The organism is Streptomyces tsukubensis, assembly GCF_003932715.1.
Lineage (GTDB): Bacteria > Actinomycetota > Actinomycetes > Streptomycetales > Streptomycetaceae > Streptomyces > Streptomyces tsukubensis.
Window position 1 is genome coordinate 5,287,616 of the sequence record NZ_CP020700.1, and the last position, 57,671, is coordinate 5,345,286.

Below are 57,671 nucleotides of genomic sequence, written 5' to 3' on the forward strand. Positions count from 1 at the left end.
AGGGCGCGCCGACCGTGACCGCCCGGGCCGACGCGGCGGACAACGAACACCCCGGGATCTTCGCCACCCCGGGCGCCGTCGACCTCCGGGGTTTCCCCGCCGCGAGCGCCGTGGCGATGGTCTCCGTCGACAAGGGGGTGCCCGACGCGCGGGAGCACGTCCGCAACACCGTGGCCCGGATCGACCCCGGCGCGCACGTCTGGCAGCTGACCAACGTCGAGGAGGACGAGCAGTTCGCCAAAGTCCGCATTGCGCTGCTGATCGGTTCCCTCGCGACCATGGCGCTGATCGCCGCCTCCATGCTGGTCTCCCAGATCGAACAGCTGCGGGAACGGCGCAAGCTGCTCTCGGTGCTCGTCGCCTTCGGCACCCGCCGAGCCACCATCGCCTGGTCGGTCCTGTGGCAGACCGCGGTCCCGGTGGTCATCGGCACGGTCCTGGCGATCGCCGGCGGTCTCGGTCTCGGCCTGGTGATGCTCGAACTGGTCGGGGCGCGGGTGGCCGACTGGTGGGGCTTCCTGCCGATCGCCGGGGCGGGCATCGCGGTGATCGTGGTGGTGACGGTGCTCAGCCTGCCGCCGCTCTACCGGATGATGCGCCCGGACGGCCTCCGCACCGAGTAGCACCGAGTAGCCGCGAACAGCGCGGAATGGCATCGGGCGGCACTGCGCCGGAAGGTCAGGCTCCGGGGGCGGAATCCGTCTCCGGAGCCGCGGCCTCGGTGCGCAGCCGTACCGGCAGGCCCGCCAGCGCGCCCCGCAGCGACCGCGCGAACTCCTCGAACTCGCCCTGGCGGGCCGCCCCGGTGCGGGTCGCCAGGGCGATCCGGCGCGCCGGCGCGGGGTCCGCGAAGCAGCCGGTCAGCAGCCCGCCCCGGCCGGTCTCCACCTCGACCGCGGTCCGCGGCAGCAGCGTCACCCCGAGGCCGCCCGCCACCAGCTGCACCAGCGTCGCCAGACCCGCGGCGGTCGTCGTCACCGGCGCCCGCTCGTCGCGCCCCGCCTCCCGGCAGACGTCCAGGGCCTGGTCGCGCAGGCAGTGCCCCTCGTCGAGGAGCAGCAGCGGCAGTTCGCGCAGCACCTCGCGGGAGAGATCGCGGCGCCCGCCGAGGGGATGGCCCTCCGGGGTCACCAGGACGAAGTCCTCGTCGAACAGCGGGATCTCGGTGACCCCCGGCACCCCCAGCGGCACCGCGAGCAGCAGCAGGTCGAGCCGTCCGGCCGCCAGCCCGTCCAGCAGCGACGAGGTCTGTTCCTCGTGGACCTGGAGGTCGAGGTCGGGATAGGTGCCGTGGACCAGCCTCAGCACATCCGGCAGCAGATAGGGGGCGACCGTCGGGATTACGCCGAGCCGCAGGACGCCGGTGAACGGGGCCCGTACCGCCGCCGCCTCCTCCAGCAGCTCCCCGACGGCGTCCAGGACCGCCTTGGCGCGGGCCGCGAGCCGCTCGCCCGCGGGGGAGAGCAGCACCTTCCGGGTGGTCCGCTCCACGAGCTGCACCCCGAGGGTCTCCTCCAGCGCCGATACGGCCCCGGAGAGCGCGGGCTGACTCATGCCGATGGCCGCGGCTGCGTCCCGGAAGTGCAGATGCTCGGCCACCGCAGTGAAGGCCCGCAGTTGCGACAGGCTGGGCTGCTTGCCCCGGTTCGCCGTAGCCATTGATTCCTTCTCCCTATCGTTCCCCTTGATGTTAATCGGTTGTTCCCATGGGGTCGGCGAGGGGTGCCGACTGCCGGTCCCGGTGCCCGGGGCGGCCGTGATCACCGGAGCAGGTGTTTCCCGGTGGTGCTGCTGATACGAAGAGAGGTATGAGCGACCAGGGTGGCGGAGACAGCACGCAGACGGCGGCGCCGGTGACGGCGCCCGGCGGAGCCCCGGAACCGGCGTCCCGCCCCGGGCGCAGCGGCCTGGGCGAGCCGTCCGCCGAGACGATCCGCACCGGCGGGGAAGAGGTCTTCGCCGCGCTCGCCGAGCGCTACCGCCACGAGCTGCGCGTGCACCTCTACCGGATGCTCGGCTCCTTCACCGACGCCGAGGACCTGGTCCAGGAGACCCTGCTGAAGGCCTGGCGGCGGCGCGAGACCTTCGAAGGGCGCGCCGGCTTCCGGGCCTGGCTGTACCGGATCGCCACCAACACGGCGCTCGACTTCCTCGGCGGACCCGCCCGGAACCGCGAGGTGGCGCTCGCCGTCGACAGCGCCGGATCCCCCGTCTCCTCGGCCCTCGCGGAGGTCAGCTGGCTCCAGCCCTACCCCGACCGGCTGCTCGACCTCGCCGCCCCCGGCACCGGCGAACCGCACACCGCCGCGATCGCCCGGGAGACCGTCGAACTCGCCTTCCTCGCCGTGATCCAGCATCTGCCGCCCCGCCAGCGCGCGGTCCTGATCCTCCGCGATATCGCCGGCTGGTCCGCCCAGGAGACCGCGGACGCCCTCGATATGACCGTCGCCTCGGTCAAGAGCGCCCTCCAGCGGGCCCGTACCACGCTCCGCGGCCGGCTCCCCGAGCGGCGCTCGGAGTGGGGTGCGGCCACCGAGCCCAGCGCCGCCGAGCGGTCGCTGCTCCGGCGCTATATGGCCGCGTCCCGGGATGCGGACCTGTCCGCACTCGCCCTGCTGCTGCGCGAGGACGCCCGCCAGGCCATGCCCCCGCACCGGCTGGTCTTCGACGGGCGGGACGCGATCCTCGACCTCTGGCGTCCGGTGCTGGAGGGCGATACGGCGTGGGGCGAGTGGCGTTCGGTGCCGTACGCGGTGAACCGGCAGCCCGCGGCCGTGAGCTATGTCCGCCGGGCGGGCGAGACCCTCTTCACCGCGGTCAACGTCGACGTACTGACGGTCGTGGACGGTCTGATCGCCGAGATCACCACCTTCGACCCCGGACTGCTGCCCGGAATCGCCCCCACCCTGGCGGAGTGACCCGGGTCACAACAGTCCGCCGATTCCTTTCCCGTGAGCGGCCCGTCATACGGGCACCACCGCGGCAGCGCGGCACGAGCCCGCCGTACGGCCGCGCACCCTCACCACCACGGCAAAGGACGCAGAACCATGAACGACACCACCGCAGCCGCCCCCGGGACCGCCGCGGACCCCGGCCCCGACGCCGCCGTGCGCGCGCTGGACAGGCTGATCGGCACCTGGCGGGTCAGCGGCGGCGCCGAGGGCACTGTCAGCTACCGCGGGCTGGAGGGCGGCCACTTCCTCCTCCAGGACATCGCCCTGGAGCAGTTCGGGCAGCCCGTCACCGGTGTCGAGGTCATCGGGCGGCTCAAGGAGTTCGGCGCCGAGGAGCCCGGCGAGGACATCCGCTCCCGCTACTACGACAGCCGGGGCAACACCTTCGACTACGTCTACGAACTCGACGGCGACACCCTCACCATCTGGGGCGGCGAGAAGGGGTCCCCGGCCTACTACCGGGCGACTTTCAGCGCCGACGGCAATACGCTCTCCGGCGCCTGGGTCTACCCCGGGGGCGGCGGCTACGACTCCGTCATGACCCGGGTCGCGGTATGAACACCGGCCGGAGCGACGGCGGCCCGGACGTCCCGTGGGAGCCGCAGCACGGCTCCCACGGACCCGGAGTCCCGATCACCCCGTGATCGTCTCCGTCATGAGGTGAACCGCTCTCGACGGGTGTCCGGTACGGGCTCAGCCCGCCCCGCCGCCCGTGGGCTCCTCCGTGTCCGGACCCCCGGGGCCGTCCGGCTCGGCCTTCGGCGGGCGGCCCCTCCGGCGGATCGGCGCGGCGGCGCCCGGCAGCCGCCCCGCCTCCGTCAGCGCCCGCCGCAGCAGGAACTCGATCTGGGCGTTGGCGCTGCGCAGTTCGTCCGAGGCCCAGCGGGCCAGGGCGTCGTAGACCGCGGGGTCCAGCCGGAGCAGGACCTGCTTGCGTGGCGGCGGCGGGGGCGGCGGGGGCGTCACTGGTAGAGCGTGCCGGTGTTGACGACGGGCTGGGCGGCGCGGTCGCCGCAGAGCACGACCAGCAGATTCGAGACCATCGCGGCCTTCCGCTCGGAGTCCAGTTCGACGAACCCGTCCTCGCTGATCCGGGTCAGTGCGGCCTCGACCATACCGACCGCCCCGTCCACGATCTGCCGGCGTGCCGCCACCACCGCACCGGCCTGCTGGCGCTGGAGCATCGCCGAGGCGATTTCGGGGGCGTACGCGAGATGCGTGAAGCGCGACTCGATGATCCGCACCCCCGCCGCCTCGGCGCGGGCCTGTAGTTCGACGCGGAGCTTCTCGGTGATCTCCTCGGCGTTCCCGCGCAGCGAGAGGCCGTTCTCGTCATGGGCGTCGTAGGGGTACTCGATGGCGATCTGGCGCACCGCGGACTCCGTCTGGGTGGAGACGAACTCCAGGAAGTCGTCGACTTCGAACAGGGCCTGCGCGGTGTCCTCGACCCGCCACACCACCACGGCGGCCAGTTCGATCGGATTGCCGTAGGCGTCGTTGACCTTCAGGACCGCGGTCTCGTGGTTGCGGACCCGGGTGGAGATCTCCTCGCGCGAGGTCAGCGGATTGACCCAGCGCAGCCCGTCGGTGCGGACCGTACCCCGGTAGCGGCCGAACAGCTGGACCACCCGGGCCTGGCCGGGCTCCACCATGTTCAGCCCGGCCATCGCGACGACGGCGGCGAGGGCCAGCAGGATGCCTCCGACGATCAGGCCGACCTGGGCCGCGGCGGACCCGGCGACCGCTCCGGCCACGACGGCTGCCGCGCCCCCGGCGAAGCCGGCCAGGCCGAGCAGCAGGGCCAGCCCGCCGCCGATGCTGCGGGCCGGGAACTCCCGTACCCCGGCCGGAACCCCGTCGTACTGCTCTCTTGCGGTGTCGGCTGCGGTGTCGGCGGTGTTCATGGGCCCCCCAGGGATCAGGGCCGACGGTGGCGGAGTTCACCACCGCTACGGCTCGCTGCTAGCAATGTGATTACACATTAATGGATGCGGCAACCGTTTGGGCAAGAGCCGAGTCGTCTTCTGTGGACGGGGTGCTGATTCTCACGTCCGGATTCGTCGTACTAGTCCGAATTTTTCAGGGCGAACGGTGTTAGTTTTCTAAGCCGCTTTGGTCGGCGGCGACCTGAACCAAGCAGAGTCCACCTGGACCAACCTGGACCAACCTGGATCAAGCAGAACCAACCAGGACCGACCAGACCGACAAGAACACAGACCTTTCGGGGAAGAGCGGAGCGGGGCGGGCGATGGGCCGAGCCGAGGAACGACGGGCCCGGCAGCGCGGTGCGCGCCGGGGCGGGAAGAGCGGGCGCACGGGCATACGCCGCTTCTTCACCTGGAAGAAGATGCTGGGCACCTTCCTCGGTCTCTGCCTGCTCGGTATGGGCGCCTTCGCGGTGATCTACATGATGGTTCCGGTTCCGGCGGCGAATGCGCAGGCCGAGATGGAGTCCAACGTCTACAAGTACGCCGACGGGACCGTCCTGGCCCGCACCGGTGAGGTCAACCGCGAGATCATCGGTCTGGAGGAGCTGTCGGAGGAGGTCCGCCAGACCTTCGTCGCCGCCGAGAACAAGAGCTTCTACAAGGACAACGGCATCGACTTCAAGGGCACCGCCCGGGGTCTGCTGAACACCGTCTCCGGCAAGGGCAAGCAGGGTGGTTCGACCATCACCCAGCAGTACGTCAAGAACTACTACCTCAACCAGGACCAGACGGTCAGCCGCAAGCTGAAGGAACTGGTGATCGCCCTCAAGGTCGACCGCGAGAAGTCCAAGGACCAGATCCTCGCGGGCTATATCAACACCAGCTACTACGGCCGCGGCGCCTACGGAATCCAGGCCGCCGCCCAGGCGTACTACGGCATCGACGCGTCGAAGCTGAACGTCGCCCAGGCCGCCTATCTCGCCGCCCTGCTCCAGGCCCCCCACCAGTACGACTGGGCCGTGGCCTCTCCGACCGGCAAGAAGCTGGTGTCCGACCGCTGGGCCTACGTACTGAACAACATGGTCGAGATGGGCAAGCTCGACGGGTCCGTCCGCGACGCCCAGAAGTTCCCCGTACCGAAGGCGCCGAAGGCCGCCCCCGGTATGGAGGGCCAGACCGGCTATCTCGTCGAGGCCGCCAACGCGGAACTCGCCCGCCAGGGCATCGGCGAGGAGGACATCAAGGCCGGCGGCTGGACGATCACCCTCAACATCGACCGCGCCCGGCAGCAGGAGCTGGAGGCGGCGGTCGACAAGGAGCTGGAGTCCAAGCTCGACCGGAAGAAGGACAAGAAGGCCGCGACCGTCCAGGCCGGGGCCACCTCCGTGGATCCCACGACCGGCAAGGTCGTCGCGCTGTACGGCGGGGTCGGAGCCACCGAGCACTGGCTGTCCAACGCCACCCGCCGCGACTACCAGCCCGCGTCCACCTTCAAGCCGGTGGTGCTCGCCTCCGCCCTGGAGAACGAGGCCAGGACCCAGAGCGGCGATCCGATCAGCCTCAACACCGTCTACGACGGCACCAGCAAGCGGCCGGTCGTCGGCAGCGACACCCCGTTCAACCCGGAGAACGAGGACGACCGGGACTACGGCAGGCAGATCACCGTGCAGCGGGCGACCAACCAGTCGGTCAACTCCGTCTATGCGCAGATGATCGTCGACGTCGGGCCCGGGAAGACCAAGAAGACCGCACTCGACCTCGGGATGCGCGACGGCGAAGGCTGGCCCGAGCGCCCCGCCATGTCGCTGGGCACCATGGGCGCCTCCACCTGGGACATGGCCGGGGTGTACGCCGGATTCGCGAACCACGGCAAGAAGGTCACCCCCTCCATCGTGGGCTCCGCCGAACACCGGGCCCGCAAGGTCGCGCTGAAGGACCCCGTCGGCGGCCAGGTGATCTCGCGCGGTACGGCCGACACCGTCACCGCCGCCATGCAGGGCGTTGTGAAGGAGGGCTCCGGCCGCCGGGCCGCGGGCATCTACGACGCGGCGGGCAAGACCGGCACCTCCGAGAACAACCGTTCCGCCTGGTTCGTCGGCTATACGCCCACCCTGGTCACCTCGGTCGCCCTGTTCGGCGAGAAGCCGGACGGCACCGGCCAGGTCACCCTCACCGACACCATCAACCAGGGCCGGGCCAACGGCGGCGGTATGCCGGCCCGGATCTGGAAGGCGTACACCTCCGACGCGCTGAGCGCGGCCGACGCCCGCAAGCGGTTCGACCTGGAGGTCGAGGAACCCGCCCGCGGCGAGCCCGCCGCCTCCCCGTCGGACTCCCCGGAGCCGTCCCCCAGCCGGAGCGAGGAGCGGCGCGAGGAGGAGACGGAGGACCCGCGGCCGTCGAACACCACGTCCCGGCCGCCGGTGATCGACCCGCCCGCCTCGCAGAGCACCCGCCCCACCACACGCCCCTCGCCGTCCGGGAGTCAGACCGACGGCACCGGACCGGGCGGTCCGGGCGGCGAACCCGGGAACCCGGGTACGGGCGATCCGAACAACCCCCGCCCGCAGTTCCGGCCGCCCGGCTCCCAGGGTTTCTGAGCCCGGCGTCCCCAGCCGATATGCCGGTACGGCGGTGCCCGCGGCGCGCTCCCTTCGGGGGAGGCGCCGCGGGCACCGCCGTTTCCGGCCGCCGTACCGCCCGGTGCTCCGGGCTCAGCCGCCGTTGACCTCCTTGGCGATCCGGTCGCCGACCGTCTTGTCGATATTGCGCCAGTACTGGACCGCCCGGTCGAGCACCGGCCGGGACACCCCGTCCTTCAGATGCCCGGACACGTTCGACACCAGCCGGTCACGGGCGGCGTCGTCGAGCACCTTCCGCACCAGGGTGCCCGCCTGCCCCCAGTCGTCGTCCTCCGGGTGCAGCGCGTACGCCTCCCGGACCATCTCGCCCGCGCTCGCCCAGCCCGCGATCTCGCCGAACTGCGCGGTGTCCGCCGCGGGCCCGCCGTAGGAGTTGGGCGCATAGGGCCGCGCCGTGTTCGCCGGCTCGTACCGCATCGGCCCGTCCTTGGCGTACGAGGCGACCACCGAGTGCGGCCGGTTCGGCGGCAACTGCGCATAGTTCGGGCCGATCCGGTACCGGTGGGTGTCCGGGTACGAGAACAGCCGCCCGAGGAGCATCTTGTCCGGCGACGGCCCGATGCCCGGCACCAGGTTCGACGGCTCGAACGCGGCCTGTTCGATATGGACGAAGTAGTCCTCCGGATTGCGGTCCAGCACCATCCGGCCGACTTCGATCAGCGGATAGTCGCCGTGCGGCCACACCTTCGTCAGGTCGAAGGGGTTGAAGCGGTAGCCCGGCGCATCGTCGAACGGCATGATCTGCATGTACAGCGTCCAGCTCGGGGCGTTCCCCGACGCGATCGACTCGTACAGATCCCGGCGGTGCCGGTCCGCGTCCGACCCGGCCAGCTCGTCCGCCTCGGCCTGGGTGAGGAAGTCCACGCCCTGGTCGGTCTTGAAGTGGTACTTCACCCAGAACCGCTCGCCGCCGCGGTTGACCCACATATAGGTGTGGGAGCTGTAGCCGTTCATGAAGCGGTACGACTTCGGGATGCCGCGGTCGCCCATCAGCCAGGTCACCTGGTGCGCCGTCTCGGGGGAGAGGGTCCAGAAGTCCCACTGCATGTCGTTGTTGCGCAGCCCGGTCGCCGGATGGCGCTTCTGCGAGCGGATGAAGTCCTGGAACTTCTGCGCGTCCCGGACGAAGAAGATCGGCGTGTTGTTGCCGACCATGTCGTAGTTGCCGTGCTCGGTGTAGAACTTCAGGGCGAAACCGCGCGGATCGCGCCAGGTGTCGGGGGAGCCCTGCTCACCCGCGACCGTGGAGAACCGGGCCAGCATCTCGGTGCGCTTCCCGGGCTGGAAGAGGTCGGCCTTGGTGAACTGGCTGACGTCGTTCGTCACCTCGAAGAAGCCGTACGCACCCGAACCCTTGGCGTGCACCACCCGCTCGGGGACCCGTTCGCGATTGAACTGGGCCATCTTCTCGATCAGGTAGTGGTCCTGGAGCAGGACCGGGCCGTCGGGCCCGACGGAGAGGGAGTGCTCGTCGCTCTCCACCGGAATGCCGGCGTTGTTGGTGGTGTAGGGGGTATCGGACACGAGCGTCCTCCCGCCGGGAGACATGGTTGGGTCGCTACAGGCGTCGTGTACCTCAGTCAACGCCGCCGACACCTTGTCGGCAACTGCTCGCCACTCCGCTGCGGCCGGTCGGGCGTACGGCGCGACGGCGCGGGCATCCACGGGCGCGGCGACCCGCCACGGTGCCGCGCCCCTCCGCCGGGCCCGATGCCCAGGCGTACGCGGTGAGCCGTTTGTCCTGGGCCGCGGCGCGGGCGGGCACCCACCCGCGCCGCCGCGGCGCGCGGGTCCCGGCTCTGTCTCCGCCCGGGGCTGCCGGCCCCGCCGCGGTTTCGTCGGCGCCCGGCCCGCGGCAGCACGGAGGGCCGGTACGGGTCGCCCCCGTACCGGCCCTCCGTCCTCCGCTTCGGCCTGCTCGGCCCGCCGGGCCCTACGGCCTCGTCGGCAGTTCGAACCAGACGACCTTGCCGCTGGAGAGGCGGGTCGCGCCCCAGCGGCGGGCCAGCCGGTTCACCAGGAAGAGTCCGCGTCCGCCCTCGTCCGTCTCCCGCGCCTTGCGCTGGCGGGGCAGCTGCGGGGAGTCGTCGCCGACCTCGCAGCGCAGGACGTCCGTCCGCAGCAGCCGCAGGGTGACCGGCCGCTCCGCGTACCGCACGGCATTGGTCACCACCTCGCTGACCAGCAGCTCCACCGCGTCGGACAGATCCTCCAGACCCCAGCGGGACAGCGCCCGCCGGGCGAGGCGGCGGGCTCGGCCCGGGGCCGCATCCTCCGGTTCCAGGAACCAGTAGGCGACGTCACTGGGCGCGATCCCGTCGAAACGGGCCGCGAGCAGCGCGATGTCGTCGTCCCGGTCGCCCGGCCCCAGCATGTCGAGGACGTCGTCGCAGAGCGCCTCCAGCGGCGGGGCGTGGTCAGGGCCGGTGAGCTGGGCCGTGGCGTGCAGCCGCTCCCGCAACTGCTCGATACCGGTCCAGACGTCCCGCAGCCGGGACTCCACCAGACCGTCCGTGTACAGGAGCAGGGTGGCCCCGGCGGGGGCGTCCAGCTCCACGGCCTCGAAGTCGACCCCGCCGACGCCGATGGGCGCGCCCGACGGCACCCGCAGCACCTCGGCCCGGCCGCCCAGATGGAGCAGGATGGGCGGCGGATGACCGGCGTTGGCGATGGTGATCCGGTGCGAGACCGGGTCGTACACCGCGTACATACAGGTCGCCATCCGGTCGGTGCCCAGCCGCTGGGCCTGCTCGTCGAGGTGGTGCAGCACCTCCTGCGGCGGCAGGTCGAGACCGGCCAGCGTCTGGGCCGTGGTCCGCAGCTGGCCCATGATCGCGGCCGAGGTCATCGAGTGGCCCATGACATCACCGACGACGAGCGCGACCCGGCTGCCGGGCAGCGGGATCGCGTCGTACCAGTCGCCGCCGACCCGGGCGGTCTCGGCCGCCGGGAGATAGCGGGACGCCAGCTTCACGCCCGTGGGCTGGGGCAGCGAATCGGGCAGCATGGTGCGCTGGAGCTCGTCGGCGATATACGCCTCCCGGCCGTACAGCACCGCCTTGTCGATGCCCAGCGCCGTATGCGTGGCCAGCTGGGCGGCGACGAGCAGATCGTTGGGCTCGAAGGCGGGCCGGTCGGGACGGCGCAGGAAGACGGCAGCACCGATCACCCGGCGCCGCCCGCGCAGCGGGGCCAGGATCGCCCGGTGGCCGTTGGGCACGGTCCGGTCCGCGCCCAGCAGTTCGGGCAGCGCGGCGCGGGCCGCCGCCGAATCACCGAAGACGGGCCGCACCCCGCGCAGCACCTCGGAGAGCGCGCCGCCGGAGCGGACCTCGCACTGCTCGGCCGCCGGGGTGAGTTCGTTGTGCTGGTCGATGACGGGCAGCAGGCCCGTACCACCGAAGTCCGCACCGTCTTCTGCTAAACGCAGCCGGTCCGTGCGGCGCAGCCGGAGCAGGAACGGGGAGACCGGGCGTTCGTCGCCGACCGGCAGCGGATCGCGGAGATAGACCAGGATCGCGTCCGAGAACGTCGGCACCGTTGCCCGGCACAGGCCGAGGACGATCTCGTCGAGGTCTATACCGCGGGCGATGCGGCGGGTCGCGGCGCCCACGAAACGCAGCCGGTCGCCCTCCCGGCGGGCGGCGCCCGCGGGGTCGGGCGTACCGGGCGGCAGACCGGGGCCTCCGGGACCGCCCGGAGCACCGGGGCCCGAGGGCGGTCCGGGCGGTTGTGCCACGCCTCCGCCGACCGGGCCGTTCGGCGCCGGGACGGGCGAGGAGAGCGCAGCGGCTGCCGCGACGGTGTCCGCTGTGGCGGCGGCCGCGTCCGCCCGGGGCCGGGTGCGTTCCTGCGACCGGGCAGCCAAGGGCTGCCGGCCTTCATGGGAGGTGGGCTGCTCCGTCACGCGTGGGATTCCGTCCATCTGGGCCGGGTGTGCGATGCATGGGCCTCAGGGGGCCGTATACCCGCTCTGCGGGCGACGCCGACAAGGTGGCAGGCATCCCGCACGGCTCCACCCCCTCGTAGTGACCTGTCTCGTGCTGACGTACTGGCGAACTGATGTATTGAGCAGATGTATTGAACACGAACCGCTCGCCGCCGCTTCGGCTGGCTGCCGGCGACGCCGATGACTCACGGTCAGGTTCTGCGCTGGGATCCATGGTTACCGAACGGTTCCCGAACGGCGAGCCTTGTGGACGACGATCCTACGTTTGCCCCCTGGGGGCGCATCAAGAGTCTCACGACGTCCTCTGCGCCGGAGGGCGTTCTCGGACCGGAGTCGGACAGATTAAGGACAGTTCCGCGCCGCGATCTCGGTCACATCTGGGCAAGAAGCCGCACATCTGCGCCACCCCGGGGAGGTTTGTCCGTCTTTTGGTCGCTCTCCGTGCTGAGGGTCGCTCTCCGTGTCGAGGGGGCGGTTGGTCGGGGGAGGGCCGGGAGGCCGGGGGTGAGCGGCCGCTGCCGCTCCCGGCCGGGGCCGGGGCGATGCTCGGACCTCTCCGGCGCATGCCGGGCCCGCCGCGGCGCGCTCAGAGCCGTGCGCGCGCGGGCGTGCGCCCCCAGTCGGCGGGCAGTGCCGGGACCGGCCAGGCGGGATCGGGCCGCCAGTGCTCCCAGCCGTCCCGGAACGGCGCGTCCCAGGCGCGGATCGCCGCCACGGCCGCGCGCCCCGCCTGCTGGATCCGGGCGGCCTCCGCCACCCCGATCAGTCCGGCGCGCCGGGCCTCGGCGAACTCGTCCTCGTCCCGCCAGAGCCAGCTCCGGTCGGGAAATACCGAGATGTCCAGAAAGTGATCCTGGGAGTCGATTCCCGCACTCCAACGGGTATGCGGCTGTTCCAGGTTGACGTACCAGCTCCGGAACTCCCACTCCTCGTCCCAGAAGAGCCACACCGACCACGGCTCGCCGGGCCGGGCGAGCTTGAGCACGCCCGCGCCGTGCCACTGGTCGCGGACGGCCGTCCGGGGCACCGTGTAGCGGGTGGCCAGCGGCTGTTCGTGCAGCGGGGAGCCGTCGGCAAGGGCCGGGCGTACGCACTCCGTGCCCGGTGCCAGCCAGACGGCGAGCAGCTCGGGGGTGTCGCGGACGACGGTCACGGGGCGGCAGATCGCGAACCCCGGATCGCCGGGTGGTCTGCCGGGGCCGCCGTGATCCCGGTAGCGCCAGAGGATGTGCTCACCGGCCCGCCAGCGGCGCGCCGTCCCGCCCGCCCGCTCCGACCCTTCCGTCTGCTCCGTCTGTTCCGTGCCTGTCATGAGCAGATCTTAGGAGGCACCTGTCCCGTCGGCCCCTGCCCCCGGTGCCGTGCACCGGGACAGCGCCCCGGGCGCGTCGGATCACAACCGCCGCGCCCGCGCGAGCCGCCCGCGGCACGGCCCGGCGCCGTAACGGGGGCACGGAGGCGCGCCTTCCGGCTCCGGCGAGGGGCCGGACCCGCACCTTCCCGCCCGTGGAGCGGTCGGCCCCGGGAGTCCCGGGTGCGAGCCGTCCGGAGCGGCCCGGCCCCCGGTCCGGGAGGCCCCGGGCCCGCCACGGCCCTGCGCCCGGCCTCCGCGGGCCGCGCCGGGCGGTGCCGGGTAGTGCCGGTTCGCAGGGTGGCGCGTGTGCGCCGGCGGCCCGCGCGAGCCGCTCGCCGGGCGGCCCGGGACAAGCCCGGGTGCGCGGAACCGGAGCGGCCGGTCCCGCGCCCCGGGCTTGCCCCCCCCGGGCCGCGTCCGCACCGCTCGGGGCACGGAGCAGCCGACCGTCAGGGGCGGGTCATACGGAGCACGTCCAGGGCCTCGTCCAGCTGCTCCACGGTCAGCGCGCCGCGCTCCACATGGCCCGATTCCAGGACCACCTGCCGGATCGTCTTCCGTTCCGCCAGCGACTTCTTCACGATCTTCGCCGCCTCCTCGTAGCCGAGGTACTTGTTGAGCGGTGTCACCACCGACGGCGACGACTCCGCGTACTCCCGCGCCCGCTCGGCATTGGCCGTGATGCCGTCGACCGTGCGGTCGGCCAGCAGCCGGGACGCCGCGGCCAGCAGCCGTACCGACTCCAGCAGGTTCTTCGCCATCACCGGCAGCATCACGTTCAGTTCGAAGTTGCCCGCGGCCCCCGCCACGGCGACCGTGGTGTCGTTCCCGGTCACCTGCGCCGCGACCATCAGCACCGCCTCGGGGACGACCGGATTGACCTTGCCCGGCATGATCGACGAGCCGGGCTGGAGATCGGGGAGGTTGATCTCGGCGAGCCCGGTGCGCGGACCGCTCGCCATCCAGCGCAGATCGTTCGCGATCTTCGTCAGGGAGACCGCGATCGTCCGCAGCTGGCCCGAGGTCTCCACCAGCCCGTCCCGGGCGCCCTGCGCCTCGAAGTGGTCGCGCGCCTCCGTCAGCGGCAGTCCGGTGGCCCTCGCGACCTCCGCGATGACGGCGGCCGGGAAACCGGGCGGGGTGTTGATGCCGGTGCCCACCGCCGTACCGCCCAGCGGCAGCTCCGCGAGCCGGGGCAGCGAGGACCGCAGCCGCTCCACCCCGTACCGCACCTGGGCCGCGTAACCGCCGAACTCCTGCCCGAGGGTGACGGGCGTGGCGTCCATCAGATGCGTCCGGCCCGACTTGACCACCCGGGCGAACTCGCCCGCCTTGCGCTCCAGGGACCCGGCGAGCTGCTCCAGCGCCGGGATCAGCTCGCCGGTGACCGCGGCCGTGGCGGCGATATGGATGGAGGACGGGAAGACGTCGTTCGACGACTGGGAGGCGTTCACCTGGTCGTTCGGATGGACCGGCCGTCCCAGCCGCTCCTCGGCCAGGGTCGCCAGCACCTCGTTCATGTTCATGTTCGACGAGGTGCCGGAGCCGGTCTGGAAGACGTCCACCGGGAACTGGTCGTCCCAGCGTCCGGCGGCCACCTCCGCGGCGGCCGCCGCGATCGCCCCGGCGACGTCCTCCTCCAGTACCCCCAGCCGGGCGTTGACCACGGCCGCCGCGGCCTTGACCCGGGCCAGCGCGGCGATATGGGAGGGTTCGAGGCGCTGCCCCGACACCGGGAAGTTGGCCACCGCCCGCTGGGTCTGGGCCCGCCACTTGGCGTCGGCGGGGACCCGGACCTCGCCCATCGAGTCGTGCTCGACGCGGTAGCGGCCGTCGCCGCCCGCACCGCCGCTGCCGGTCGTCGTGGGGGTGTTCGTGCCGGTTCCGTCGGTCCCGTCGGCTGCGGACATGGGTCGGGTCCCTCCTGAAGGCTTCTGCAAGGCTCCTGAAAAGGTGAGCACTTGTCTTGTTCTTGCTATTCCCCTGCGGGCTACCTGCCAGTAGAACCCGGGGTAACCACAGACCCGGGGAGGCACACATGACGCACGGAAAACGCACCGCCCGCCGAAGGCTGCGATGTACGGTGGCCGCCGCGGCCGCCCTCGCGGCCGGACTGGTCGGCCTGGCCTCGCCCACCGCCGGAGCGGACCCGGGCCGTACGGCGCAGGCCGCGGCCGCCTCCGTACCGCTTCCGCCCGCGCTGGAGACCATCCGCGCCGCAGAGGCCGTAAAGCTCTACGGCAGCCCCGCCGAACGCCCCCTCGCCGAACGCAAGACCGGACTCATCTCCCTCGGTGACAGCGAGATCTCCGGCGAGGGCATCGGCTCGTACGAGCCCGGTACCGACGGCCCGTCCAACTGGTGCCACCGCTCACCCGACGCCGCGATCCACCGCACCGGAATCGCCGCCGACGTCACCTTCAACGTCGCCTGCTCCGGCGCGTACACCGGCAACATCCGCATCGGCGGCACCAAGCAGTACGCCGACGAGCTGGTCCAGAGCGACAATCTGGCCATCAAGGCGCGCAACACCCGCATCAAGATGGTCCTGCTCGTCGCCGGGGCCAACGACGACCTCCAGTTCGGCCCGGTCATGACCGACTGCGTGGTGCGGTACGTGACCCTCCAGGGCCCCTGCGCCCCCAAGTACGGCCCCGGCTGGCAGGCCCGGGTCGACGCCCTCGTCCCCAAGGTGGAGGCGACGGTCGGCGATCTGCGGACCGTGATGCGCGGCGCGGGCTACGCGGACGGCGACTACAAGCTCGTCGTCATGGGCTACCCCGGCCCCATCGGACCCGACTTCCGCGACAATCCGAACTTCCCCGGCAAGCTGATCTGCGGCGGGATGGGGTACGACGCCGACACCGTCTGGGGCCGCAATACCGCCGTACCCCTCTTCGAACGCGGTATGCGCCAGGCCGCTGCCGCAAGCGGCGCCGTCTACCTCGACAACTCCCGTCTCTTCCACGGGCACGAGGTCTGCATGGAGGACACCTGGGCCCGGGGCCTCCACCTCGAACTCTCCAACCCCTTCCCGCCGGACGAGAACACCGCCCGGCAGTCCTTCCACCCCAACTACCGGGGCCACGGGGCCTTCGCGTCCTGTCTGACCCAGATGTACAACGCGAATGCCCGGGAGGCGAGCTGCGCCGAGACCAACTCCGACGGCCGGCCCGTGCTGCGCACCCTGGCCTGGGACGACGTCTACAAACCACTGAAGAACCAGGCGACCGGGCAGTGCCTCGATGTCACCGGCTCGGTGACGGCCAACGGCACCGGGGTCGTCGGCTGGGGCTGCCACGGCGGCCGCAACCAGGGCTGGTGGCAGGACCCGGCGGCCGGTTCCGTCCACACCGAACTCACCCAGGACCGGTGCCTCGACGTCCCCGGGGCGAACTACCGGTCGGGTGCGGAACTGATCGTGTGGAACTGCTCAGGGGCGGCGAACCAGCGCTTCGTACGGGTGGACGGCACCCTGCGTCCCGCGGCGGCGACGTCCCTGTGCGCGACGCACGAGTCGTCGCAGGCACCGGTCCGGCTCCGGCCCTGCACGGCGGGCGCGGCGAACCAGCGCTTCGTCTGACGCGTCCGGCCCCCGAGCCCTCGTGACAGAAGCGCGCCCGCTTCCCGTACGGCCTGCTACGGCCTGGTACGGGAAGCGGGCGCGGCAGCGTCAGCGGGTGGTCAGCCCAGGCCGGGGCCGCGGACCGGGATCGACGTGAACGTCGGCGCGGGAGCCGGCTCCGTGAAGAAGTCGTTCCCCTTGTCGTCGACGACGACGAAGGCGGGGAAGTCCTCCACCTCGATCCGCCAGACCGCCTCCATCCCCAGCTCCTCGTACTCGACGACCTCCACCTTCTTGATGCAGTCCTGCGCCAGCCGGGCCGCGGGACCGCCGATGGAGCCCAGGTAGAAGCCGCCGTGCGCGGCACAGGCGTCCGTGACCTGCTTGCTGCGGTTGCCCTTGGCGAGCATCACCCTGGAGCCGCCCGCCGCCTGGAACTGCTCGACGTACGAGTCCATCCGGCCCGCCGTCGTCGGACCGAAGGACCCGGAGGCATAGCCCTCGGGGGTCTTCGCCGGGCCGGCGTAGTAGACGGGGTGGTCCTTCAGGTACGAGGGCATCTCCTCGCCCGCGTCCAGCCGCTCCTTGATCTTGGCGTGGGCGATATCGCGCGCCACGACCAGCGGTCCGGTGAGGGAGAGCCGGGTCTTGACGGGGTACTTGGTCAGCTCGGCGAGGATCTCGTCCATGGGCCGGTTGAGGTCGATGCGCACCACGTCGCCCGAGGTGTCGAGGTGCTCGTCGGTGGTGTCGGGCAGGAATCGCGCCGGGTCGGTCTCCAGCTGCTCCAGGAACACGCCCTCGGCGGTGATCTTCGCGACCGCCTGGCGGTCGGCGGAGCAGGAGACGGCGATGGCGACGGGCAGCGAGGCGCCGTGCCGCGGCAGCCGGACCACACGCACGTCGTGGCAGAAGTACTTGCCGCCGAACTGGGCGCCGATGCCGATCCGCTGGGTCAGCTCGAAGACCTTCTCCTCCAGCTCCTTGTCCCGGAAGCCGTGCCCGGTGGGCGAACCCTCCGTGGGCAGCTCGTCGAGGTAGTGCGCGGAGGCGTACTTCGCGGTCTTCAGGGCGTACTCGGCGGAGGTGCCGCCGACCACGATCGCCAGGTGGTACGGCGGGCAGGCGGCCGTGCCCAGGGAGCGGATCTTCTCCTCCAGGAACCGCATCATCGCGGCCTCGTTGAGGACCGCCTTGGTCTCCTGGTAGAGGAACGACTTGTTCGCCGAGCCGCCGCCCTTGGCCATGAAGAGGAACTTGTAGGCGCCGCCGTCGGTGGCGTACAGCTCGATCTGCGCGGGCAGGTTGGAGCCCGTGTTCTTCTCCTCCCACATGGTCAGCGGCGCCATCTGGGAGTAGCGGAGGTTGAGCTTGGTGTAGGCGTCGTAGACACCGTGCGAGAGCGCCTCCTCGTCCCGGCCGGAGGTCAGCACGTTCTGGCCGCGCTTGCCCATCACGATCGCCGTACCGGTGTCCTGGCACATGGGCAGGACGCCCGCGGCGGCGATGTTCGCGTTCTTCAGCAGGTCGAGCGCGACGAACTTGTCGTTCGACGACGCCTCCGGGTCGTCGACGATCCGCCGCAGCTGGGTGAGGTGCGCGGGGCGCAGATAGTGCGAGATGTCGTGCATCGCCTCGGCCGCGAGCCGCCGCAGCGCCTCCGGCTCGACCTTGAGGAACGTGCGTCCGTCGGCCTCGAAGGTGGAGACGCCCTCGGAGGTCACCAGACGGTAGGGGGTGGTGTCCTCTCCCAGAGGGAGCAGATCGGAGTACACGAATTCCGGCATGGCGGCCATTCCTCACACAGCGGGCAAAAACGTACGACATCGACGGGCGACGGTGCGCCCCCCCAGCGTAGAACGCGTCCGGCGGGGCGAGCTTGTGAGGTAAGGCTCAGTACGCGGGGGCCGCGGGCCCGTACGGTGCCGGGGCGGAGTCCACCGGAGTCCACTGTGGAGGGGCTCAGGAGGATCCGCCGCCCCGCCGGTGCCTACGGTGCCGGGCGCGGAGCCGGGGTGCCGGGGGCGCTCCGCGGGGCGGGCGCCCGGCCGGGGTGCCGGGGTCCGCTGTCCGGTGGGTGTCGGTTACCGGCCGGTCATCGGACGCCATCGCCCGCCCGCCGTCCATTAAGGGTCGAGCCCCCCTCAACCCGGGTCCTTCCAGGGGTGTTGCCCCTAGTTGCGATCTATCGCGTTTCGCTACCCTGGCTCCGTGGACCTCGAAAAGCACCACCCCCAGCAGCCCGCCGCTCCCACGGCGCCCGGGCCCGCCCCCGCCGCCGGGGCCGGCCCTTCCGACGCGATCCGCGCGTCGGACGCCGACCGGGACCGGATCGCCGACATCCTCCGGGAGGCGCTGGCCGAGGGCCGGCTGGACACGGAGGAGCACTCCGAGCGCATCGAGGCCGTCTACCGGGCCAAGACCCTGGGCGAGTTGCAGCCCATCGTGCGCGATCTGCCTGCGGCGGCGCAGGCGAAGCCCGCCGGATCGGCTCCCTATGCCTACGGCCCCGAAGCGGGCACGGCCCCGCCGGAGAACGTGATCGCCGTCTTCTCCGGCGCCACCCGCAAGGGCCGCTGGAACATCGGCAGACGGACGAACGCCTTCTCCCTCTTCGGCGCCGTCGAGCTCGACCTCACCCAGGCGATGTTCCAGCAGCGGGTCACGGTGATCAACGCGACCGCGGTCTTCGGCAGCGTCGAGGTCCGCGTCCCCGAGAACGTCACCCTCCGGGGCAACGGCAGCGGTGTCTTCGGCAGTTTCGAGATCAGTGGCCAGGAGGCCGCCGACCCCGAGGCCCCCGTGGTGGTCATCAGCGGATTCGCGGTTTTCGGCAGCGTCGAGGCACGGCCCAAGCGCGGCCGCCGGGTCGCCGATCTCCACAACCGCCTGCGGAAACACCTGAGCTGAACGCTGTTGCGCCCCTGCGGCCAGGGGGGCGGTTTTCGGCCGTGTGCTCCCCGTGCGCTGTGCCGTGCGCCGGAACCGGGTGCCACTCAGTGCATAGGCGTGCGTACAGCGGGTAGGGACTGCTGCGTCGTCTCTCGCTCGCGAAGCCGTCGTCAGGAGTAGACCCGTGCTGCAACTGCCGTACCAGTCCTTGCAGGTGGCCGCCGTGCCTTCCCAGCGGGCACCCGCCAGGGAAGACCAGGACGGGCCCTGGCACGCGGAAGCCGTCTGCCGCAGGGACGAGGCCGGTCTGTTCTTCGCCCCCTCCAAGGAGCCCACGGCCGCCCGGCTGTCGCGAGAGGAAGCCGCGAAGCGGGTCTGCGCGCGCTGCCCCGTCATGGTGGAGTGCCGCGACCACGCCCTGCTCCAGCCCGAGCCCTACGGGGTCTGGGGCGGACTGACGGCGGCGGAGCGCCGGGTACTGCTGGCCCGCAGGCGACGCCGGGCCGCCGAGGAGAAGAAGACCGCGGCCGCCTGACGCGCCGGTGCGGCCCGGGCCCCGTGGAATCCACCGGGGCCCGGGCCGGAGCGGCGCTGCCGACGGCCCGTCCCGGGCATCCGCTCTCCGGATGCCCGGACCGTCTCTCCCCGCTGCTGCTGCGCGGCTGCTACTGCGCGCGGTCGAAGTCGATCTGGCTGTAGGCGCGGAGCTTCGACAGCCGGTGCGTGGAGTCGATCTGCCGGATCGTGCCGGACTTGGAGCGCATCACCAGCGACTGGGTGGTCGCGGTCTCGGCGCGGTAGCGCACCCCGCGCAGCAGCTCGCCGTCGGTGATCCCGGTGGCGACGAAGAAGACGTTGTCCCCGCTGACCAGGTCGTCCGTGGTGAGGACCCGGCCGAGGTCGTGGCCCGCATCCAGCGCGCGCTGCCGCTCGGCCTCGTCCTTGGGCCACAGCTTGCCCTGGATGGTGCCGCCCAGGCACTTGATGGCGCAGGCGGTGATGATGCCCTCGGGGGTGCCGCCGATGCCCATCAGCAGGTCGACGCCGGTGCCTTCGCGTACCGCCATGATCGCCCCGGCGACATCGCCGTCGGAGATGAACTTGATCCGGGCGCCGGTCTCCCGGATCTCCTTGACGATGCCTTCGTGGCGCGGCCGGTCCAGGACGACGACCGTGACGTCCTCGGGCGTGCCGCCCTTCGCCCGGGCGACCCGGCGGATGTTGACCGACACGGGCGCGTTGATATCGACGAACTCGGCGGCCTCGGGGCCGGTGACGAGCTTGTCCATGTAGAAGACGGCGGAGGGGTCGAACATCGCGCCCCGGTCGGCGGCCGCGAGGACGGCGATGGCGTTCGGCATGCCCTTGGCGGCCAGCGTCGTACCGTCGATCGGGTCGACCGCGATATCGCACTCCGCACCGGTGCCGTCACCGATCCGCTCCCCGTTGAAGAGCATCGGCGCTTCGTCCTTCTCTCCTTCGCCGATGACGACGACGCCGTTCATCGAGACGGTGTGGACCAGGGTGCGCATGGCCTTGACCGCCGCCCCGTCCGCGCCGTTCTTGTCTCCGCGGCCGACCCAGCGGCCGGCCGCCATCGCGGCGGCCTCGGTGACCCTGACGAGTTCGAGGGCGAGGTTGCGGTCGGGGGCCTCGGGCGAGACCTCCAGATGGGGCGGCAGATTGTGCTCGGTCATCGGAGCGCACCTTTCTGTACGGCGACGGCCGGAAGTGAGGGTGCTTCGACTCTATCCCCAGGCCGACAGAATGAGCAGTGGGGCCCACGTTTGAGCGCGCACCCCTCGTGCAACCATGAGGGGCGTGGCAGGTATGCGAGGCAAACAGACGGTGCGGGACATGGTGCTGTCGATGGCGGTCATCGGGGCCGTCGTCGCGGTGATCTATCTCTTCCTCCCGCACGACGACACCGACCGGACGAAGCCGGTCGACTACCGGATCGAGCTGGTGACGGCGCAGCGGGCGGCGCCGTATCCCGTGATGGCGCCCGAGGGGCTGCCCCAGGGCTGGAAGCCGACGTCCGTGCGGTACGACCGCGACGCGGGCGCCGCCTGGCACCTGGGATTCCTCGACCCCGACCGCGAGTACGTGGCGATCGAGCAGTCCACGCAGGCGTACGGCAAGTATGTGCCGAAGGTCACGCTCAAGGCGGAGAACACCGGCAGGACCCAGCTGGTGAACGGGGTGGCCTGGGAGCGCTGGGCGGGCAAGAAGTACGACGCCCTGGTGCTCCGGGACAAGGGAGTGACCACCGTGGTCACCGGTACGGCTCCGCTGGCGCGGCTGACGGAGATGGCCGAGGCGCTCAAGGGCGGCTCCACCATCCCCAGCACGGCGCCGTCGTGGCCCACGGCCGGCACGGCCGCCCCGCGGTCCTGAGGGACCCGTCCCACCGCAGCGGATACGACAGGCCGCCGCACCCACTCGGGTGCGGCGGCCCTGTCGCATATCCGGGCCGGTCAGCCGGTTTTATCCGGTCAGCCGATCAGCCGGTCAGACGGAGGTGACCACCGCGTCGTAGCCGAGCCGCGGCGAGCGCGGGAAGCCGGACTCCGGGTCGGGGCGGCCGATGTTGACGACCATCAGCGGGGTGTGGTCGCCGTCCAGGAACTCCTTCTGGACGCCCGCGTGGTCGAAGCCGGTCATCGGCCCGGCCGCGAGACCGGCGGCCCGGACCCCGACGATGAAGTACGCGGCCTGGAGCGCGGCGTTCATGCCCGCCGACTGCTCACGGACCGGACGCTCGGCGAAGAAGAGGTCCTTGGCCTGCGGGAAGTGCGGGAGCAGCTCGGGCAGCTCCTCGTGGAACTCGTTGTCGGCGGCGAGGATCGCCACCAGCGGAGCGGCTCCGGTCTTGTCGCGGTTGCCGTCGGACATATGCGGCAGCAGCCTGGCGCGGGCCTCGTCCGAGCGGACGAGGACGATCCGCAGCGGGGTCTGGTTGAAGGCGGTGGGCCCGAACTTGACCAGGTCGTAGATCTCCTGGAGCTGCTCGTCGCTCACCGGCTCCCCGGTGAACGCGTTGGCGGTGCGGGCCTCGCGGAAGAGCAGGTCCTGGGCGGTGCGGTCGATGGCGAGGGTCATGCGGGTGGAACCTTCCGATGTGATCCGTGGGGGAGGTGCGGAGGGTCCAACCGTAACGCAGTAGATTAAATTTCAACCAAATGCTCGACCGGATGGGAATGTGATCGTCCGCATACTCTGCGGAAGGGTCGACCCCGGGCGCGCACAGTGGCCCGCGCTCGCCCGCCGACCCGGCCGACCAGGTCATTCGCCTGCCGGCGGCTCCCCGTCCCCCGCGGCCAGGGCCGCGTCCAGCCGGGCCCGGGCGCCCTCCAGCCAGTGGCGGCAGACCTTCGCCAGCTCCTCGCCGCGCTCCCAGAGCGCCAGCGACTCCTCCAGCGTCGTACCGCCCGCCTCCAGTCGGCGGACGACGTCGATCAGCTCGTCACGGGCCTGCTCATAGCCGAGGGCGGCCCGCTCCGACGCCTCCGCGTCCGCCGCGGCCGGCCCACCGGCCCCGTCGACCCCTTCGGTCCCGTCCGTCTTCGCGGCCATGCGTTCCTCGCGTTCCTTGTCGTTTGTCCGGAGTTCCGGCGTTCTGGTCCTGGTTGAAACGGTCCTGCGGTCCCGGCGGCTCCGCGCACCGGCCCGCGGTCGGCGAGCCCCGGGCGCCGCCTCCTACACGACCCGTACCGACAGCTCGCCCTCGGCCACCCGGGCCCGCAGTTCGTCGCCCTCGGACACCTCGTCCGGCGAGCGCACCACGGCACCGTCCGGCGACTGGAGCACCGCGTACCCCCGCTCCAGGGTCGCGGCGGGGGAGAGCGACACCACCCGGGCCCAGGTGTGCGACAGCTCCGAATCGGCCCGGTCCAGCAGATGGCCGAGCACCCGCCGGGAGCGCGCGGTCAGCGCGTCCAGCTCGGCCGCGCGGTCGTCCACCATCCGCCGGGGGCGCTCCATCGACGGCCGCCCCAGGGTGTGCGCCAGCCCGCGCTCCTCCCGGTCCAGCAGCCCCCGGACCGTACGGAGCGCACGGCTCCGCAACTGCCGCACCCGCTCCAGCTCCTCACCGACGTCCGGTACGACCTTCTTCGCCGCGTCCGTCGGCGTCGACGCCCGCAGATCGGCGACCAGGTCCAGCAGCGGGGAGTCCGGCTCGTGGCCGATGGCCGACACCACCGGCGTACGGCAGTCGGCCACCGTACGCACCAGCCGTTCGTCCGAGAACGGCAGCAGATCCTCCACACTGCCGCCGCCGCGGGCCACCACGATCACATCGACCTCCGGATGGTCGTCCAGCTCCTTGACCGCCCGGACGACCTGTGGCACCGCGTGCACCCCCTGCACGGCCACATTGCGCACCTCGAAACGGACCGCGGGCCACCGCCTGCGGGCCACCTCCAGCACATCCCGCTCCGCCGCCGAGGCCCGGCCGCAGACCAGGCCCACCCGGTGCGGAAGGAACGGGAGGGGCTTCTTCCGCCCCGGCGCGAACAGTCCCTCCGCGCCCAGGGACCGCTTGAGCTGCTCCAGCTTCACCAGCAGCTCGCCCATGCCCACCGGCCGTATCTCCGTCGCCCGCAGTGACAGCTGCCCCCGGGGCGCGTACCACTCGGGCTTGGCGAGCACCACGACCCGCGCGCCCTCCGACACCACATCGGCGACCGCGTCGAAGACCTGGCGGAAACAGGTGACGCCGACCGAGATGTCGTGCGCGGGGTCGCGCAGCGTCAGAAAGACGACGCCCTGACCGGGGCGCCGGGACATCTGGGTGATCTGTCCCTCCACCCACACCGCGCCGAGCCGGTCGATCCAGCCCCCGATCAGCCGCGAGACCTGGCCCACCGGCAGGGGTGCCTCAGGGGACGTGTTGAGAGCCATACGGGGGAGCGTAACGGCCGGGTGTGACAGCGGGCGCCCGTGACATCACCGCGGTGCGCGAAGCCGGTCCCGTACGAACCCGTCCACCCCGTCCGCCCCGTACGACGCCGTTCCGCGACTCTCGTACGGCGCCCGACCCGTACGCGCCCGCCCCGTACGGCGCCCGACCCGTCTCGTACGGCCCCACCTGCACCGCTCCGGTCGGGGCGCCACCCTCGCCCCTCCGGTCACAGCGCCCCCGGCCGCTCCCAGCGCACTGCCAGCACCACCAGCCCCACACCCAGCCACACCACACCCACCACCTGCGCCGCGGTGGCCGCCTCCACCATCACCGCGATCAGGATCGCCGCCCCCACCACGGGCACCACGAGATGCCGCAGCCGGTCCGGCGGCCCCTCCATCCGGCGTACCACGAACCAGCCGACCACACTCGCGTGCAGCAGCACGAACGCCGTCAGCGCCCCGATGTCCACGACCGAGACCAGCTGCTCCAGACCGTTCGGCCTGCGCGCCGCCCACACCGCGGCGACCAGCGAGATCACCGCCGCCACCAGCAGCGCCACCCGCGGTGTCCCCGCACCCGTCCGGGCCAGACCGCGCGGCAGCCGCCGCTCACGGGCCATCGCGAAGAGCAGCCGCCCCGCCGCGGCCTGCGCCGCCAGCGCCGCGAAAGCCGCGCCGATCGCCTTGCTGACCGCGATCAGATCGTGCAGCCAGGCGCCGACGGACGTGTCCACGGCGTCGTAGAAGGCCGTCCCCTGTTTCTCCGGCGCCGCGGCCAGCTCCGCCGACGACAGGGGCTCCAGCAGCGCCACCAGATACGTCTGCACGAAGAACAGCACACCCGCCAGCGCCAGACAGAACAGCACCGCCCGCGCCACCTGCCGGGACCCGCCGGTGACCTCCTCCGCGAAGGAGGCGATCGCGTCGAAGCCCAGATACGACAGCACCGCCACGGACACCGCGCCCAGCACCGCCGTCAGCGAGAAAGTCAGATCGCCCGTGAGCGGCGAGAGCCAGCCGCGCTGTGCCCCGTCCCGTACCAGCACCACCACCGCCGACACCACGAACACCAGCAGCACCACGATCTCCAGCACGAGGACCGCGAAGCCGACCCGCGCCGCGGGCCGTACCCCCCACAGGTTCAGCGCCGTGGTCACCAGCACCGCCAGCACCGTCCAGATCCACCGGTCCACCGACGGGACCAGCGCCTCCATCGCGATGCCCGAGAAGAGGTAGGCGACCGCCGGGATCAGTAGATAGTCGAGCATCGCCATCCAGCCGGCGATGAACCCCGGGCCGGGCCCGAGCCCCTTGGTGGCGTAGGTGAACACCGAACCCGCGCGGGGCGCGACCCGTACCATCTGCGCATAGCTGACGGCCGTGAAGGCCATCGCGATCGTCGCCACCACATAGACGAGGGCCACCGCACCGTGCGAACGGGCGTCGAGAGCGCCGTAGACGCCGACCGGCGCCATGGGGGCGATGAAGAGCAGACCGTAGACGACCAGATCCCGGAACCCGAGAGTCCGCCGCAGCTCGCCGCCCTCCGCACCGACTCGCGACTCCGGAACGTCCGCACCGCTCGCATCCTTCGCCATCGGCCCTCCGTCCTCCCGCGCCCCGCCCCCGCACGGCCGTGGCACCGCCGACGCACGATCGGGAACAGTCTTCCCCCAGGCGGTGATCCTCCGCCTGTTCTGCTCCGCCTTACGATGGGGGCATGACTGCTACGCCTCCAGCCCGTCGCGTCCTCCTCGCCGCCCCCCGTGGCTACTGCGCGGGTGTGGACCGTGCCGTGATCGCCGTCGAGAAGGCCATCGAGCAGTACGGCTCGCCGATCTACGTCCGCCACGAGATCGTCCACAACAAGTACGTCGTCCAGACCCTGGAACGGAAGGGCGCGATCTTCGTCGACGCGACCGCGGAGGTGCCCGAGGGCTCCATCGTGATGTTCTCGGCGCACGGCGTCGCCCCCGTCGTCCACCAGGAGGCCGCCGAGCGCAGGCTCGCGACCATCGACGCGACCTGCCCGCTGGTGACCAAGGTCCACAAGGAAGCCGTCCGGTTCGCCAACGACGACTACGACATCCTCCTCATCGGCCACGAGGGCCACGAGGAGGTCATCGGCACCTCCGGCGAGGCCCCCGACCACATCACGCTGGTCGACGGCCCGGAGGACGTGGCGAACGTGACCGTGCGCGACGAGTCGAAGGTCGTCTGGCTCTCCCAGACCACCCTCTCCGTCGACGAGACCATGGAGACGGTCGACAAGCTGAAGGAGAAGTTCCCCCAGCTGATCTCGCCGCCGAGCGACGACATCTGCTACGCCACGCAGAACCGCCAGATCGCGGTCAAGCAGATGGGCGCGGACGCCGACCTCGTGATCGTCGTCGGCTCCAAGAACTCCTCGAACTCGGTCCGGCTGGTCGAGGTCGCCCTCGGCGCCGGCGCCCGCGACGCCCATCTGGTCGACTTCGCCGAGGAGATCGACGAGGCATGGCTGGATGGCGTGTCGACGGTCGGCCTCACCTCCGGCGCCTCCGTGCCCGACATCCTGGTCGAAGGCGTGCTGGAGTGGCTCGCGCAGCGCGGATTCGAGGACGTGGAGCTGGTGAAGTCGGCGGAGGAGTCGATCACCTTCTCGCTGCCCAAGGAGCTCCGCAAGGACCTTCGGGCCGAAGCGGCGGAGCTGATGGCCCGGGGCGGTGCCACGGCCGCCGGGTGACGTACCGCCACTGCCCGTAACGTGGTCCCCATGAACGTCTTCGGAGTGGACATCGGTGGATCCGGCATCAAGGGCGCGCCCGTCGACCTCGACCGCGGGGACCTGACGCAGGAGCGCTACAAGGTACTGACCCCGCATCCGGCGACGCCCGACGCGGTCGCGGACGGCGTCGCCGAGGTGGTGCGGCACTTCGGCTGGACGGGACCGGTCGGGATCACCTTCCCCGGTGTGGTCACCGGCGGGATCACCCGTACCGCCGCCAATGTCGACAAGGGCTGGATCGGTACGGACGCGGCCGCGCTGCTCGGCTCCCGGCTCGGCGGCAGCGCGGTCACCGTGCTCAACGACGCCGATGCCGCCGGGGTCGCCGAGATGACCTTCGGCGCGGGCAAGGGCCGGAACGGCACGGTGATGATGCTGACCTTCGGTACGGGGATCGGCTCGGCCCTCTTCGTCGACGGACGGCTGGTGCCCAATACCGAGCTGGGCCATCTGGAGCTGCACGGCAGGGACGCCGAGACCCATGCCTCCACCAAGGCCAAGGAGGACGAGGATCTCACCTGGCCGCACTGGGCACGCCGGGTCCAGAAGTATCTGGCCCATGTGGAGATGCTGTTCTCGCCCGGGCTGTTCATCATCGGGGGCGGGGTCAGCCGGAAGGCGGAGAAGTTCCTGCCGCTGATCGAAGGCGTACGGGCGGAGATCGTCCCCGCGCAGCTCCAGAACAACGCGGGAATCGTGGGCGCGGCGATGGCCTGCTCGGCGACGGCTTCGGCCACTCGCTGACGCACCGGGCCCTGCCCGGACCTTCCGTCGCCCGTCCTCCGTCCGCTACCGGCGGCCGGCCGGGGGTGCCCCGGCCGCCGCCCCGGCAGCCGCACGGATCCGGCGCTTGCGGCGGCTCATCTGCCGCACCTTGCGTACGGAGGTGATGACGCCCGCGACCAGGGTGCCGCCGTACAGCCAGCCCGCGTGCACCGCCAGGGCGGTCACCACGGCCATCACCTGGCCGCCGATCCCGCCCTCGCCGCCCGCGATGGGGACGATGCCCGCGGCGAAGGCGATCGGCACGCCGATCGGGGCGGTCACCAGATCGGCCTCGCGGACCCAGAGCGCGGTCAGGGCGCAGACGGGCAGGAAGAGCACCCCGTAGACCACGGCGGACCCGTCGAACAGCAGCCGGTCGACGGACCCGATCAGCACCATGGCGACCAGCGCGAAGAGCCCGGCGCCCAGCCCCGTGAGGCGGGGCGCGGGCAGTCTGCGCAGCAGCTGGGCGAACGGCGGCGCGGGGCGCGCCGGGGGCGCGGGCCGTACTCCGTACAGGACGGGACGGTCGGCGAGGGCGCTCTGCGGGGAGAGCGGACCCTGGGAAGGGGGTGCCTGCGGCCGCTGGCGGCGCTGGGGGTGACTCGTCCTTGGCTGCTCCACCCGAACAACGTAGGTCGGGAGTGGGGAGGAAGTCGGCACAGGACACGCCCTTTGGGTGACCTTGGCGAAGAGTTCGACTCCACCAGCCGCCCCAGAAGGTATATCCCCGACCACCCCTGTCCCCGTCTCCGGCTCGCGCGCCGTCCCGGAGACCCCCGGAGCCGGTCCGCTGCCCTTCGGCGCCCGGGTCCGCGGTCGGCCCGGCGGTGGGCCCGGGGGCCTGCCCGGACCGGGGCCGGGGCCCGCCCCGTACCCGCCGCGTACCCGCCGCGGGCTCGTCACGGCACGGATCGGCCGGACCGTAGACTGGGGGATCAGCCGTACCCGGAGCACGACCTCGGCCGGCCCCTCCCGCTCACCCACCCAGGAAGTCGTCACCGTGTCGCTCACGATCGGAATCGTCGGTCTGCCGAATGTCGGCAAGTCGACCCTGTTCAACGCCCTGACCAAGAACGACGTGCTGGCGGCCAACTACCCGTTCGCCACCATCGAGCCGAACGTCGGTGTGGTCGGGGTCCCGGACGCCCGGCTCGCCAAGCTGGCGGAGATCTTCGGCTCCCAGCGCGTCCTCCCCGCGACGGTCGACTTCGTCGACATCGCGGGCATCGTCCGGGGCGCGAGCGAAGGCGAGGGCCTGGGCAACAAGTTCCTGGCGAACATCCGTGAGTCCGATGCGATCTGCCAGGTCATCCGGGCCTTCAAGGACGAGAACGTCGTCCATGTCGACGGCAAGGTCTCGCCCGCGGACGATATCGAGACGATCAACACCGAGCTGATCCTGGCCGACCTCCAGTCCGTCGAGAAGGCGGTGCCCCGGCTGACGAAGGAGGCCCGCCTCCAGAAGGAGAAGGCCGCGGTCCTCGCCGCCGTCGAGTCGGCGCAGAAGATCCTCGAAGAGGGCCGGACCCTGTTCTCCGCGGGCATCACCAAGGGCACCGAGCAGGGCGACCTCCTCCACGAGCTGCACCTGCTGACAACCAAGCCCTTCCTCTACGTCTTCAACGTCGACGAGGACGAGCTGGTCGACGAGGACTTCAAGAACGAGCAGCGCGCGCTGGTCGCCCCCGCCGAGGCGATCTTCCTCAACGCCAAGATCGAGTCCGAGCTGATCGAACTCGACGACGACGAGGCCCTCGAACTCCTCCAGTCCATGGGCCAGGAGGAGCCCGGCCTCGCCACCCTCGGCCGCGTCGGCTTCGACACCCTGGGCCTCCAGACCTATCTGACGGCAGGCCCCAAGGAGTCCCGCGCCTGGACCATCAAGAAGGGCGCCACCGCCCCCGAGGCCGCCGGAGTCATCCACACCGACTTCCAGAAGGGCTTCATCAAGGCCGAGGTCATCTCCTTCGCCGACCTCGTCGAAACGGGCTCGGTCGCCGAGGCCCGCGCCAAGGGCAAGGCCCGTATGGAGGGCAAGGAGTACGTGATGCAGGACGGCGACGTCGTGGAGTTCCGCTTCAACGTGTAGTCGTTCGCCTACTGCACACCATGTCTTGAGTCGAACGTGCAGGTCGTAAGGGGTCGGACTCTGTCGAGTCCGGCCTCTTCGTCGTCACCGTGCCGGACGGGTACTGGTTGCCGCTGCGTGGTGTTCAGTGGCCATCAGGTGTCGTAGACGGTGGACCGATGTCCCACATGAACGAACCAAACCACCAACTCTCCATTGTCGATCGTGTAGACGACGCGGTAGTCGCCCATCCGCAGGCGTCGGCGGTCCGGCTGGGACACGAGCGCGGTGGTGCTGAAGCCGAGTGGATCGGCCTCCAGTTCGGTCAGCTTGGCCAGGATGCGCAGCGCCATATCGCGGGGGATCTTCCGGAGTTCGGCCTGCGCTTCGGGGCAGAAGACGGTTCGGTACTCACTCACCGCGGGCCAGCGTCTCCCTCATGATGTCCTCGATCGGGATGCCGGGAGCCGGGTTGGCCATGCGCTCGTCGATGATCCGGTTGATCTCGCGCTCTTCCCACTCCTGGTATTTGCGCAGCACCTCGATGGAGACGACGGCGGCGACCTGCTTGCCGCGTCGGGTGATCACGGTGGGCACATCGTCCCGGTCCGCGCGCTCCACGACCTCCGCCAAATGTGCACGCACGTCACGGATGGACTCTATGGGCAGCGGCTGTGTCATGGCTCAAGTGTACCGAGTGTCCCATGTGTACACATGGCGTGGGTTGGATGGCTCGCGTTGATTGGGCCGCCATGCCTTGGTCCCCTGCGTCAGCCCGAGGGGTCCCGCGGCGTTCCGCCGTACCCCGCGTCGGCCAACTCCGCGATGACCTCCGCATGGCACTTCTCGGGGACGCACCAGCAGCCGAGGCGGTGGCCCCGCAGGGGTGGGAGGAGGGCGAGGAGGTCCGGGCGGGAGAGGAGATGGGTGCGGTAGGCGGTCATCACCTCCTCGCGGGTGCCGTCGGGGCCGGGACGGTAGGGGCTCGCGAGGGGTGAGCCCGGAAGATGCCAGCCGCCGCGGTTCATGGGGCGGCCCACATAGACGACGTCCGCGTACTCCGGGTCGTCGCGGTGGCCCTTCAGATTGACCACGGTGGTCTTCGGGCGGGGGCGGTTCATGCACAGGATCCTCCGTGAGGACGGGACGGCGCGCCACGCGAGCGGTAGGCCCGTTGCCGTACCCGGGCCGTAAGGGAATCGTGCCCGGCCTGCTCCCAGCACGCCCCGCTGTATCAACAACCCCGGGATGTTTGTACGATTTCAGACTCCCGCGCTCGATTCCCGCACCCACCGGTCCTGGCCCGTGCCGGAAACCGAACGGGTCCGGCGCGCACCCCTGACGAGGAGAGCAGTACTTCCGTGGACCCATCGCAGCAGCAGCCAGGACCGGAGCGACAGCCGGGCGACCGGACCCCGGAGCCGGGGCCGGGGCCGGGGCCGGGGTCGGGTCACGGGCAGGCGTCCGACCGGTCCGGTGAACCGGCCGCGGCCGAGGACCCCTTCGCCCGGCCCGGCCCGTTCGGGCGGGAGCGGACCGATCGTGCTGCGGGGCCCTCCGAGCCGTCCGGGAACGCGGAGCCGGCCGGGCCCGGTCAGGTGCAGCAGCCGGGGCCCGCCGAACAGCCGACGCAGCCCGGGCAACCGACCCAGCCCGGGCCGCAGGGACAGCCGGCGCAGCCCGGGCCGTTCGCCCCGTTCGGGCAGCCGTACCCGGCGCAGAGCGCTCAGCACCCCGCGTACCACCCGTACCAGCAGTTCCCCGGCTACCCTGCGCCGCCCGCGCCGCCGACGACCAACGGCTTCTCCATCGCGTCGCTCGTCTCCGGCATCGTCTGCTGCATGCCTCCGCTGGGCATGATCCTCGGCGTGGTCGCGCTACGGCAGATCAGGCGCAGAGGCCAGCGCGGCAAGGGCATGGCGATCACGGGCATCGCGCTCTCCGCCGTCTCCACCCTTCTCATCGCGCTGTTCTTCGCCACCGGTGCCGCGAGCGACTTCTGGAAGGAGGTCGAGGAGGCAGCCGACGAGGCGGCGTCCTACCAGACGGTCGGAGACCTGCGGAAGGGCGACTGCTACAACCTCCCCGGCGGAGGGACCAGCGACGGCACGGAGGTGTCGGAGATTCAGGTCGTCGACTGCGCGAAGCCGCACGAGGCCGAGATCACCGGCGGCTTCAAGATCACCGGCTTTGGGAAGTTCCCGGGGGAGAGCGTCCTCGAACCCATCGCCGAGCGCCGCTGCGACGATATCGACACCGCGTATGCGATGGACGCCTGGGCGATCCCGGCCACCATGAGCGGCTACTACTACATCCCGACCAAGGAGAGCTGGAGCACCGGTGACCGCCGGGTCAGCTGCGGCTACGCCACCGAGGGCGGCCGGAAGACGTCCGGGTCCATCCGGCGGGACGCCGGCAACCTCAACACGGACCAGGCCGGCTATCTGACGGCCGAGAACAAGCTGCTGAAGGCCGCTTACGAGGAGCCCGAGAAGGACTTCCCGCAGGCCGTCGCCGGACATCTCGCCTGGGCCAAGGTGACCTCGTCCGCCATGGGCGAGGCATCCGCGGCGCTGCGCGGCCGCACCTGGCCGGGGGTGGTGGCAGCCGCCGTGGAGAAGCGGGCCGGGGAGATCGACAAGGCGCGTGCCGCCTGGAGCAAGGCCGCGACGGCGAAGGACGAGGACACCTTCTGGGAGCACGTGTTCGAGGCGGAAGCCGTTTTGAACGTGAAGACCGAGAAGACCATCCGCCAGGGGCTGAAGCTGTCGACGGCGGAGCCCGTCCAGGACGAGGAGCGGGCCTGACGGACATACCGGCGGACCCGGTCGCACCCCCTGTATGCCCGGTTCCGCGGCGGCCGCGCCGGGACGGCTGCCCGGGGCTCCCGCACAGCCGTGGGTCCGGGCCCTCGCACCCTGAACCCGGTCTGCCGTGCCACCGCGCTCCGTAAGGGATCCCCGCTCCCGCTGGACACAGGTGCCCCCGTTTCCGCCGGAAACGGGGGCACCTGTGTCCATGAGGCCGTTCAGCTGTGCGGTGCCGGGCCGGAACCCCGGGCCGGACCACCGGAGAGCCGGACGGGAAAAGGGGAGGAGACCGGTACCGAGAGCCACCGACAGCCCCCGGACACCGGTCTCCTCCAAGGACGCTTCCCGGCCCCTGCCCGGTCCGCGCCCCGTCCGTCAGCGGCGCGGCAGCCCTCGGGCGACCGTCCGCATCAGCTCGCCGTCCGCGGTGTCCCCGTCGAGGGACCAGAACATCGCGCCGCCCAGGCCCTTGTCACGGATGTACTGGGTCTTGGCCCGCAGCACCGTGGGGTCGTCGTACGTCCACAGGGTGTTGCCGTCGAAGAGCCACGCCTGGCCGTACTTCCGGTAGACCTTGTACTGGCCGGACTCGGCCAGCTTCTTCAGCTCCTTGTAGTCCTCGAAGCCCGCCTGGAACTTGGCCGGGGCGGGCTTCTCGGCGGGCTGCCCCATGCCGTCGCCGCCACCCTGCACACCCGTCCAGCCCTGGCCGTACGCGGGCATGCCGACCACGAGCTTGTGGGCGGGCGCGCCGCGGCGCAGCCAGTCGTTCACGGTCTGGTCGACGCTGAAGTCGTTCTTGGCGTAGAGCGCCGACTGCTGGGCCGTGGTCTTCTCGCCGGACACATGGAAGTCGTAGCCCTGGAGATTGACGAAGTCGAAGTCCTTCATCAGCTTGCGGACCTCGAAGCCGGCGTCGATCTTCGCGGGAGCGGTCGGCACGAACGCGGAGAGCTCGTAGTGCTTCCGCTTGCCGTCCTTCTGCCGCGGCTGGCTCTTGGCGTAGTCGTCGAGCTGCTCGCGGAACTCCCGCACCACCGCGGTGAAGTTCTTCTTGTCCTCGGGGCGGTAGATCGTGTCGTCCTCGCCCGACGAACCGGGCCACTCCCAGTCGAGGTCGATGCCGTCGAAGACGCCCTGGGCCGCCCCGGCCCCGCCGCGCGCGCCGTCCACCGGCAGATTGCCCTTGACATAGATGTCGATGCACGAGCGGACGAACGCCTCGCGCTTCTCCTTCGTGAGCACCGCGTTGGAGAAGTGCGTGGACCAGCTCCAGCCGCCGAGGGAGATCAACACCTTGAGGCCGGGGTGCTTGGCCTTGAGCTCCTTCAGCTCGTTGAAGTTGCCCGCCAGCTTCTGGTCCGGGGCGTCGGTGACACCGTCCACCGAGTCGGCCGCGGGCACGGGGCGCTGGTAGTCGGCCCACGGATCGGCCTCGCCCGCCGGCCCCTGGATCATGCACTTGCCGTCGGGGCTGACGTTCCCGAAGGCGTAGTTGATATGGGTCAGCCTGGCTGCCTGACCGCTGGTGTCCAGGTCCTTGACCTGGAAGTCACGGCCGTAGATGCCCCACTGGGTGAAGTATCCGATGCGCTTGTAGGAACGACGGTCGTCGTCATCGTCGCGATCGCCATGCGCCACAGCGGCGGGTGCGAGCGTTGCGAGAAGCGAGAGGGATGCGGCCGCAACAGCCGTCCGGACAAGGTTTCTTCGACGCATGGGAGCTCATTCCTGTGCGTTGTCCCGGAGCCGGTGGCGCGCGGCGGCGCACACCTGTCCGGGCTCTTCCGTGAACGGGCGTCGTGCAGCACAGGACGCTATTGGTCTGGACCATTAAGGTCAATGGTTTCCCGCGAAACGCTGGTACAGAGGGAAATCGGCCTCCTTCTCCTCGTTGATTCCTTGCCCAGGGTGAAGCTTTGGCCCTTGGTTGCGGTCAACAACCCGCCGTTGTCAGGCTGTTGCCGTCTGTCGCTGTCTGTCCATATGTGCGGATGTGGTTGGGAGTGGTTCGTGGCCATCGGTGAGCAGCCGGCCTATCTTCGCGTGGCGAGCGACCTGCGCCGGAAGATCGTCGACGGCACGCTGCCGCCGCATACCCGTCTCCCTTCCCAGGCCCGGATCCGGAAGGAGTACGGAGTCTCCGACACCGTCGCGCTGGAGGCGCGCAAAGTGCTCATGGCGGAGGGTCTGGTCGAGGGGCGGTCCGGTTCGGGCACCTATGTACGGGAGCGGCCCGTGCCGCGCCGGATCTCCCGCTCCGGCTTCCGGCTGCCCTCCGGTGCCAACCCCTTCCGCCAGGAGCAGACCGCCGTCGGCGCCCAGGGAACCTGGGAGTCCCGCAGTGAGCAGGAGGGGGCGAGCGTCGACATCGCGGCCCGGCTGGGGGTTCCGGTCGGCGCCCGGGTGATGCGCACCCGCTATGTCTTCCGGGAGCAGGGGGAGGCGATGATGCTCTCCACCTCCTGGGAGCCGCTCGACGTCACCGGCCGGACGCCCGTCATGCTGCCGGAGGAGGGGCCGCTCGGCGGCTGCGGGGTGGTCGAGCGGATGGCCGCCATCGACATCGTCGTCGACAACGTGAGCGAGGAGGTCGGCGCCCGGCCGGGGCTGGCCGACGAACTGCTGACGCTGGGGGGTGTGCCGGGTCATGTCGTCATGGTGGTGGCCCGGACCTACTACGCGTCGGGCCGCCCTGTGGAAACCGCGGATATTGTCGTACCGGCGGATCGTTTCCGGGTCGCGTACCACCTGCCCGTAAGGTGACGGTCGCGTTCACCCCTGCCTCATACGGCCCGAGGTGCCCGCGCCCGGCACGGTTACCCGCAGTGCGAAGCGGGCATGGGGACCGTGCGGGATACGGACGGGGGCGGTGCCGTGCCCTGGGCGCAGCGTCCGGCGGCCCGGTGCGACCGAGCCTCTTTCCTATCTCTTTGTGAAAATCCGTATGCGCTGAGTGAAGGTCAGGCGTAGGCTCCGGCATATGCATAATGCGGTTTCCCGGGGACCTTCTCGAACTTCTCAGTCCAGCGGACCCATCGGGGGAGGGGTGCGATGAGCGACGGCAACGCCGCGCTCTCCTGGCTCGTCATACGCCAGGACGACAACGGCAATCGCTACCGCGTCGGACGGTACGCCACCGAGGACGAGGCCCGGAAGATGGTCGACAAGCTCGACGCCAAGGGGCACCGTCAGCTCTATTCGGTGGAGCGGGCCGAGGGCTCCGTGCTCTGACGGCCGACGGAGGTACGCTCCGGCCCATGACGGATCGTGATCGTGTCGTGGTCGCCGGAGCGCTGCTGGACCGGGGGCGGCTGCTGGCCGCGCGCCGCAGCGCCCCCGAGGAGGTCGCCGGGCGCTGGGAGCTGCCCGGAGGCAAGGTGGAGCCGGGCGAGCGCCCCGAGGACGCCCTGGTGCGCGAATTGCGCGAGGAGCTGGGCGTGCTGGCGGAACCCCTGGCCCGCATTCCCGGCGAGTGGCCGCTGAAGCGCGGGTATGTGCTGCGGGTGTGGACCGCCAGACTTCTGTCCGGCGAACCCCGTCCACTGGAGGACCACGACGAACTGCGATGGCTCGGCCCCGACGAGACCGATGACGTGGACTGGCTGGACCAGGACCGCCCGGCAGTCGCCGAGGCCGTACGCCTTCTGCGCGAACACCCGTTCCCCGGCGCGGCCGCCGGGACGCCCGATACCTCGCGTCCGACCGGTCGTCACTGAGCCGTTCGCGTCAAGAATGCTCCTATAAGTTGATAAATAGTCCCCAACATCACAAAACGGGATATCTCCGGGCAGGATTCGGGTATGTGGTGGTTAGCCACCCGAATGGGACGTGGATCTGCTGCGGGTCCGGGAGTGAGCGGCGTGATCGACATCGACGGCGCCTGCGCCGAATGGACCTTTCCGGCGGAGCCCGACGCCGTCCGCTCCGCACGGCACGCCGTCCGGGACACCCTTCGCGACTGGGGCCTGGATCACGGCGTCAGCGATGTGACCGTACTGCTGGTCAGTGAACTGGTCACCAACTCCCTGCGCTACGCCTCCGGCCCCATCGGAGTCCGCCTCGTCTGCCGTGAGCCGGGTGAGAACTCCCCCGCTCTCCGGGTCGAGGTCTCCGACCCCCTGCCCGATCCGCCCGTCGCGCGGACCGCCGCACCGGACGACGAGACCGGACGCGGGTTGCAACTCGTCGCCGGAACCGCCCGCCGCTGGGGTACCAGACGCGGATTGACAGGCAAGACTGTGTGGTTCGAGCTGTCACTTGCTGGTTAAAAGTGTGAAGGGACAACGATCACGGCTCGGACGGCGCAAAATGAACGAGACCGTGCTGTGATCGTGAACGCCGTGTGCGTCGGAGCCGTAGTGCTGAATACTGCGGTCATGGCCGGTCCGGTGCGGTGAGCTGGAGGGGACGGTCGCGTGAGCGAGATATCCGGGACGACGGGCGATGTCGTATGGCAGAGCAGCCCGCCTGGCTCGATATACGACTACATCAGGGCTGCCTCCTTCTCGATAGGCCCCGACGGGCTGGTGGACCAGTGGAGCCGCCGCGCCGTCGACCTCTTCGGTGTCACCGCGTCCGAGGTCCGCGGCAAGGACCCGATAGAGGTCTTCCTCCCGGCCGAACTGCGCCCGCGCGGCCACCGGCAGGTCAAGGAGATACTCGACGGCAAGGAATGGACGGGCCTGGTGCCCTTCCGCACCCCCGGCAGCCCCCGTACCCCCGGGAGCGTCCGGGCCGAGGGCCTCGCCGAGGTCTATGTGATGCCCAGCGAGACGGAGACCGGGGAACGGGCCGCGCTCTGTATCGTCGTCGACGTCCGGGCACTGCGCCGGATAGAGACCGACCTCGCCGCCACCGAGGCGATATTCGGCCAATCACCCTTCGGCTTCCTCCTCTTCGGTACCGATCTGCGCGTACAGCGCGCCAATCAGCGCTTCGCGACCGTCTTCGGCGGCACCGCCGACGACCACCGGGGCCGTACCGTCCACGACTACCTCTCCCGCCCCGAGGCCGACCGGATGACCGCGTCACTGCGCAGGGTCCTCCGGACCGGGGAGCCCGTGATCGACTTCCAGCTCGTCGGCGCACCGCCCCACAGCCCCGAGCGCCGACACTGGTCCATCAACCTCTACCGGGTGCACAGCGGAACGGGCCGGACCATCGGAGTGGCCGGAATCGGCACGGATGTCACCCGCCGCCATGTAGCCGCCCGCGAAGCAGCCAGCGCCCGCCGCAACCTCGCCCTGCTCAACGAGGCGAGCGTCCGCATCGGCAACTCCCTCGACCTGGAAACCACCGCGCGCGAACTGCTCGGCGTCGCCGTCCCCGGCTTCTGCGACCTCGCCTCCGTCGACCTCTACCAATCTCTGCTCAGCGGGGACGACGAGGCCCCCGGCCCCTGGGACGCCTCCGGGGCAGACGGCTCGGGAGGCGCCCTGCGCCGTGTCGCCTTCGCCAGCGCGGTCTCCGACGCTCCGCTGATCACGACCCCGGGCTGCGGTGCCCGCGGTGACACCCCCACCGAAGTCGGCGAGGTCCACCGCTACAGCGCGAACTCGCCCTGCGCCGGTGCCCTGCGCACGGCCCGGGTCCAGCACATCCCCGGCAAGGACGGCAGCCTCGTCCGGTCCACCCTCGCCGTGCCGCTGGTGGCCCACGATTCCGTCGTCGGGCTCGTCCAGTTCTCCCGTACCAAGGGCAGCGAACCCTTCGGCGAACGGGACCGGGCCCTCGCCGTCGAACTCGCCGCCCGGGCCGCGGTCTGCATCGACAACGCCCGCCTCTACCGGCGCGAGCACGAGCGGGCCCTCATCCTCCAGCGCAGCCTCCTCCCCCCGGGCGACCCCGAAGCCGCCGGACTCGACATCGCCTGCCGCTATCTGCCGGGCAACACCGCCACCGAGGTCGGCGGCGACTGGTTCGACGTCATCGAGCTCCCCGGACACCGCACGGCGCTCGTCGTCGGCGATGTCATGGGCCGGGGGCTGCGCGCCGCCGTCGCCATGGGCGAACTGCGCACCGCCGTCCGCACCCTGGCGCTGCTCGACCTCGAACCCGCAGAGGTGCTCTCCGCCCTCGACGAGATCGCCCGGGGACTCGGCGGCCCCAGCGGCACCCAGCAGGGCACCCGAGTGGCCCATAAATCCCGCGAGGCCGATCTCTCCGAGGTCTATCTGGCGACCTGTGTCTACGCCGTCTACGACCCCGTCACCCGACGTTGCACCTTCGCCAACGCCGGACATCTGCCGCCCGTCCTCGTGGAACCCGGCGAGGAGGCGCTGCTGCTCGACGTTCCGCCGGGGATGCCCCTCGGCGTCGGCGGCGAACCCTTCGAGGAGGTCGAGGTCGAACTCCCCGAAGGCGCACTCCTCGCGCTCTACACCGACGGACTCGTCGAATCCCGCGACCACCACCTCGACGAAGGGCTGACCGCCTTCCGCGCAGCCCTGACCGGCCCCACTCTCCTCACGGGCCACAGCAGCCACACCAGTCCCACTGGCCCTCCCACCCCTTCCGGTCCGGCCTCCCCGGGCATGCCCGGCCCCGCCCTGCCCGTCGTACGCCCCCTGCCCTCCCGCAGGCCGGCCCCTCCGGGCCCGGGCCGTCCCGCCGCACCCGCCGTGCCCGCCGCGCCGCGCCTCGTGCCGGAACCAACGGCCCCGACCGTACGCGCCGGGCTGCCGCGGTCGCTGGAGGACATCTGCGACCACGTACTGAACACGCTCGACACCCGCCACGGCGAGGACGACATCGCCCTCCTCATGGCACGGGTCCAGGGCCTGCCCGCCGACGCCGTCGGCGACTGGCAGCTGCCACGCGAGCCCCGGTCCGTGGGCCGTGCCCGCGAACTGACCCGCGACCAACTGCACTCCTGGGGTCTCGGCGCTCTGGTGGACACCGTGGAGCTGCTGGTGAGCGAGCTGGTCACCAACGCGCTGCGCTACGGCGAGGGCGAGATCCGGCTCCGGCTGCTCCGCGACCGCACCCTGGTCTGCGAGGTCTGGGACGGCGGACTTGTCCAGCCCCGCCGCCGCCGGGCCCGGGACACCGACGAGGGCGGCCGCGGCCTCCAGCTCGTCGGGCTGCTCAGCGCCGCCTGGGGCTCTCGCCGCACCCCCCGGGGCAAGACCGTCTGGTTCGAACTCGCCCTTCCGGGAGAGGGGACCGCCGAACCCACCGTGGAGCAGTTGCTGAGCATGTACTGACCCGCGCGGCACCGCACACCCGAGGCTCCCGAGGAGCCGGACCACCGGCCCGGCGACCCTCAGGATGCGGCCTTCAGCGCGGCCAGCCGAGCCTCCACTTCCGCCGTATCGCCCACACCGTCGAGCTGCTCGAACTGGGAGTCCAGGGACGAGGCAGCCAACTCCTGCTTGCCCAGTGCCCGGGCCTCCTCGCGGCGGACCTTGTCCTCGAACCGGCCCAGCTCGCTCGCCGGGTCCAGAACGTCGATGCTCTTGACCGCGTCCAGCATCCGGTTCTGTGCATCCGCGGTGCGGGAACGGGCCACCAGCTCGTCGCGCTTCGCCTGAAGCTGCGAGAACTTCCCCTTCATCTGGTCGAGCCCGGTCTTCAGCTTCTCCACGACCTCCGACTGGGCGGCGATCACCGGTTCGGCGGTCTTCGCCTCCTTCTCGGACTGAAGCTGACGCTGCAGGGCCACCCTCGCCAGCTCGTCGAACCGGTCCGCCTCGGGGCTCTGCCCCGACGTACGCAGCTCGTCCGCTTTCCTGCTCGCCGCCAGCGCCTTCTCGCCCCACTGCGCCGCAGCCGCGAGATCCTCCTGGTGGTCCTGCTCCATCAGCCTCAGATTGCCGATCGTGCCGGCGATCGCCTGCTCCGCGTCGCTGATGTTGTTCGCGTAATCCCTGATCAGCTGGTCGAGCATCTTCTCGGGATCCTCGGCCTGGTCGAGCAGGGCATTGATGTTCGCCTTGGCCAACTGGGTGACCCGGCCGAGGATGGTCTGCTTGGTCATCGCGCTTCTCCTTGTCGGAGCCGAAACCGCTGGGGCGGCCGAGACGGCTGGGGTACGCCGGGAGGACTGGAGGGGTTTGTGGGACTTGAGGAGGGGACAGGACCCGCGGACCCGGAGGACCTGGGGGACCGGGCCGGAGCCGGGGAAGAACGACGAGAGGCCGGCGGGGGAGACCCGGAGGACCCCCGCCCCGGCGGGGCACCTCAGAAGCGACCACCGCCCATCCGCCCCCGGGTGCCCCCGCCGCCGAAGCTGCCCGGCCTCCCTTCGTACCCGCCGCCGAATCCACCGCTCCCGAACCCGCCCCCGAATCCACCACCGGAACCAAGTCCCCCACTCCTTCCCCCACCGAAAAGTCCGCCGAGGAGAATCCCGCCGAGCACCGCTCCGCCGAGACCGCCTCCCGCGCTTCCTGCCCCTGATACACCGCCCGCGCCGAACGGGTTCCCGAATCCGCGGACGTCCTCCTCCGCGAGGCGCTGAGCCTCCCGCGCCAGCGCATCCGCCCGCTGTGCCTCGGCCAGCGCGGCAGGCGCGTCCGCCTGCCCCGTACCCTCACCTCCGCCGGTTCCCGGCACCTCCGCCGCCAGCTGCGCCGAGAGCGTGAGCCGCCGCTGCGCCTCCGCCAGCCTGGTCCGCGCCGGGCTGCCGACCGCACCGCGATGTGTGGTGATGTAGTCGGCCGCGGCCTCGACGGCGGCCCGGGCGCCGAGCGTCGCCTGACCGAGGAGCGACCGCGCCCGCCGCGCCGAGTCCTCGTCGGCCCGCGCCCCCGCCAGCGCCTCGTCCAGCGCGGCGTCCGCCTCCTCCACCCGCCGCAGCGCGTCGATGGGGTCGTAGTGCCCGGTCTCCATCTCGTGTCGGACCTCGGCCGCCACGCTCCTGGCCCGTGCCGTCCGCCCCCGCAGCCCGGCCGCCGACTCCCCGGGTGCCGTACCGTCGAGGACGCCCTGCGCCTCCGCCAGGTCGCTGTCCGTCTCCGTGAGTGCGCCCGGCAGTGCGCCGACCGCCTCCGCCAGCTCCCGGGCCCGCCGGTCCACGGCCTCGATCAGCCGGTCCGCCTGCGCCAGCGCGCCCTCCGCGGCCCGGATCTGCACGGCGGCCGTGGCGTTCTCGCCTGCGGTGAGCGCGGTCCGGGCCCGGTCGACGGCGGTCTTGGCGAACACCAGCCGGTCCCCGGCCGCCGCCGCGTCGCCCGCCACGGGGGCCGATGCGGAGGGGGCGTACCGCTCCCGCATCACCGACAGCGCGGCGTCCGTAGAAAGGAGCCGCCCGTTCAGTTCGGCGAAACGTTCCTCGGCAGTCCGCAGCGCCTCCGGAGCGTTGCGTTCCAGATCGCGCAGCCGGTCGAAGTCCTCCGACTCGGAGTCCAGCCTCCGGTCGGCGTCCGTGCAGCGACTGAGAATCTCCTCCAGCATCCGGCGCCGGGTGGCCTCGTCCTCGGGATGGGCGTCGTCGAGTTGCTGCCGTATCCGGAACGCCGCGGTCAGCTCGCTCCTGGCGTACGCGACGGCGGCGGCGAAGGGTTCCGCCGCAGCCTCGCCGAACTGGGCAGTGGCGAAGCCCAGCTCCTCCTGGCTGGTGCGCAGCGCGTCGTCGGTCTCCACGAGCAGTTGCCGGGCTCGTGCGTCCAGTTCGGCCGTCGTGGGGCCGGCCGCCGTATCGGGACCGCTGCTCCATCCGGCCCGGCCGCCCTGGGGGGTGGTACGGGTGGCGGTACGGCGCCTGCGGCGGGCGGCGGCGTACGCGGCGGCTCCACCGACGGCGATCGCGACTCCCACCGGCAGCACCAGGTCACCGGCGCCCGTCCCGGCGGGGGCGGTGCCCGGATCGGGGTCGCCCGGGGCGATCGTGGGCGTCGGTACGGGCCGGCCCGCGAGGGCCGCTGCATAGCCGTCCGCGGCACCGACGGCGGCACCCGCCCAGTCGTGTTCCCGCAGCGGCGGCACGATCGCGGTCCGGGCGACCTCCGCCAGCCGGGCATCGGTGAGCGGTGACGCGGCCGCTGCCCAGTAGGCGTACTGGCGGTCGTGGGTGGCGACGGCGAGGAGGAGGTCGTCGGTGCCGAGTCCGTTGCGGCGAGCGGTGGCATCGGCCCATTCCTGGGCGGTACGGCCGGAGAAGTCACGGACGTAGACGACGAAGAGCTGAACGCGTTCGGCGGCGTACAGCCGGTCGAGTGCCCGGACGACCTCGGCACGGCGGTCGCCCAGCGCGCCGACCCGGTCGGTGATCTGCCCGTCGCGGGCGAGAGTGACGGGGTCCTCGGCCGGGGGCGCGGGCAGAGCGGGCCCGGCCGCCGCTCTCGGGGCCGCGGGGTGGGGGGCGGCCGTCGCGGAGGGTACGAGCGGTGGGCTCGCCCAAGCGGCCGCCAGCAGCACAGAGAGGGCGAGCCCGGCGGGTATTCGCATCACATGGGGAGGTTATGTCCCTATTTTTTCTGGCGCGACCTGGCGAGAACTCGCCAAAGGGGTGTCACGCAGAGTAATGGGAGGCATTCTTTCGATACGAGGTCGGGCCCGGTTCCCATGGCCGGAGGGGACCGGTGCCCGCGCCGCGTGCCGCACCTTGACATCTGCACAGAGAGAAACCCGAGAGGCCCCGGAGCGGGCCCGGGGCCCGGCCGGGAACCGGGTTCGCGAGGTGGTGTGCCCGGGCGCCGGGGCCACCGCTTCGCGAACCCGGCCCGGTGGTACGGAGCCGGGGCGGGGCTGCCTTGGGGCGGGTTCAGGAGATGACCTAGGAGCCCTCCCTGCGCCGGATCTTGTTGCCGAGCCACACCAGCGGGTCGTACTTGCGGTCGACGGCGCGCTCCTTCAGCGGGATCAGGGCGTTGTCCGTGATGCGGATGCCCTCGGGGCAGACTTCCGTACAGCATTTGGTGATGTTGCAGTAGCCCAGTCCGTGCTCCTCCTGAGCGGTCTTCTTGCGGTCGAGGCCCGCTTCCTCGGCCGAGTCCAGCGGGTGCATGTCCAGTTCGGCGACCCGCATCAGGAAGCGCGGCCCGGCGAACGCCGTCTTGTTCTCCTCGTGGTCACGGACCACATGACAGGTGTCCTGGCAGAGGAAGCACTCGATGCACTTGCGGAACTCCTGCGAGCGGTCCACATCGACCTGCTGCATCCGGTACTCGCCCGGGGCGACCCCCCGCGGTGGTACGAAGGACGGCACCTCCCTCGCCTTGGTGTAGTTGAAGGAGACGTCGGTCACCAGATCACGCGTCACGGGAAAGGCGCGCAGAGGTGTGACGGTGATCGTCTCGTCGCGGGAGAAGACGGACATCCGGGTCATGCACATCAGCCGGGGGCGGCCGTTGATCTCCGCACTGCAGGAGCCGCACTTGCCGGCCTTGCAGTTCCAGCGGACCGCGAGATCGGGTGCCTGGGTGGCCTGGAGGCGGTGGACGATGTCGAGGACGACCTCGCCGTCGTGGACCTCCACGGAGTAGTCCCGCAGTTCGCCGCCTTCCTGATCGCCCCGCCACACCCTGAAGCTGGCCTGGTACGCACTCACTCGTGGAGCTCCTCTTCGGTGAGGTACTTGACCAGCTCCTCCTTCTCGAACAGGGCGAGCAGGTCGGGTCGGATGGGGTCGGTCGTCCTGCGCTGCAGACCGATCCGGCCGGCGGCGGTGCCGGTGTCCGTGCGGGTGGCGGTGTCCGCGGTGGTGTCTGCGGCTCCGTCCGTGTCCGCGGAGCCGGTCAGTCGGCAGTGCAGATTGATACGGCGCCACTCCTGCTCCATGGCGGGGCGGTCCTCGCGGGTGTGGCCGCCGCGGCTCTCGGTGCGTTCCAGGGCGGCGCGGGCGATGCACTCACTGACGAGGAGCATGTTCCGCAGGTCGAGGGCGAGGTGCCAGCCGGGGTTGAACTGCCGGTGGCCCTCGACGCCGACCCGGCCGGCCCGGTCGGCGAGCCGGGCCAGCTGCTCCAGCGCCTGCTTCATCTCGCCTTCCCGGCGGATGATGCCGACCAGGTCGTTCATGGTCTGCTGGAGTTCCTGATGGAGGGTGTACGGATTCTCCGGCGGACCGCCGTCGGGAGCCCCCGAGGCGCCGAAGGGACGCAGCGCCTCCGCCGCCGCGGCGTCGATCCGGGATTCGTCCACGGTGGGCAGCGGGTCGCTCTCCCGGGAGTAGCGGGCCGCGTGGAGTCCCGCGCGGCGGCCGAAGACGAGGAGGTCGGAGAGTGAGTTGCCGCCGAGCCGGTTGGAGCCGTGCATCCCGCCCGCGACCTCACCGGCGGCGAAGAGCCCGGGCACCCCTACCGCGGCCGCGGTGTCGGAGTCGACGGCCACGCCGCCCATCACATAGTGGCAGGTGGGGCCGACCTCCATCGGTTCGGCGGTGATGTCGACGTCCGCCAGCTCCTTGAACTGGTGATACATCGACGGCAGCCTTCGGCGGATGACCTCGGCGGGCATCCGGGTGGAGACGTCGAGGAAGACGCCCCCGGCGGGCGAACCCCGGCCCGCCTTGACCTCGGCATTGATGGCGCGGGCTACCTCGTCGCGGGGGAGCAGCTCGGGTGGACGGCGGTTGTGGTCGGGGTCGTCGTACCAGCGGTCGGCCTCGTCCTCCGACTTGGCGTACTTCTCCTTGAAGACCTCCGGGATGTAGTCGAACATGAACCGTTTGCCTTCGGAGTTGCGCAGTACCCCGCCGTCGCCGCGGACGGATTCGGTGACCAGGATGCCCTTGACGGAGGGCGGCCAGACCATTCCCGTCGGATGGAACTGGATGAACTCCATGTTGAGCAGGGGAGCGCCCGCGAGGAGGGCGAGGGCGTGTCCGTCGCCGGTGTACTCCCACGAGTTGGAGGTGACCTTGAAGGACTTGCCGATACCGCCGGTGGCGAGGACGACCGAGGGTGCCTCGATCACGAAGAACCGGCCCGACTCCCGTGCGTAGCAGAAGACCCCCGCGACCCGGTCGCCGTCTTTGAGGATGCGGGTGACCGTGCACTCCTGGAAGATCTTCAACCGGGATTCGTAGTCGCCGGTGGCGGCTTCGTCCTCCTGCTGGAGCGAGACGATCTTCTGCTGGAGGGTGCGGATCAGCTCCAGCCCGGTCCGGTCGCCGACATGGGCCAGCCTGGGGTATTCGTGGCCGCCGAAGTTGCGCTGGGAGATTCGGCCGTCGGCGGTCCGGTCGAAGAGGGCGCCCCAGGTCTCCAGCTCCCAGACCCGGGCCGGTGCCTCCTGGGCGTGCAGCTCCGCCATCCGCCACTGGTTGAGGAACTTTCCGCCCCGCATGGTGTCCCGGAAGTGCACCTGCCAGTTGTCTCCGGCGTTGACATTGCCCATCGAGGCGGCGATGCCGCCCTCCGCCATCACCGTATGGGCCTTGCCGAAGAGCGACTTGCAGATCACCGCGGTGCGGGCGCCGCGTTCCCGGGCCTCTACGGCGGCGCGCAGACCGGCACCCCCCGCACCGATGACGACGACGTCCCACTGCTGGCGTTCGAGTTGCGTCATGTCAGAAGAACCTCGGATCGTCGAAGGCACCGGAGGCGACCAGATAGACGTAGAAGTCGGCGGCCGCGACGCTGATCAGCGATGCCCACGCCAGTTGCATATGGCGCTCGTTCAGCCTGCCCACCCAGCCCCACAGGCGGTAGCGCACGGGATGCTTCGAGAAGTGCTTGAGCCGGCCGCCGACGATGTGCCGGCACGAATGGCACGACAGGGTGTAGGCCCAGATGAGTGCGATGTTGATCAGGAAGACGACCGTGCCCAGGCCCATATGGCCCCAGGAGTAGTCCTCGCCGCGGAAGGCGAGCACGGTGTCGTAGGTGAGGATCCCCGCGACGCCGATCGCCAGATAGAAGAAGTACCGGTGGGCGTTTTGGAGGATCAGCGGGAAACGGGTCTCGCCGGAGTACTTGCGGTGGGGTTCGGCGACCGCGCAGGCCGGGGGAGACGCCCAGAAGCCCCGGTAGTACGCCTTGCGGTAGTAGTAGCAGGTGAGCCGGAAGCCCAGCGGGAAGATCAGGATCAGCAGCGCGGGGGACAGTCCCCACCAGCTGCCGACGATTCCCCAGTCGGGGCCGCCCTGCATCGGAACGCAGTTCTCCGCCAGGCAGGGCGAGTAGAAGGGGGACACATAGGGGGCGGCGTAGTAGTCGGCGTTGGCGAAGGCCCGCCACGTCGAGTAGGCGATGAAGGCGAGCAGCCCCGCGGCGGTGAGTGCCGGAGACAGCCACCAGCGGTCCGTCCGCAGATGGCGGGGGCCGATGGCAGCGCGGGTCGGGCCGCGTACCCCCGTTCCCGCGCCCTGCACAGGGCCCGACGCCCCGCTCTTGTGAACGTGTGGTGGTTCGGTACCAGTGGCCAAAGGAAGGTCTCCTAGGGAGCGTGCCGGTCTCGGACGCCCAGCCCCTCGTCGTCGGAGTCCGTCCACAGCGCATGGTTGTACGGCGTATCGGGGATGCCGACGAGGTCCTCGCCCGATCCGGGCCGTTGGCCGGCCGGTGTACCGGGGCCGGTGCCGCGGGGGCGTCCCGGCGTGCCGCCGAGCCGGCCGACGGTGTGCTCCAGTTCCTCGACCCGCTGAGCCAGATCGTCGAGGCGGCGCTGCATCGTGGTCAGGTCTTCCTGCTGGGACATGACGTGCCCTCACTTCCGCGGGGTGCGGTGGCGTCGCTCATGCGCCTGCGAGTGTCGCGCGTCACATCCCTGGTTGTGAAGGGATATGCCGGGACTTCCCGCGCAGGAGTGGCGAGTGCGCCCCTGGTTGTCCGGATCTCACTGCTTCCATTGTCATCACCTTCCTGGTGATACGGGCGCTTCATCCGATATTCCGCTGGTCTGCTCGGGTGACCTTCAGGGGCCTTCGCGCCGTGTCGGCGCCGCACCCCGGGTTCCGTCCCCTTCAGTGGACCGGAATAGGTGTGATCATCAAAAGATTTCCTCGTTCTCCGCATTCGCACCGCGGAGCCATCAGGATGAAGAGGTGGACCCATGGCCCAGGCCCGGACCTCCCAGACCCTCCGGTCCCGGACACTCCGCTCCGTGGCGCTGCTCACCGGTGGGATGCTCGCGATCCCCGCGCTCGCGGGATGCGGCGCCGACGAGTCCGAGGTGACCGGTCAGGCCTCCGCGCAGGACATCGCGGCCACCCAGCGGCAGCAGGTCGGCGACGGCGGCACCCTGCGCTGGGCCGCCGACTCCGTGCCCACCACGCTCAATACCTTCCAGGCCGACGCGGACGCCACCACCGCCAGGATCGCCCAGGCCGTGCTGCCGACGCTCTTCACTCTCGACACCAACGGCCGCCCGCAGCGCAATCCGGACTATGTGGAATCCGCCGAGATCGTCGAGCGGGAGCCCAAGCAGGTGGTGCTCTACAAGCTCAACCAGAAGGCGGTCTGGAGCGACGGCCGGGAGATCGGCGCCCCCGACTTCGTCGCCCAGTGGCGGGCCCTCAGCGGCCGGAACACCGCCTACTGGACTGCGCGCAACGCCGGATACGACCGCATCGAGGAGATCCAGAAGGGCGCCAACGACCTCGAAGTCAAGATCACCTTCAAGAAGCCCTACGCCGACTGGCAGTCCCTCTTCACCCCGCTCTATCCGAAGGACGTCACCGGCACCCCCAAGGCCTTCAACGACGGCGCCCGCAATACGCTCAAGGCCACGGCGGGGCCGTTCCGGATCGGGGCGGTGGACCGCAAGAAGAAGGACGTCACCCTGGTGCGCAACCCCCGCTGGTGGGGTGACCAGCCCAAACTGGACGCGCTGGTCCTGACCGAGGTGCCGCGCGACAAGCGGGCCGGCGCACTGGCCGCCGGAAAGGTGGACATCGCCGAGATCGACCGGGGCACCGCCGACCGGATCGCCCTGGCCGTACGGAACAAGTCCACCGGCGGCCAGCAGCCCGGCCACGGTCCCCAGGCCGCCCTCACACCCGCCAAGGCCCTGCGGCTGTGGGCACTGGCCAACGGCTCCGACGAGGAAGCGGCCGAGATCGCGCAGGCCACCAGGGAGAAGACCGTCGAGGCCATCCGGACCTACGCGGTCGAGCAGGCCGGGTTGCGCGGCATCGTCGTCCGCCGGACCCTCGAACCCGCCTACACCCAGCTGGCACTCAACGGAGAGTCGGGCCCTCTCGCCGACGACCGGGTCCGCAGGGCCATCGCCCGGGCCCTCGACCGCAAGGAGCTGGCCGAGGCCGTGCTCCGCCCGCTGGGTCTTCCCGCGGTTCCGCCCGGCAGCCACCTCGCCCTCCGCGGACAGCGCGCCTACACCGACAACAGCGGGGCCCTGGGAGAACAGAACACCCAGGAGGCGCAGGCCCTGCTCGCCGACGCCGGCTGGACCCCCGGCGGAGCGCTGCGGAAGCCCGCACCGGCGAAGGCCGGACCGAGCGCCTCGCCCGCCGCCGAGGACAGCGGGTCCGACGGCAAGAACACCGGCAGGACCCCCGCCCGGGCCGCCGAGGCGACCTCCCCGGCGCTGTCGCGCCCGAACAGCCCCTCCGGCGACGGCCTCTACATCGTCGGGGACGAGGGATCCGGCCGCGGCACCACCCGGGTCCTCGCCCCGGCGCCCGTGACCTTCGAGGACCTCTCCCTCCAGCGCCGCGCCGACCGGATCGCCGACGTCGACGGAGGCACGGGGACCGGCCGTGCCGGCGAGAAGGACGCCAAGGACAAGAAGGGCGGGGTCACGGGCGCCTACGCCCCGGCGGGCACCGCCGCCCCCCTCGCCGCCGGCGGCCGCCTCGGCAAGGACGGCAAGCCGCTGACCCTGCGCTTCGTCCTTCCTTCGGGACCCGGCTCCGAGTCGCTGCGGTCCGTGGGCGAGAGGATCAGCCGGATGCTGAAGCGGATCGGGGTGGAGACCCGGATCACCAAGGTCGCGGACGAGAGCTACTTCAAGGACCACATCGCCTCCGGCCAGTACGACCTCGCCCTGTACTCCTGGCCCGCCACCGCCTACCCGGCGACCGACGCCCGCCCCATCTACGCCAAGCCGGAACCCGCCAGCGACGGGTCGCTGCTGGTCGAGCAGAACTACACCCGGGTCGGCACCGACTACATCGACCAGCTGTTCGACCAGGCCGCGGCCGAACTCGACCAGGACGAGAACCGGGATCTGGTGCGCCGGGCGGATGCCAGGATCTGGGCGGCGGCCGGCTCGATCCCGCTCTACCAGCGGCCCGAGCTGGTCGCGGTCCGGCCGGTCGTGCTGAACGCCGGGGCCTTCGGCTTCGCCACTCCCAAGCTCCAGGACATCGGCTTCACCAAGGCCGCGGCGCGCAAGGCCGGACCCCCGCCGGTCCTGCCGAGCCCGTCGGCGAGCCCGTCCGGAGACGCCGAGGAGGGTACGGAGGAAACGTCGGAGTAGCCCGGCCGCCCGCCGCCGGACGGCGCCGACCCCAGGGCTCGCGAATCCGGTGGTAACCGAAGGTAACGGGCGCTGACCTCGACAACCTCAGAAGAGTCTCAAACCTCTTGCCCGCCGGTCACCCGGCGGGCAAGATCGTGCCCGGCCCGTTGACCCCCGGTTCAGGATCCACCGCGCGTCCCCACGCGCTTCCCCGCCCCGCAGCAGGCGGCCGCCCCGGCCCACGGTGACCGCCCGATTCCCGCGCGTCCCGGCCTGCCTCATGCCTCCCCGTCGACCCGAGCCCCCGCCGCACCCGCGGGTAGCCCATACCCCACACCCTGCAGCCCCCGCTTACCCGTCGCTGCCGGTCCCAGAGCCCCTGCGGCCCGCACTCCGGGCAGCCCAGGGCGACCCGAGCGTCCCGAGGGGCCGCCCGGCCCGTACCCCTCAGGGGTTCCCCCGGAAGGCGGCCGTACGCTGCGGCGTCCTTCTCGCGGTCCCGCCCAACGGACCAGGAGGCCCCGAATCCCGGGGCCCCGTACCATAGGGAGAAGCCGTGGCGCGTCAGCCCCGGCGGGGCGCAGGGAAGACGCCGCCCCTCACGAACGCCGCATCCCACGATCGAGAGAAGCGCCAGCCAGCATGCCCACCCGCCACGACATCCGTAATGTCGCCATCGTCGCCCACGTCGACCACGGCAAGACCACCCTGGTCGACGCCATGCTGAAGCAGGCCGGCGCCTTCGCCGCCCACCAGCAGGTCGACGACCGGGTGATGGACTCGAACGACCTGGAGCGTGAGAAGGGCATCACGATCCTCGCCAAGAACACGGCGGTCAAGTACCACCCGAAGGCCGGCGGCGCCCCCGTCACCATCAACATCATCGACACCCCGGGCCACGCCGACTTCGGTGGTGAGGTCGAGCGCGGCCTGTCCATGGTCGACGCGGTCGTGCTGCTGGTGGACGCCTCCGAGGGCCCCCTCCCGCAGACCCGGTTCGTGCTCCGCAAGGCCCTGCAGGCCCGGATGCCGGTGATCCTCTGCATCAACAAGACGGACCGCCCGGACTCCCGGATCGACGAGGTCGTCAACGAGACCTACGACCTCTTCCTGGACCTCGACGCCGACGAGGACCAGATCGAGTTCCCGATCGTCTACGCCTGCGCCCGGGACGGCGTCGCCTCGCTCACCAAGCCCGCCGACGGCACGGTTCCCGCCGACAGCGACAGCCTGGAGCCCTTCTTCTCCACCCTGCTGGAGTACGTCCCGGCTCCCGAGTTCGACGCGGCAGCCCCGCTCCAGGCCCATGTCACCAACCTGGACGCCGACAACTTCCTCGGCCGTATCGCCCTTCTCCGCGTCGAGCAGGGTGAGCTGCGCAAGGGCCAGACCGTCGCGTGGATCAAGCGCGACGGCACCATGTCCAACGTCCGCATCAGCGAGCTGATGATGACCGAGGCCCTTACCCGCAAGCCCGCCGAGGTGGCGGGCCCGGGTGATATCTGCGCCGTCGCCGGTATCCCCGACATCATGATCGGCGAGACGCTCGCCGACCCGGAGAACCCGGTCGCGCTGCCGCTGATCACCGTGGACGAGCCCGCGATCTCCATGACCGTCGGCACCAACACCTCGCCGCTGGTCGGCCGGGGCGGCACCGGCAAGGGCGCGGACAACAAGGCCGCGGTCAAGGACCGCAAGGTCACGGCCCGCCAGGTCAAGGACCGGCTGGACCGCGAGCTGGTCGGTAACGTCTCCCTCCGCGTTCTGGACACCGAGCGCCCGGACGCCTGGGAGGTGCAGGGCCGTGGTGAGCTGGCGCTCGCCATCCTGGTCGAGCAGATGCGCCGTGAGGGCTTCGAGCTGACCATCGGCAAGCCCCAGGTCGTCACCAAGGAGGTCGACGGCAAGGTCCACGAGCCCGTCGAGCGCATGACGATCGACGTCCCCGAGGAGCACATGGGCGCCGTCACCCAGCTCATGGGTGTCCGCAAGGGCCGTATGGACAATATGTCCAACCACGGCTCCGGCTGGGTCCGCATGGAGTTCGTCGTGCCCTCCCGCGGCCTCATCGGCTTCCGTACGGAGTTCCTCACCAACACCCGCGGCACCGGTATCGCCCACTCCATCCACGAGGGCCACGAGGCCTGGTTCGGCACGCTGACCACGCGCAACAACGGCTCGCTGGTCGCCGACCGCTCCGGTGCCGTGACGGCCTTCGCGATGACGAACCTCCAGGAGCGCGGCGTTCTCTTCGTGGAGCCGGGCACCGAGGTCTACGAGGGCATGATCGTCGGTGAGAACTCCCGCTCCGACGACATGGACGTCAACATCACCAAGGAGAAGAAGCTCACCAACATGCGCTCCTCCTCGGCCGACTCCTTCGAGGCGATCGTCCCGCCGCGCAAGCTCTCCCTGGAGCAGTCGCTGGAGTTCTGCCGCGACGACGAGTGCGTCGAGGTGACCCCGGAGTCGGTGCGCATCCGCAAGGTGAACCTGGACGCCCGGGAGCGGGCCCGTGCCGCCTCCCGTGCCAAGCACGGCTGAACCACCGGCAACACCTTCACGAGTCCGCGGCGGCCGGCAACGGCCGCCGCGGCCGTTTCCCGGGCCCGGCACGGGCCCGTGGCAGCTCCGCCGGACGGACACCGCGCCCGTCGTGTGATCAACAAGACATAGCGTACGAACCAGAACGGCTCGGGCGGTCCCACATGTTGGGACCGCCCGAGCCGTTTGCCCGCACTCCGCGGGTGGAAGGCTTCGGGATTGGAGCGCTCCCCGAGGCCGTTCGTCAAGAGGTTTTTGATGAACGATTGTCCGACTATCGGACGTAGCTCACCGGAAACCTGTATTAACAGTCCGTTTCGGGGGTGTCTGTCTGCGATCCCTTTGTCCGGATTCTGGTCCTCCGGGGTTCACTGATGTTGCCAAAACGAGATGCTTTAAGTGTGGTTTACGGCGTGAACTTACCCAATAGTTGGCTTCACTGAGCTCGGGTCAACGGGTCATGCGCTGTGGGGAGCGCCGACTCACGAGCACACGGGGTACAGCTCTTCGCCGTCAGGGGTGTCGGCGGGTGTTATGTGCCCAGCCTTGCAGTGAACACGTGGACTCATGAGGAGGAACCCATGCGCGGTGCCACGAGCGCCAGCGGGGTCGGGTCGTCGCAGACGGTACGGACGACCGGTTTCCAGCGCATTCCATCCCATCGCGCCGCCATCGGCGGCGGACAGCGACTCTGAGCCCCGGTCAACCGCTCGGCTCGCGCTCCTGATGAGGGTGGGATCAATCCCTATTGACGACCTTTCCTGCCGTTTTGCCCATGGGTAAACCCCCGGGCGGACGGTGATCCGGCTGTATCCGCCTGGCGGGTAACGGCCGACCAGGGGGGAACGTCAACCGGTGGCCAAGACGGCGACGAGTACATCCACTCGACCGTCCGAACCACCGTGCGCAGGAACGCGGGTCACCCGACACCCGTGAATGGACACACCATGACCAGTCCAATCGAGACCGAGGGCGCCGACTCCTCTGTCGCCTTGGACAAGAGCACCGCGACCAAGACAGAGGCTGCCGACGGCCAGGCCGTGACCGGCCGTTCGCCGGGTCAGCTGATGTGGGCGCGTTTCAAGCGCGACCGCACCGGAGTGATCTCCGCCATTGTCGTGCTCGCGTTCTTCGTGATCTCCGCGCTGGCGCCGGTGATCTCCTGGCTGTACGGCAAGGACCCGTACACGCTCTATCCCAGCCAGGAGGGGTACGAGAACATCCTCGACGACTTCTCCATGCCGGTCGGCACCTTCGGCGGAGTCTCCGGGGACTTCTGGTTCGGCGTCGAGCCCAACCTGGGCCGCGATGTGTTCACGATGCTGCTCTACGGCGTCCGGACCTCCCTCTACATGGCGCTGGTCGTGACCACGCTCATGGTGATCACCGGTGTGGTCATCGGCATGGTGAGCGGCTACTTCGGCGGCAAGGTCGACTACTGGCTCAGCCGGATCATCGACTTCTTCCTCGCCTTCCCCCAGCAGCTCTTCTTCATCGCCTTCATGCCGGTCGTGGTCGCGATGTTCGTCTCCCCGAAGGACGAGACCCCCACCTATCTGCGAGCCGTCGCCATCATCCTGGTGATGTGGTTCCTCGGCTGGATGGGTCTGGCCCGACTGGTGCGCAGCTCCGTGCTCTCCCTGCGGGAGCGCGAGTTCGTCGAGGCGGCCAAGGTCTCCGGTGCTTCGCGCTGGCGGATCGTCCGCAAGGAGATCCTCCCGAACATCGTCACGCCGATTCTGGTGCAGGGCACCTACATGCTGCCCAGCTCCATCCTGACCATCGCCTTCCTCTCCTATGTCGGTGTGGGCTTCGTCGAGCCGACCCCCGACTGGGGCCGGATGTTCGCGATCGGCGCCGAGGTATACGAGCAGAACCCCTCGTTCATGTTCTTCCCCGGCGTTGCCATGGTGACGTTCATCCTCGCCTTCAATCTTCTCGGCGACTCGGTACGGGACGCGTTCGACCCCAAGACCGGACGGTGACGTCCCAGGGCGGGGGCCGCTGCCGCCCCCGCGCCGGGCAACCGGACGGCAGGCAGCTCTTGATGAATGACAACGGACAGGTAGGTGCATCAAGCATCATGAAGCCACTTCGCTCACGTTCCGTGCGCGTCATAGTCGCCGCAGCTGCGGTCGGCTCCCTGGCGCTCACCGGCTGCTCCAACAACGACGGCAACACCAAGGACGAGTCCAAGTCCAAGAAGGACGCGGCTGCTCAGTCCAAGCCGGTCACCTACGGTGACGCTGCGGCCTCCACCGGCCCCGCGGCCGAGGTCCCGGGCGCCAAGCCGGGCGGCTTCATCAACGTGTACATGGAATCCGACATGAGTCATCTGGACCCGGGCCAGATCTATGTCAGTGACGCCGGCCAGTTCTCCAACCTGATCCACCGTGGTCTGACGAACTGGAAGGAGGACAAGGACGGCAACCTGACCGTCGTCGGTGACCTCGCCACCGACGCCGGCAAGATGTCCGACGGCGGCAAGACCTGGACGTACACGCTGAAGGACGGCATCAAGGACGCCAACGGCAACGCGATCACGTCGGCGGACATCCGCCACACGATCGAGCGTCTGTACGCGAAGTTCATCTTCGACGGCCCGACGTACATCCAGAGCTGGCTGTCGGGCGACGACTACCGCAAGGCGCTGCCGGACGGCCCGTACACCGGCAAGAGCCTGCCGGACACCGTCCTCGCCACCCCGGACGCCAAGACCGTCGTCTTCAAGTTCCAGACTCCGCAGGGTGACCTGCCGCAGGCGCTGGCGATGCCGGGCTACAGCATCGTGCCCAAGGCCGCGGACACCAAGGAGAAGTACGACAAGTCCCCGGTTTCCCTGGGCCCGTACAAGATCGCCGAGTACAAGTCCGGCAAGTCCATCAAGCTGGTCAAGAACACCAACTGGGACCCGAAGACCGACTCGGTCCGCAAGCAGTACCCGGACGGCTTCAACTTCACCCTCACGGTCGACCAGGGCAGCCAGACCAAGCGTCTGATCGCCGACCAGGGCGAGGCCAAGAACGCCATCCAGTTCACGGACTCGGTCGAGCCGACCCAGATCAAGGACGTCATCAGCAACGCCGGTGTCAAGGCGCGTGCCGTGATGGGCTTCCAGCCCTACGTCTGGCAGATGACCTTCAACCTGGACTCCCAGGTCATGAAGGACAAGAAGGTCCGTGAGGCCATCACCCGCGCCATCCCCGGCAAGCGGATGATCGCGGCCGACGGCGGCACCTACGGCGGTGAGCTGGCCGGCGGTCTGATGGGCCCGACGCTCCCCGGCTACGACCCGAACTACGACCCGTACGACAAGGTCAAGAAGCCGAACGGTGACCTCGCTGCGGCCAAGAAGCTGCTTGAGGAGGCGGGCGTCAAGAAGGGCACCAAGCTCACCTACGCCTACGCCACCGCGCCGCGCAGCCAGAAGCAGATGGTCATCATCAAGGAGGTGCTCGGCAACCTCGGCTTCGACGTCCAGGCCAAGGAGATCGAGCGCTCGACCTTCTACGAGCAGATCGGCAAGGTCAAGAACCCGTACGACCTGTACATGACCGGCTGGGGCCAGGACTGGCCGTCCGCGTCCACCGTGATCACCCCCGTCTACGACGGCACCAAGGTCCAGGACGGCGGCTCGAACTACTCCCACATCAACGACTCGCAGGTCAACGAGGGCATCAAGAAGGCCCTGGCGCTGCCGCCGACCGAGGCCGCGGCCGAGTGGGAGAAGGTCCACCACCGCATCGTCGAGGAGATCCTCCCGGCGGGCCCGGTCTACTACGCCAAGCAGATCCAGCTCTCCGGTTCCAACATCGGCGGTCTGCGGTACAGCACCGAGGCGAGCTACATCGACATCAACAACCTGTTCCTGAAGAACCCGTAAATCCGGGTCTTAACCCTCCGGTTCACGGTTGATCCCGTGGGGGTGTGCGCCAGGCGGAGCACACCCCCACGGGTCCACGTCTGACCCCCGCCGCCTTCGAAGAGAGCAGCCTCCCGCGATGCTTCAGTTCCTTCTCCGCAGGTTGACCGGCGCCGTCGTGATCATGTTCCTGATCGGCGCGTTCACGTTCTTCCTGTTCTACACAATCCCCCAGGACTTCGCCGAGCTCGCCTGCGGCAAGAACTGCACGCCGGAGAACATCGCGGTGATCCGCGAGAACCTCGGCCTCGACAAGCCCATCACCGCCCAGTTCTGGGAGTTCATGGGCGGAATCGTGACCGGTCGGGACTTTGCCGTCGGCCACTGCCCGGCGCCTTGCCTCGGTGTCTCCTTCGACTCCGGAGACTTCGTCTGGGAGTCGATCGTCGACCGCTTCCCGCTCACCCTCTCGCTGACCGTCGGCGGTCTGGTGGTCTTCCTGATCCTCGGTCTGGGCTCGGGCATGCTGGCCGCGTGGAAGCGCGGCACACCGGTCGACAAGTTCGTCAGTGGCGCCTCGATGGTGCTCAGCTCCTTCCAGATCTACTTCCTCGGCCCGATCGTGCTCGGCCTCTTCGTCTACAGCACCGGCTGGATGGAGTCCCCGAAGTACACCCCGATCGGCGAGGACCCCGTCGCCTGGTTCACCGGAATGCTCATTCCGTGGGCCGTGATGGCGACCATCTTCACCGCGCAGTACACCCGTATGGCGCGCTCGACGATGATCGAGCAGCTGCAGGAGGAACACGTCCGCACCGCGCGTGCCAAGGGCATGCGTCAGCGGTACGTCTTCTTCCGCTACGCCTGGCGTGGTTCGCTCACCCCGATCGTCACGATCCTCGGTATGGACATCTCCGCGCTGCTGACCGGCGCCGTGGTCACCGAGTTCACCTTCGACCTGGCCGGTGTCGGCCGGCTCGCGGTGGACTCCTCGCTGACCAAGGACCTGCCGATGACCATGGGCGTGATGCTGTTCGGAGCGTTCTTCATCCTGCTCATGAACATCATCGTGGACATGGCCTACGCCTACATCGACCCGCGCGTGCGCCTCGCCTAGGAGAACGACCGTGACCACTCTGACCAAGACCGAGGGGACCCCGGCCCCGACCGGACCGGATGCCTTCCTCTCGGTGCGCGACCTGCGGGTGCGGTTCTCCACCGAGGACGGCGTCGTCAAGGCAGTCGACGGGCTCTCCTTCGACGTCGAGCGCGGCAAGACGCTCGGCATCGTGGGTGAGTCGGGCTCCGGTAAGTCCGTCACCAACCTGACGATCCTCGGCCTGCACAGCA

At 70.6% G+C, this 57,671-nt stretch carries 48 protein-coding genes (2 of these 48 running past the window's edge); 24 read left to right on the forward strand and 24 right to left on the reverse strand.

All coding sequences use genetic code 11. The features are described 5' to 3' along the window. Positions 1-623, forward strand: partial view of an ABC transporter permease gene (locus tag B7R87_RS21950; protein ID WP_006346872.1) — the 3' portion only. It extends 1,741 nt beyond the left edge of the window; the window shows 623 of its 2,364 coding nt (coding positions 1,742-2,364); its start codon lies off the left edge, out of view; the stop codon is at positions 621-623. Between the two features lie 55 nt (positions 624-678). Here B7R87_RS21950 and B7R87_RS21955 read toward each other — a convergent pair whose 3' ends face one another. Then, positions 679-1,659 carry a LysR substrate-binding domain-containing protein gene (locus B7R87_RS21955; protein WP_045852880.1) on the reverse strand — a complete coding sequence of 327 codons (981 nt, stop codon included), beginning with the start codon at positions 1,657-1,659 and terminating at the stop codon, positions 679-681. Between the two features lie 149 nt (positions 1,660-1,808). Between B7R87_RS21955 and B7R87_RS21960 the strand changes: the two genes are divergently transcribed. Together B7R87_RS21960 and B7R87_RS21965 are read left to right on the forward strand one after the other, a co-directional pair. Further along, a complete protein-coding gene (locus B7R87_RS21960) occupies positions 1,809-2,918 on the forward strand; it encodes an RNA polymerase subunit sigma-70 (protein ID WP_006346870.1) in 1,110 nt (369 codons plus the stop codon). Positions 2,919-3,047: 129 nt separating this feature from the next. Further along, a complete protein-coding gene (locus B7R87_RS21965) occupies positions 3,048-3,512 on the forward strand; it encodes a hypothetical protein (RefSeq protein WP_006346869.1) in 465 nt (154 codons plus the stop codon). Between the two features lie 135 nt (positions 3,513-3,647). Here B7R87_RS21965 and B7R87_RS21970 read toward each other — a convergent pair whose 3' ends face one another. Beyond that, positions 3,648-3,920, reverse strand: a complete 273-nt coding sequence (locus B7R87_RS21970) for a hypothetical protein (RefSeq protein WP_006346868.1) — start codon at positions 3,918-3,920, stop codon at positions 3,648-3,650. After that, positions 3,917-4,858 (reverse strand): SPFH domain-containing protein, encoded by a 942-nt coding sequence (locus B7R87_RS21975; RefSeq protein ID WP_006346867.1) that lies wholly within the window; start codon positions 4,856-4,858, stop codon positions 3,917-3,919. The genes B7R87_RS21970 and B7R87_RS21975 overlap by 4 nt, the downstream gene beginning before the upstream one ends. A 344-nt stretch (positions 4,859-5,202) precedes the next feature. Between B7R87_RS21975 and B7R87_RS21980 the strand changes: the two genes are divergently transcribed. Next, positions 5,203-7,482: a transglycosylase domain-containing protein gene (locus B7R87_RS21980; protein WP_006346866.1), complete on the forward strand. Its 2,280-nt coding sequence runs from the start codon at positions 5,203-5,205 to the stop codon at positions 7,480-7,482. Positions 7,483-7,596: 114 nt separating this feature from the next. Here the strand turns inward: B7R87_RS21980 and B7R87_RS21985 are convergent, their stop codons facing one another. The 4 genes from B7R87_RS21985 to B7R87_RS22000 form a co-directional block, all read right to left on the reverse strand. Continuing rightward, on the reverse strand, positions 7,597-9,072 hold the full coding sequence (locus B7R87_RS21985) for a catalase (protein ID WP_040914496.1): 1,476 nt from the start codon (positions 9,070-9,072) through the stop codon (positions 7,597-7,599). A gap of 385 nt (positions 9,073-9,457) precedes the next feature. Then, positions 9,458-11,431, reverse strand: a complete 1,974-nt coding sequence (locus B7R87_RS21990; protein WP_130584859.1) for a SpoIIE family protein phosphatase — start codon at positions 11,429-11,431, stop codon at positions 9,458-9,460. 628 nt (positions 11,432-12,059) lie between these two features. Continuing rightward, complete coding sequence (gene fomD / locus B7R87_RS21995) at positions 12,060-12,785, reverse strand: cytidylyl-2-hydroxypropylphosphonate hydrolase (RefSeq protein WP_130584858.1); 726 nt, start codon at positions 12,783-12,785, stop codon at positions 12,060-12,062. Between the two features lie 491 nt (positions 12,786-13,276). Beyond that, positions 13,277-14,737, reverse strand: a complete 1,461-nt coding sequence (locus B7R87_RS22000) for a class II fumarate hydratase (RefSeq protein ID WP_006346863.1) — start codon at positions 14,735-14,737, stop codon at positions 13,277-13,279. Positions 14,738-14,865: 128 nt separating this feature from the next. On the opposite strand from B7R87_RS22000, the gene B7R87_RS22005 reads away from it, so the two are divergent. Further along, positions 14,866-16,410 carry a ricin-type beta-trefoil lectin domain protein gene (locus tag B7R87_RS22005; protein ID WP_045852878.1) on the forward strand — a complete coding sequence of 515 codons (1,545 nt, stop codon included), beginning with the start codon at positions 14,866-14,868 and terminating at the stop codon, positions 16,408-16,410. Positions 16,411-16,511: 101 nt separating this feature from the next. On the opposite strand, the gene B7R87_RS22010 is transcribed toward B7R87_RS22005, so the two are convergent. Further along, positions 16,512-18,179, reverse strand: coding sequence for a fumarate hydratase (locus B7R87_RS22010; RefSeq protein ID WP_006346861.1), 1,668 nt, complete (start codon positions 18,177-18,179; stop codon positions 16,512-16,514). Between the two features lie 424 nt (positions 18,180-18,603). Here B7R87_RS22010 and B7R87_RS22015 point away from each other — a divergent pair, with 424 nt between their 5' ends. The 3 genes from B7R87_RS22015 to B7R87_RS22025 all read left to right on the forward strand — a co-directional run bounded on the left by B7R87_RS22015 (position 18,604) and on the right by B7R87_RS22025 (position 19,983). After that, positions 18,604-19,302 (forward strand): DUF1707 SHOCT-like domain-containing protein, encoded by a 699-nt coding sequence (locus B7R87_RS22015; RefSeq protein ID WP_006346860.1) that lies wholly within the window; start codon positions 18,604-18,606, stop codon positions 19,300-19,302. A gap of 166 nt (positions 19,303-19,468) precedes the next feature. Beyond that, a complete protein-coding gene (locus B7R87_RS22020; protein ID WP_006346859.1) occupies positions 19,469-19,819 on the forward strand; it encodes a WhiB family transcriptional regulator in 351 nt (116 codons plus the stop codon). A 23-nt stretch (positions 19,820-19,842) separates the two neighbouring features. Continuing rightward, positions 19,843-19,983, forward strand: a complete 141-nt coding sequence (locus B7R87_RS22025) for a hypothetical protein (RefSeq protein WP_157997798.1) — start codon at positions 19,843-19,845, stop codon at positions 19,981-19,983. On the opposite strand, the gene glpX is transcribed toward B7R87_RS22025, so the two are convergent. Continuing rightward, a complete protein-coding gene (gene glpX, locus B7R87_RS22030; RefSeq protein WP_006346858.1) occupies positions 19,950-20,981 on the reverse strand; it encodes a class II fructose-bisphosphatase in 1,032 nt (343 codons plus the stop codon). The genes B7R87_RS22025 and glpX overlap by 34 nt on opposite strands. A 115-nt stretch (positions 20,982-21,096) precedes the next feature. On the opposite strand from glpX, the gene B7R87_RS22035 reads away from it, so the two are divergent. Continuing rightward, entirely contained in the window at positions 21,097-21,681 is a 585-nt protein-coding gene (locus B7R87_RS22035) for a DUF4245 domain-containing protein (RefSeq protein ID WP_187144540.1), read from the forward strand. A gap of 114 nt (positions 21,682-21,795) precedes the next feature. Here the strand turns inward: B7R87_RS22035 and B7R87_RS22040 are convergent, their stop codons facing one another. From B7R87_RS22040 to B7R87_RS22055, 4 genes are all read right to left on the reverse strand, one after another. Further along, the gene (locus B7R87_RS22040; protein WP_006346856.1) at positions 21,796-22,386 is read right to left on the reverse strand and encodes a malonic semialdehyde reductase; all 591 of its coding nucleotides are present in this window, start codon (positions 22,384-22,386) and stop codon (positions 21,796-21,798) included. Between the two features lie 183 nt (positions 22,387-22,569). Continuing rightward, positions 22,570-22,860: an exodeoxyribonuclease VII small subunit gene (locus tag B7R87_RS22045; protein ID WP_006346855.1), complete on the reverse strand. Its 291-nt coding sequence runs from the start codon at positions 22,858-22,860 to the stop codon at positions 22,570-22,572. Positions 22,861-22,983: 123 nt separating this feature from the next. Beyond that, positions 22,984-24,189 (reverse strand): exodeoxyribonuclease VII large subunit, encoded by a 1,206-nt coding sequence (gene xseA, locus B7R87_RS22050; protein WP_040914480.1) that lies wholly within the window; start codon positions 24,187-24,189, stop codon positions 22,984-22,986. A gap of 227 nt (positions 24,190-24,416) precedes the next feature. After that, on the reverse strand, positions 24,417-25,790 hold the full coding sequence (locus B7R87_RS22055; protein WP_130584857.1) for an APC family permease: 1,374 nt from the start codon (positions 25,788-25,790) through the stop codon (positions 24,417-24,419). Positions 25,791-25,912: 122 nt separating this feature from the next. Here B7R87_RS22055 and B7R87_RS22060 point away from each other — a divergent pair, with 122 nt between their 5' ends. Together B7R87_RS22060 and ppgK are read left to right on the forward strand one after the other, a co-directional pair. Next, positions 25,913-26,917, forward strand: coding sequence for a 4-hydroxy-3-methylbut-2-enyl diphosphate reductase (locus B7R87_RS22060; protein ID WP_040914471.1), 1,005 nt, complete (start codon positions 25,913-25,915; stop codon positions 26,915-26,917). Between the two features lie 30 nt (positions 26,918-26,947). Then, the gene (ppgK, locus tag B7R87_RS22065) at positions 26,948-27,703 is read left to right on the forward strand and encodes a polyphosphate--glucose phosphotransferase (RefSeq protein ID WP_040914468.1); all 756 of its coding nucleotides are present in this window, start codon (positions 26,948-26,950) and stop codon (positions 27,701-27,703) included. 45 nt (positions 27,704-27,748) lie between these two features. Here ppgK and B7R87_RS22070 read toward each other — a convergent pair whose 3' ends face one another. Continuing rightward, positions 27,749-28,348 carry a DUF6542 domain-containing protein gene (locus B7R87_RS22070; RefSeq protein WP_006346849.1) on the reverse strand — a complete coding sequence of 200 codons (600 nt, stop codon included), beginning with the start codon at positions 28,346-28,348 and terminating at the stop codon, positions 27,749-27,751. Positions 28,349-28,727: 379 nt separating this feature from the next. On the opposite strand from B7R87_RS22070, the gene ychF reads away from it, so the two are divergent. Then, a complete protein-coding gene (ychF, locus tag B7R87_RS22075) occupies positions 28,728-29,816 on the forward strand; it encodes a redox-regulated ATPase YchF (protein ID WP_006346848.1) in 1,089 nt (362 codons plus the stop codon). 134 nt (positions 29,817-29,950) lie between these two features. Here the strand turns inward: ychF and B7R87_RS22080 are convergent, their stop codons facing one another. The 3 genes from B7R87_RS22080 to B7R87_RS22090 form a co-directional block, all read right to left on the reverse strand. After that, positions 29,951-30,214, reverse strand: a complete 264-nt coding sequence (locus B7R87_RS22080) for a type II toxin-antitoxin system RelE family toxin (RefSeq protein ID WP_006346847.1) — start codon at positions 30,212-30,214, stop codon at positions 29,951-29,953. Then, a complete protein-coding gene (locus B7R87_RS22085) occupies positions 30,207-30,476 on the reverse strand; it encodes a type II toxin-antitoxin system Phd/YefM family antitoxin (protein ID WP_030744248.1) in 270 nt (89 codons plus the stop codon). Before B7R87_RS22085 ends, B7R87_RS22080 begins: the two co-directional genes overlap by 8 nt. A gap of 89 nt (positions 30,477-30,565) precedes the next feature. Beyond that, the gene (locus tag B7R87_RS22090) at positions 30,566-30,916 is read right to left on the reverse strand and encodes a DUF4326 domain-containing protein (RefSeq protein WP_006346845.1); all 351 of its coding nucleotides are present in this window, start codon (positions 30,914-30,916) and stop codon (positions 30,566-30,568) included. A gap of 240 nt (positions 30,917-31,156) precedes the next feature. On the opposite strand from B7R87_RS22090, the gene B7R87_RS22095 reads away from it, so the two are divergent. Then, positions 31,157-32,602, forward strand: coding sequence for a DUF4190 domain-containing protein (locus tag B7R87_RS22095; protein ID WP_130584856.1), 1,446 nt, complete (start codon positions 31,157-31,159; stop codon positions 32,600-32,602). Between the two features lie 378 nt (positions 32,603-32,980). On the opposite strand, the gene B7R87_RS22100 is transcribed toward B7R87_RS22095, so the two are convergent. Continuing rightward, positions 32,981-34,324: a glycoside hydrolase family 18 protein gene (locus B7R87_RS22100; RefSeq protein WP_040914462.1), complete on the reverse strand. Its 1,344-nt coding sequence runs from the start codon at positions 34,322-34,324 to the stop codon at positions 32,981-32,983. A gap of 294 nt (positions 34,325-34,618) precedes the next feature. Between B7R87_RS22100 and B7R87_RS22105 the strand changes: the two genes are divergently transcribed. The 5 genes from B7R87_RS22105 (at position 34,619) to B7R87_RS22125 (ending at position 39,813) form a co-directional block, all read left to right on the forward strand. Then, positions 34,619-35,371, forward strand: coding sequence for a GntR family transcriptional regulator (locus B7R87_RS22105; protein WP_006346841.1), 753 nt, complete (start codon positions 34,619-34,621; stop codon positions 35,369-35,371). Between the two features lie 288 nt (positions 35,372-35,659). Then, a complete protein-coding gene (locus B7R87_RS22110; protein ID WP_006346840.1) occupies positions 35,660-35,839 on the forward strand; it encodes an SPOR domain-containing protein in 180 nt (59 codons plus the stop codon). A 26-nt stretch (positions 35,840-35,865) separates the two neighbouring features. Then, on the forward strand, positions 35,866-36,324 hold the full coding sequence (locus tag B7R87_RS22115) for a (deoxy)nucleoside triphosphate pyrophosphohydrolase (RefSeq protein ID WP_040914460.1): 459 nt from the start codon (positions 35,866-35,868) through the stop codon (positions 36,322-36,324). A gap of 135 nt (positions 36,325-36,459) precedes the next feature. Further along, positions 36,460-36,876: an ATP-binding protein gene (locus B7R87_RS22120; protein WP_006346838.1), complete on the forward strand. Its 417-nt coding sequence runs from the start codon at positions 36,460-36,462 to the stop codon at positions 36,874-36,876. A gap of 147 nt (positions 36,877-37,023) precedes the next feature. After that, a complete protein-coding gene (locus B7R87_RS22125; protein WP_233168903.1) occupies positions 37,024-39,813 on the forward strand; it encodes a SpoIIE family protein phosphatase in 2,790 nt (929 codons plus the stop codon). Positions 39,814-39,872: 59 nt separating this feature from the next. Here the strand turns inward: B7R87_RS22125 and B7R87_RS22130 are convergent, their stop codons facing one another. From B7R87_RS22130 to B7R87_RS22155, 6 genes are all read right to left on the reverse strand, one after another. Continuing rightward, positions 39,873-40,586 carry a PspA/IM30 family protein gene (locus B7R87_RS22130; protein ID WP_006346836.1) on the reverse strand — a complete coding sequence of 238 codons (714 nt, stop codon included), beginning with the start codon at positions 40,584-40,586 and terminating at the stop codon, positions 39,873-39,875. Between the two features lie 203 nt (positions 40,587-40,789). Then, positions 40,790-42,997 carry a TPM domain-containing protein gene (locus B7R87_RS22135; RefSeq protein WP_130584926.1) on the reverse strand — a complete coding sequence of 736 codons (2,208 nt, stop codon included), beginning with the start codon at positions 42,995-42,997 and terminating at the stop codon, positions 40,790-40,792. Positions 42,998-43,325: 328 nt separating this feature from the next. Beyond that, entirely contained in the window at positions 43,326-44,099 is a 774-nt protein-coding gene (locus tag B7R87_RS22140; protein WP_006346834.1) for a succinate dehydrogenase/fumarate reductase iron-sulfur subunit, read from the reverse strand. Next, positions 44,096-46,060 (reverse strand): fumarate reductase/succinate dehydrogenase flavoprotein subunit, encoded by a 1,965-nt coding sequence (locus B7R87_RS22145; RefSeq protein ID WP_006346833.1) that lies wholly within the window; start codon positions 46,058-46,060, stop codon positions 44,096-44,098. Before B7R87_RS22145 ends, B7R87_RS22140 begins: the two co-directional genes overlap by 4 nt. A gap of 1 nt (position 46,061) precedes the next feature. Further along, positions 46,062-46,919 carry a hypothetical protein gene (locus B7R87_RS22150; RefSeq protein ID WP_040914457.1) on the reverse strand — a complete coding sequence of 286 codons (858 nt, stop codon included), beginning with the start codon at positions 46,917-46,919 and terminating at the stop codon, positions 46,062-46,064. 11 nt (positions 46,920-46,930) lie between these two features. Beyond that, entirely contained in the window at positions 46,931-47,191 is a 261-nt protein-coding gene (locus B7R87_RS22155; protein WP_006346831.1) for a hypothetical protein, read from the reverse strand. A gap of 354 nt (positions 47,192-47,545) precedes the next feature. Here B7R87_RS22155 and B7R87_RS22160 point away from each other — a divergent pair, with 354 nt between their 5' ends. The 6 genes from B7R87_RS22160 to B7R87_RS22185 all read left to right on the forward strand — a co-directional run. After that, entirely contained in the window at positions 47,546-49,933 is a 2,388-nt protein-coding gene (locus B7R87_RS22160) for an ABC transporter family substrate-binding protein (RefSeq protein WP_006346830.1), read from the forward strand. Positions 49,934-50,557: 624 nt separating this feature from the next. Beyond that, the gene (gene typA / locus B7R87_RS22165; protein ID WP_006346829.1) at positions 50,558-52,459 is read left to right on the forward strand and encodes a translational GTPase TypA; all 1,902 of its coding nucleotides are present in this window, start codon (positions 50,558-50,560) and stop codon (positions 52,457-52,459) included. Between the two features lie 947 nt (positions 52,460-53,406). Continuing rightward, a complete protein-coding gene (locus tag B7R87_RS22170; protein WP_006346828.1) occupies positions 53,407-54,444 on the forward strand; it encodes an ABC transporter permease in 1,038 nt (345 codons plus the stop codon). Positions 54,445-54,542: 98 nt separating this feature from the next. Then, positions 54,543-56,342, forward strand: coding sequence for an ABC transporter substrate-binding protein (locus tag B7R87_RS22175; RefSeq protein ID WP_040914456.1), 1,800 nt, complete (start codon positions 54,543-54,545; stop codon positions 56,340-56,342). Between the two features lie 118 nt (positions 56,343-56,460). Further along, the gene (locus tag B7R87_RS22180; protein ID WP_006346826.1) at positions 56,461-57,438 is read left to right on the forward strand and encodes an ABC transporter permease; all 978 of its coding nucleotides are present in this window, start codon (positions 56,461-56,463) and stop codon (positions 57,436-57,438) included. 10 nt (positions 57,439-57,448) lie between these two features. Further along, positions 57,449-57,671, forward strand: partial view of an ABC transporter ATP-binding protein gene (locus tag B7R87_RS22185; RefSeq protein WP_006346825.1) — the 5' portion only. Its footprint extends 839 nt past the window's final position; only the first 223 of its 1,062 coding nucleotides appear in the window; it begins with the start codon at positions 57,449-57,451; its stop codon lies beyond the right edge, outside the window.

Bases quoted from the DNA above. Each gene is read 5' to 3' on its own strand.
- B7R87_RS22040 (WP_006346856.1), bottom strand. From the start codon at position 22,386: ATGACCCTCGCCATCGACCGCACCGCCCAGGACCTGCTCTTCCGCGAG.
- B7R87_RS22175 (WP_040914456.1), top strand. From the start codon at position 54,543: ATGAAGCCACTTCGCTCACGTTCCGTGCGCGTCATAGTCGCCGCAGCT.
- B7R87_RS22170 (WP_006346828.1), top strand. From the start codon at position 53,407: ATGACCAGTCCAATCGAGACCGAGGGCGCCGACTCCTCTGTCGCCTTG.
- B7R87_RS22000 (WP_006346863.1), bottom strand. From the start codon at position 14,737: ATGTCCGCAGCCGACGGGACCGACGGAACCGGCACGAACACCCCCACG.
- B7R87_RS22110 (WP_006346840.1), top strand. From the start codon at position 35,660: ATGAGCGACGGCAACGCCGCGCTCTCCTGGCTCGTCATACGCCAGGAC.
- typA (WP_006346829.1), top strand. From the start codon at position 50,558: ATGCCCACCCGCCACGACATCCGTAATGTCGCCATCGTCGCCCACGTC.
- xseA (WP_040914480.1), bottom strand. From the start codon at position 24,189: ATGGCTCTCAACACGTCCCCTGAGGCACCCCTGCCGGTGGGCCAGGTC.
- B7R87_RS21985 (WP_040914496.1), bottom strand. From the start codon at position 9,072: ATGTCTCCCGGCGGGAGGACGCTCGTGTCCGATACCCCCTACACCACC.
- B7R87_RS21955 (WP_045852880.1), bottom strand. From the start codon at position 1,659: ATGGCTACGGCGAACCGGGGCAAGCAGCCCAGCCTGTCGCAACTGCGG.
- B7R87_RS22115 (WP_040914460.1), top strand. From the start codon at position 35,866: ATGACGGATCGTGATCGTGTCGTGGTCGCCGGAGCGCTGCTGGACCGG.
- ppgK (WP_040914468.1), top strand. From the start codon at position 26,948: ATGAACGTCTTCGGAGTGGACATCGGTGGATCCGGCATCAAGGGCGCG.
- B7R87_RS22090 (WP_006346845.1), bottom strand. From the start codon at position 30,916: ATGAACCGCCCCCGCCCGAAGACCACCGTGGTCAATCTGAAGGGCCAC.
- B7R87_RS22100 (WP_040914462.1), bottom strand. From the start codon at position 34,324: ATGCGTCGAAGAAACCTTGTCCGGACGGCTGTTGCGGCCGCATCCCTC.
- B7R87_RS22135 (WP_130584926.1), bottom strand. From the start codon at position 42,997: ATGCGAATACCCGCCGGGCTCGCCCTCTCTGTGCTGCTGGCGGCCGCT.
- B7R87_RS22010 (WP_006346861.1), bottom strand. From the start codon at position 18,179: ATGCCGGAATTCGTGTACTCCGATCTGCTCCCTCTGGGAGAGGACACC.
- fomD (WP_130584858.1), bottom strand. From the start codon at position 12,785: ATGACAGGCACGGAACAGACGGAGCAGACGGAAGGGTCGGAGCGGGCG.
- B7R87_RS22060 (WP_040914471.1), top strand. From the start codon at position 25,913: ATGACTGCTACGCCTCCAGCCCGTCGCGTCCTCCTCGCCGCCCCCCGT.
- B7R87_RS22180 (WP_006346826.1), top strand. From the start codon at position 56,461: ATGCTTCAGTTCCTTCTCCGCAGGTTGACCGGCGCCGTCGTGATCATG.
- B7R87_RS21975 (WP_006346867.1), bottom strand. From the start codon at position 4,858: ATGAACACCGCCGACACCGCAGCCGACACCGCAAGAGAGCAGTACGAC.
- B7R87_RS21965 (WP_006346869.1), top strand. From the start codon at position 3,048: ATGAACGACACCACCGCAGCCGCCCCCGGGACCGCCGCGGACCCCGGC.
- B7R87_RS22085 (WP_030744248.1), bottom strand. From the start codon at position 30,476: ATGACACAGCCGCTGCCCATAGAGTCCATCCGTGACGTGCGTGCACAT.
- B7R87_RS22005 (WP_045852878.1), top strand. From the start codon at position 14,866: ATGACGCACGGAAAACGCACCGCCCGCCGAAGGCTGCGATGTACGGTG.
- B7R87_RS21980 (WP_006346866.1), top strand. From the start codon at position 5,203: ATGGGCCGAGCCGAGGAACGACGGGCCCGGCAGCGCGGTGCGCGCCGG.
- glpX (WP_006346858.1), bottom strand. From the start codon at position 20,981: ATGACCGAGCACAATCTGCCGCCCCATCTGGAGGTCTCGCCCGAGGCC.
- B7R87_RS22045 (WP_006346855.1), bottom strand. From the start codon at position 22,860: ATGGCCGCGAAGACGGACGGGACCGAAGGGGTCGACGGGGCCGGTGGG.
- B7R87_RS22145 (WP_006346833.1), bottom strand. From the start codon at position 46,060: ATGACGCAACTCGAACGCCAGCAGTGGGACGTCGTCGTCATCGGTGCG.
- B7R87_RS22130 (WP_006346836.1), bottom strand. From the start codon at position 40,586: ATGACCAAGCAGACCATCCTCGGCCGGGTCACCCAGTTGGCCAAGGCG.
- B7R87_RS22160 (WP_006346830.1), top strand. From the start codon at position 47,546: ATGGCCCAGGCCCGGACCTCCCAGACCCTCCGGTCCCGGACACTCCGC.
- B7R87_RS22035 (WP_187144540.1), top strand. From the start codon at position 21,097: ATGAGGGGCGTGGCAGGTATGCGAGGCAAACAGACGGTGCGGGACATG.
- B7R87_RS21960 (WP_006346870.1), top strand. From the start codon at position 1,809: ATGAGCGACCAGGGTGGCGGAGACAGCACGCAGACGGCGGCGCCGGTG.
- B7R87_RS22055 (WP_130584857.1), bottom strand. From the start codon at position 25,790: ATGGCGAAGGATGCGAGCGGTGCGGACGTTCCGGAGTCGCGAGTCGGT.
- B7R87_RS22155 (WP_006346831.1), bottom strand. From the start codon at position 47,191: ATGTCCCAGCAGGAAGACCTGACCACGATGCAGCGCCGCCTCGACGAT.